The organism is Nocardia sp. NPDC004168 (assembly GCF_040610355.1).
GTDB lineage: Bacteria > Actinomycetota > Actinomycetes > Mycobacteriales > Mycobacteriaceae > Nocardia > Nocardia sichangensis.
In genome coordinates this window covers 41,703-97,388 of the sequence record NZ_JBEXME010000022.1, presented here as the reverse complement: position 1 = coordinate 97,388, position 55,686 = coordinate 41,703, and the positions used below count along the sequence as shown (strand labels likewise).

General features: G+C 69.5%; 54 protein-coding genes (1 of these 54 cut by a window edge). 19 read left to right on the top strand and 35 right to left on the bottom strand.

From position 1 onward, the window contains the following. On the bottom strand, window positions 1-1,274 hold the 5' portion of the coding sequence (locus ABZW96_RS29095) for a histidine kinase (protein WP_355078812.1). The gene continues 40 nt to the left of window position 1, outside the view; 1,274 of the gene's 1,314 nt are visible here — the first part of the coding sequence; it begins with the start codon at window positions 1,272-1,274; its stop codon lies off the left edge, out of view. Window positions 1,275-1,431: 157 nt separating this feature from the next. Between ABZW96_RS29095 and ABZW96_RS29090 the strand changes: the two genes are divergently transcribed. From ABZW96_RS29090 to ABZW96_RS29080, 3 genes are read left to right on the top strand one after another with little or no spacing between them, the layout of a single operon-like run. Beyond that, a complete protein-coding gene (locus ABZW96_RS29090; RefSeq protein WP_355078811.1) occupies window positions 1,432-1,740 on the top strand; it encodes a hypothetical protein in 309 nt (102 codons plus the stop codon). Window positions 1,741-1,793: 53 nt separating this feature from the next. Beyond that, on the top strand, window positions 1,794-2,501 hold the full coding sequence (locus ABZW96_RS29085; protein WP_355078810.1) for an ABC transporter ATP-binding protein: 708 nt from the start codon (window positions 1,794-1,796) through the stop codon (window positions 2,499-2,501). A gap of 46 nt (window positions 2,502-2,547) precedes the next feature. Next, window positions 2,548-5,040: an FtsX-like permease family protein gene (locus ABZW96_RS29080; protein WP_355078809.1), complete on the top strand. Its 2,493-nt coding sequence runs from the start codon at window positions 2,548-2,550 to the stop codon at window positions 5,038-5,040. Window positions 5,041-5,050: 10 nt separating this feature from the next. Here ABZW96_RS29080 and ABZW96_RS29075 read toward each other — a convergent pair whose 3' ends face one another. Continuing rightward, window positions 5,051-6,835 (bottom strand): protein kinase, encoded by a 1,785-nt coding sequence (locus ABZW96_RS29075; RefSeq protein ID WP_355078808.1) that lies wholly within the window; start codon window positions 6,833-6,835, stop codon window positions 5,051-5,053. Window positions 6,836-7,075: 240 nt separating this feature from the next. On the opposite strand from ABZW96_RS29075, the gene ABZW96_RS29070 reads away from it, so the two are divergent. Further along, on the top strand, window positions 7,076-7,978 hold the full coding sequence (locus ABZW96_RS29070) for a hypothetical protein (RefSeq protein ID WP_355078807.1): 903 nt from the start codon (window positions 7,076-7,078) through the stop codon (window positions 7,976-7,978). A 6-nt stretch (window positions 7,979-7,984) separates the two neighbouring features. Here ABZW96_RS29070 and ABZW96_RS29065 read toward each other — a convergent pair whose 3' ends face one another. After that, complete coding sequence (locus tag ABZW96_RS29065) at window positions 7,985-8,650, bottom strand: response regulator transcription factor (protein ID WP_039799687.1); 666 nt, start codon at window positions 8,648-8,650, stop codon at window positions 7,985-7,987. Window positions 8,651-8,965: 315 nt separating this feature from the next. Beyond that, on the bottom strand, window positions 8,966-10,195 hold the full coding sequence (locus ABZW96_RS29060; RefSeq protein WP_355078806.1) for a histidine kinase: 1,230 nt from the start codon (window positions 10,193-10,195) through the stop codon (window positions 8,966-8,968). Window positions 10,196-10,362: 167 nt separating this feature from the next. Here ABZW96_RS29060 and ABZW96_RS29055 point away from each other — a divergent pair, with 167 nt between their 5' ends. Genes ABZW96_RS29055 through ABZW96_RS29045 form a run of 3 tightly spaced genes read left to right on the top strand, consistent with a single transcriptional unit; the run spans window position 10,363 to window position 13,020 of the window. Beyond that, entirely contained in the window at window positions 10,363-11,157 is a 795-nt protein-coding gene (locus ABZW96_RS29055) for a hypothetical protein (RefSeq protein WP_355078805.1), read from the top strand. Continuing rightward, window positions 11,154-12,518 carry an alpha/beta-hydrolase family protein gene (locus tag ABZW96_RS29050; protein WP_355078804.1) on the top strand — a complete coding sequence of 455 codons (1,365 nt, stop codon included), beginning with the start codon at window positions 11,154-11,156 and terminating at the stop codon, window positions 12,516-12,518. The genes ABZW96_RS29055 and ABZW96_RS29050 overlap by 4 nt, the downstream gene beginning before the upstream one ends. Before the next feature lie 55 nt (window positions 12,519-12,573). Then, a complete protein-coding gene (locus tag ABZW96_RS29045; protein WP_355078803.1) occupies window positions 12,574-13,020 on the top strand; it encodes an SRPBCC domain-containing protein in 447 nt (148 codons plus the stop codon). Window positions 13,021-13,315: 295 nt separating this feature from the next. Here ABZW96_RS29045 and ABZW96_RS29040 read toward each other — a convergent pair whose 3' ends face one another. Beyond that, window positions 13,316-13,903 (bottom strand): TetR/AcrR family transcriptional regulator, encoded by a 588-nt coding sequence (locus ABZW96_RS29040; protein WP_355078802.1) that lies wholly within the window; start codon window positions 13,901-13,903, stop codon window positions 13,316-13,318. 108 nt (window positions 13,904-14,011) lie between these two features. Between ABZW96_RS29040 and ABZW96_RS29035 the strand changes: the two genes are divergently transcribed. Then, a complete protein-coding gene (locus ABZW96_RS29035; protein WP_355078801.1) occupies window positions 14,012-14,914 on the top strand; it encodes an SDR family NAD(P)-dependent oxidoreductase in 903 nt (300 codons plus the stop codon). Window positions 14,915-14,976: 62 nt separating this feature from the next. On the opposite strand, the gene gatA is transcribed toward ABZW96_RS29035, so the two are convergent. Further along, window positions 14,977-16,470, bottom strand: coding sequence for an Asp-tRNA(Asn)/Glu-tRNA(Gln) amidotransferase subunit GatA (gatA, locus tag ABZW96_RS29030; protein ID WP_355078800.1), 1,494 nt, complete (start codon window positions 16,468-16,470; stop codon window positions 14,977-14,979). Further along, window positions 16,467-16,766, bottom strand: coding sequence for an Asp-tRNA(Asn)/Glu-tRNA(Gln) amidotransferase subunit GatC (gene gatC, locus ABZW96_RS29025; RefSeq protein ID WP_067797657.1), 300 nt, complete (start codon window positions 16,764-16,766; stop codon window positions 16,467-16,469). Before gatC ends, gatA begins: the two co-directional genes overlap by 4 nt. Before the next feature lie 315 nt (window positions 16,767-17,081). On the opposite strand from gatC, the gene ABZW96_RS29020 reads away from it, so the two are divergent. Next, complete coding sequence (locus ABZW96_RS29020) at window positions 17,082-17,732, top strand: amino acid-binding protein (protein ID WP_355078799.1); 651 nt, start codon at window positions 17,082-17,084, stop codon at window positions 17,730-17,732. Between the two features lie 41 nt (window positions 17,733-17,773). On the opposite strand, the gene ABZW96_RS29015 is transcribed toward ABZW96_RS29020, so the two are convergent. Genes ABZW96_RS29015 through ABZW96_RS29005 form a run of 3 tightly spaced genes read right to left on the bottom strand, consistent with a single transcriptional unit; the run spans window position 17,774 to window position 19,936 of the window. Beyond that, a complete protein-coding gene (locus ABZW96_RS29015; RefSeq protein ID WP_355078798.1) occupies window positions 17,774-18,307 on the bottom strand; it encodes a GNAT family N-acetyltransferase in 534 nt (177 codons plus the stop codon). A 41-nt stretch (window positions 18,308-18,348) separates the two neighbouring features. Then, complete coding sequence (locus ABZW96_RS29010) at window positions 18,349-18,672, bottom strand: hypothetical protein (protein WP_355078797.1); 324 nt, start codon at window positions 18,670-18,672, stop codon at window positions 18,349-18,351. 19 nt (window positions 18,673-18,691) lie between these two features. Further along, window positions 18,692-19,936 carry an ATP-binding protein gene (locus ABZW96_RS29005; RefSeq protein WP_355078796.1) on the bottom strand — a complete coding sequence of 415 codons (1,245 nt, stop codon included), beginning with the start codon at window positions 19,934-19,936 and terminating at the stop codon, window positions 18,692-18,694. Window positions 19,937-20,159: 223 nt separating this feature from the next. On the opposite strand from ABZW96_RS29005, the gene ABZW96_RS29000 reads away from it, so the two are divergent. After that, window positions 20,160-20,708, top strand: a complete 549-nt coding sequence (locus ABZW96_RS29000) for a Uma2 family endonuclease (RefSeq protein ID WP_355078795.1) — start codon at window positions 20,160-20,162, stop codon at window positions 20,706-20,708. A gap of 109 nt (window positions 20,709-20,817) precedes the next feature. After that, on the top strand, window positions 20,818-21,171 hold the full coding sequence (locus ABZW96_RS28995) for a hypothetical protein (RefSeq protein ID WP_157170886.1): 354 nt from the start codon (window positions 20,818-20,820) through the stop codon (window positions 21,169-21,171). Here the strand turns inward: ABZW96_RS28995 and ABZW96_RS28990 are convergent. The 6 genes from ABZW96_RS28990 to ABZW96_RS28965 all read right to left on the bottom strand — a co-directional run bounded on the left by ABZW96_RS28990 (window position 21,158) and on the right by ABZW96_RS28965 (window position 28,975). Then, window positions 21,158-22,204, bottom strand: a complete 1,047-nt coding sequence (locus ABZW96_RS28990; protein WP_355078794.1) for an S-adenosylmethionine:tRNA ribosyltransferase-isomerase — start codon at window positions 22,202-22,204, stop codon at window positions 21,158-21,160. The two genes, ABZW96_RS28995 and ABZW96_RS28990, sit on opposite strands and share 14 nt — an antisense overlap. Continuing rightward, window positions 22,201-22,896: an SDR family NAD(P)-dependent oxidoreductase gene (locus ABZW96_RS28985; protein ID WP_355078793.1), complete on the bottom strand. Its 696-nt coding sequence runs from the start codon at window positions 22,894-22,896 to the stop codon at window positions 22,201-22,203. Before ABZW96_RS28985 ends, ABZW96_RS28990 begins: the two co-directional genes overlap by 4 nt. 68 nt (window positions 22,897-22,964) lie before the next feature. Further along, window positions 22,965-25,079, bottom strand: a complete 2,115-nt coding sequence (ligA, locus tag ABZW96_RS28980) for an NAD-dependent DNA ligase LigA (RefSeq protein WP_355078792.1) — start codon at window positions 25,077-25,079, stop codon at window positions 22,965-22,967. Between the two features lie 360 nt (window positions 25,080-25,439). Next, window positions 25,440-26,558, bottom strand: coding sequence for a methionine synthase (locus ABZW96_RS28975; RefSeq protein WP_355078791.1), 1,119 nt, complete (start codon window positions 26,556-26,558; stop codon window positions 25,440-25,442). Window positions 26,559-26,630: 72 nt separating this feature from the next. Beyond that, window positions 26,631-27,746, bottom strand: coding sequence for a tRNA 2-thiouridine(34) synthase MnmA (gene mnmA / locus ABZW96_RS28970; protein ID WP_355078790.1), 1,116 nt, complete (start codon window positions 27,744-27,746; stop codon window positions 26,631-26,633). Further along, window positions 27,746-28,975 carry a cysteine desulfurase family protein gene (locus ABZW96_RS28965; protein WP_355078789.1) on the bottom strand — a complete coding sequence of 410 codons (1,230 nt, stop codon included), beginning with the start codon at window positions 28,973-28,975 and terminating at the stop codon, window positions 27,746-27,748. Before ABZW96_RS28965 ends, mnmA begins: the two co-directional genes overlap by 1 nt. Before the next feature lie 261 nt (window positions 28,976-29,236). On the opposite strand from ABZW96_RS28965, the gene ABZW96_RS28960 reads away from it, so the two are divergent. Beyond that, the gene (locus ABZW96_RS28960; RefSeq protein ID WP_355078788.1) at window positions 29,237-29,575 is read left to right on the top strand and encodes a hypothetical protein; all 339 of its coding nucleotides are present in this window, start codon (window positions 29,237-29,239) and stop codon (window positions 29,573-29,575) included. Window positions 29,576-29,790: 215 nt separating this feature from the next. Here the strand turns inward: ABZW96_RS28960 and ABZW96_RS28955 are convergent, their stop codons facing one another. The 4 genes from ABZW96_RS28955 to ABZW96_RS28940 form a co-directional block, all read right to left on the bottom strand. Then, window positions 29,791-30,783 carry a 2-oxoglutarate and iron-dependent oxygenase domain-containing protein gene (locus ABZW96_RS28955; protein ID WP_355078787.1) on the bottom strand — a complete coding sequence of 331 codons (993 nt, stop codon included), beginning with the start codon at window positions 30,781-30,783 and terminating at the stop codon, window positions 29,791-29,793. 41 nt (window positions 30,784-30,824) lie between these two features. Further along, on the bottom strand, window positions 30,825-31,859 hold the full coding sequence (locus ABZW96_RS28950) for a lysophospholipid acyltransferase family protein (protein ID WP_355078786.1): 1,035 nt from the start codon (window positions 31,857-31,859) through the stop codon (window positions 30,825-30,827). Beyond that, entirely contained in the window at window positions 31,856-32,683 is an 828-nt protein-coding gene (locus ABZW96_RS28945; protein ID WP_355078785.1) for a GNAT family N-acyltransferase, read from the bottom strand. The genes ABZW96_RS28950 and ABZW96_RS28945 overlap by 4 nt, the downstream gene beginning before the upstream one ends. A 264-nt stretch (window positions 32,684-32,947) precedes the next feature. After that, complete coding sequence (locus ABZW96_RS28940; protein WP_355078784.1) at window positions 32,948-34,240, bottom strand: NAD(P)/FAD-dependent oxidoreductase; 1,293 nt, start codon at window positions 34,238-34,240, stop codon at window positions 32,948-32,950. A 112-nt stretch (window positions 34,241-34,352) separates the two neighbouring features. On the opposite strand from ABZW96_RS28940, the gene ABZW96_RS28935 reads away from it, so the two are divergent. Continuing rightward, complete coding sequence (locus ABZW96_RS28935) at window positions 34,353-35,210, top strand: LysR family transcriptional regulator (RefSeq protein ID WP_355078783.1); 858 nt, start codon at window positions 34,353-34,355, stop codon at window positions 35,208-35,210. Window positions 35,211-35,299: 89 nt separating this feature from the next. Here ABZW96_RS28935 and ABZW96_RS28930 read toward each other — a convergent pair whose 3' ends face one another. Together ABZW96_RS28930 and ABZW96_RS28925 are read right to left on the bottom strand one after the other, a co-directional pair. Further along, window positions 35,300-35,566, bottom strand: coding sequence for a hypothetical protein (locus ABZW96_RS28930; RefSeq protein ID WP_355078782.1), 267 nt, complete (start codon window positions 35,564-35,566; stop codon window positions 35,300-35,302). A gap of 6 nt (window positions 35,567-35,572) precedes the next feature. Next, window positions 35,573-36,271 carry a hypothetical protein gene (locus tag ABZW96_RS28925; RefSeq protein ID WP_355078781.1) on the bottom strand — a complete coding sequence of 233 codons (699 nt, stop codon included), beginning with the start codon at window positions 36,269-36,271 and terminating at the stop codon, window positions 35,573-35,575. Window positions 36,272-36,506: 235 nt separating this feature from the next. On the opposite strand from ABZW96_RS28925, the gene ABZW96_RS28920 reads away from it, so the two are divergent. Further along, window positions 36,507-37,400 (top strand): helix-turn-helix transcriptional regulator, encoded by an 894-nt coding sequence (locus ABZW96_RS28920; RefSeq protein WP_355078780.1) that lies wholly within the window; start codon window positions 36,507-36,509, stop codon window positions 37,398-37,400. After that, window positions 37,397-37,606 carry a DUF397 domain-containing protein gene (locus tag ABZW96_RS28915; RefSeq protein ID WP_355078779.1) on the top strand — a complete coding sequence of 70 codons (210 nt, stop codon included), beginning with the start codon at window positions 37,397-37,399 and terminating at the stop codon, window positions 37,604-37,606. The genes ABZW96_RS28920 and ABZW96_RS28915 overlap by 4 nt, the downstream gene beginning before the upstream one ends. A 215-nt stretch (window positions 37,607-37,821) precedes the next feature. Here the strand turns inward: ABZW96_RS28915 and ABZW96_RS28910 are convergent, their stop codons facing one another. From ABZW96_RS28910 to ABZW96_RS28895, 4 genes are all read right to left on the bottom strand, one after another. Further along, window positions 37,822-38,877, bottom strand: a complete 1,056-nt coding sequence (locus tag ABZW96_RS28910) for a cobalamin-independent methionine synthase II family protein (protein WP_355078778.1) — start codon at window positions 38,875-38,877, stop codon at window positions 37,822-37,824. 303 nt (window positions 38,878-39,180) lie between these two features. Beyond that, window positions 39,181-39,402, bottom strand: a complete 222-nt coding sequence (locus ABZW96_RS28905; RefSeq protein WP_355078777.1) for a hypothetical protein — start codon at window positions 39,400-39,402, stop codon at window positions 39,181-39,183. Window positions 39,403-39,674: 272 nt separating this feature from the next. Beyond that, window positions 39,675-40,631: an electron transfer flavoprotein subunit alpha/FixB family protein gene (locus ABZW96_RS28900; RefSeq protein ID WP_355078776.1), complete on the bottom strand. Its 957-nt coding sequence runs from the start codon at window positions 40,629-40,631 to the stop codon at window positions 39,675-39,677. 36 nt (window positions 40,632-40,667) lie between these two features. Further along, window positions 40,668-41,453 (bottom strand): electron transfer flavoprotein subunit beta/FixA family protein, encoded by a 786-nt coding sequence (locus ABZW96_RS28895; RefSeq protein ID WP_355078775.1) that lies wholly within the window; start codon window positions 41,451-41,453, stop codon window positions 40,668-40,670. A 262-nt stretch (window positions 41,454-41,715) separates the two neighbouring features. Between ABZW96_RS28895 and ABZW96_RS28890 the strand changes: the two genes are divergently transcribed. Genes ABZW96_RS28890 through ABZW96_RS28880 form a run of 3 tightly spaced genes read left to right on the top strand, consistent with a single transcriptional unit; the run spans window position 41,716 to window position 45,448 of the window. Further along, window positions 41,716-42,534, top strand: coding sequence for a methyltransferase domain-containing protein (locus ABZW96_RS28890; RefSeq protein WP_355078774.1), 819 nt, complete (start codon window positions 41,716-41,718; stop codon window positions 42,532-42,534). Beyond that, the gene (locus ABZW96_RS28885; RefSeq protein ID WP_355078773.1) at window positions 42,531-44,198 is read left to right on the top strand and encodes a glycoside hydrolase family 57 protein; all 1,668 of its coding nucleotides are present in this window, start codon (window positions 42,531-42,533) and stop codon (window positions 44,196-44,198) included. The genes ABZW96_RS28890 and ABZW96_RS28885 overlap by 4 nt, the downstream gene beginning before the upstream one ends. Next, entirely contained in the window at window positions 44,195-45,448 is a 1,254-nt protein-coding gene (locus tag ABZW96_RS28880; protein WP_039795312.1) for a glycosyltransferase family 4 protein, read from the top strand. The genes ABZW96_RS28885 and ABZW96_RS28880 overlap by 4 nt, the downstream gene beginning before the upstream one ends. A 4-nt stretch (window positions 45,449-45,452) precedes the next feature. On the opposite strand, the gene ABZW96_RS28875 is transcribed toward ABZW96_RS28880, so the two are convergent. Further along, a complete protein-coding gene (locus tag ABZW96_RS28875) occupies window positions 45,453-45,998 on the bottom strand; it encodes a DUF1697 domain-containing protein (protein ID WP_355078772.1) in 546 nt (181 codons plus the stop codon). Between the two features lie 33 nt (window positions 45,999-46,031). Beyond that, a complete protein-coding gene (locus ABZW96_RS28870; protein ID WP_355078771.1) occupies window positions 46,032-46,781 on the bottom strand; it encodes an acyltransferase in 750 nt (249 codons plus the stop codon). Between the two features lie 232 nt (window positions 46,782-47,013). Between ABZW96_RS28870 and ABZW96_RS28865 the strand changes: the two genes are divergently transcribed. Then, window positions 47,014-48,312, top strand: a complete 1,299-nt coding sequence (locus tag ABZW96_RS28865) for a PQQ-binding-like beta-propeller repeat protein (protein WP_355078770.1) — start codon at window positions 47,014-47,016, stop codon at window positions 48,310-48,312. Between the two features lie 260 nt (window positions 48,313-48,572). Here ABZW96_RS28865 and ABZW96_RS28860 read toward each other — a convergent pair whose 3' ends face one another. From ABZW96_RS28860 to ABZW96_RS28830, 7 genes are all read right to left on the bottom strand, one after another. Then, a complete protein-coding gene (locus ABZW96_RS28860) occupies window positions 48,573-49,736 on the bottom strand; it encodes a class I SAM-dependent methyltransferase (RefSeq protein WP_355078769.1) in 1,164 nt (387 codons plus the stop codon). Between the two features lie 196 nt (window positions 49,737-49,932). After that, on the bottom strand, window positions 49,933-50,910 hold the full coding sequence (locus ABZW96_RS28855) for a class I SAM-dependent methyltransferase (protein ID WP_355078768.1): 978 nt from the start codon (window positions 50,908-50,910) through the stop codon (window positions 49,933-49,935). Between the two features lie 37 nt (window positions 50,911-50,947). After that, window positions 50,948-51,724: an enoyl-CoA hydratase-related protein gene (locus ABZW96_RS28850; protein WP_355078767.1), complete on the bottom strand. Its 777-nt coding sequence runs from the start codon at window positions 51,722-51,724 to the stop codon at window positions 50,948-50,950. 243 nt (window positions 51,725-51,967) lie between these two features. Next, the gene (locus ABZW96_RS28845; protein ID WP_355078832.1) at window positions 51,968-52,738 is read right to left on the bottom strand and encodes an NUDIX hydrolase; all 771 of its coding nucleotides are present in this window, start codon (window positions 52,736-52,738) and stop codon (window positions 51,968-51,970) included. 522 nt (window positions 52,739-53,260) lie between these two features. Further along, window positions 53,261-54,094 carry an ABC transporter ATP-binding protein gene (locus ABZW96_RS28840; RefSeq protein WP_355078766.1) on the bottom strand — a complete coding sequence of 278 codons (834 nt, stop codon included), beginning with the start codon at window positions 54,092-54,094 and terminating at the stop codon, window positions 53,261-53,263. Between the two features lie 136 nt (window positions 54,095-54,230). After that, window positions 54,231-55,034 (bottom strand): peptidyl-tRNA hydrolase, encoded by an 804-nt coding sequence (locus tag ABZW96_RS28835; RefSeq protein ID WP_355078765.1) that lies wholly within the window; start codon window positions 55,032-55,034, stop codon window positions 54,231-54,233. After that, window positions 55,031-55,342: a protease inhibitor I42 family protein gene (locus ABZW96_RS28830; RefSeq protein WP_355078764.1), complete on the bottom strand. Its 312-nt coding sequence runs from the start codon at window positions 55,340-55,342 to the stop codon at window positions 55,031-55,033. The genes ABZW96_RS28835 and ABZW96_RS28830 overlap by 4 nt, the downstream gene beginning before the upstream one ends. Window positions 55,343-55,686: the final 344 nt, after the last annotated feature.

The following is a 55,686-nucleotide window of genomic DNA, read 5'->3' as shown; positions in this document are numbered from 1 at the left end:
ACCGAACACGAGAATCCGCCGCGACCGGGCGCGAGCGGGATACCGGCTCGCACCGACCAGCCGCGGCTGGACGGGCCCGCCGTCATGCGCCCGCCGAGCAGTTCGGCGCGCTGCCGCATACCGGACAGACCCATGCCCGCGCCGCGCTGGGCGGGCAGCCCGGCGGGCACCGTGTTGTCCACCGTGAGGGTGACCATCGTCGTGTCCACCGCGACCCGGATCCTGGCGGACGCGCCGTGCGCGTGTTTGACCACGTTCGCCAGCGACTCCTGGCCGATCCGGTACAGCGCGAGCCCGACCGCGGGCGACACCGCGCCGAGATCGCCCTCGCGGTCGTAGCGCACGTCTAGACCGGCCCGCACGAAATCGCCGACCAGATCCTCGATGTCCTCCACACCCGGTTCCGGCGCCTGCTTCCAAGGGCGCGCGTCGAGCAGGCCCACCGTGCGGCGGATGTCGGCCATCGCCTGCCTGCCGAGTCGTTCGGCGTCGGTCAGCGCTTCCACGGCTTCGTCCACGTCGCGGTCGGTCTGCAGCGCGTGCCGGGCGGCGGTGAGATGCAACAGCGTGACGCTCAGCGAGTGCGCGATCACGTCGTGCACTTCTCTGGCGATCCGGCGCCGCTCCTCGTCGGCGGCCTGCGCGGCGCGGATGTCCTGATACCCGCGTTCCTGGTAGAGGAAGCGGCGCTGATACTGCAGCATCAACCCGGCCATCCAGCCGAAGGCGATGCCGACCAGATAGGTCGGCAACCCTTCGGTCACATGGCCGATCAGGGCGAAAGCGACCAGTTGCAGCATCATCGCGATGGTGACCGGGATGCTCACCCGTTTCGGCGCGATCGCCGCGATCTCGCCCGCGGCGGCCACCAGGACGAACGGCGCGAAATCGGCCTCGACCGGTTGAGCGAGGAACAGCGCCTCGGCCGTCATCGCCATCGCGCCGAGCAGCAGCGGGCGCGGCAGCACGCCGAGCAACGCATGCAAGGGACCGAAAGCGCAGGTCAGTAGCACCGCCACGATCGGAAGCAGGGTCGGGAAATAGCTGTGCCGCTGGATCGCCGCCGCGACCGCCACGGCGAAGACCGCGATGTCGACGCTGACGATCACCGAGGGCGGGTAGTCGTAGGGCAACTCCTCGACGCTGCGCCGGAAGGCCGCGACCGGATCGCGCGCGAACTCGGCGCACCGCTCCCCGACACGCCGCATCGAGGCCGGCACGCGGCCCGCGCGAGGCGTACCTGGCGGTGCTTCGGATACGCCGGTCGAACCCATTCTGTAAGGCTAGCCGCCGGATCCGGGCCGGTACATCGTCCCACGAGCGGGCCGCCGCTCCTACCGTGGTCGGAGACGCATTCGGGTCCCTGGCACGACGACAACAAGACGGTCGCGTCCGTAGCGTTGGCGGTATTCACAGAGGAAGGCGATGGCCATGTCCTGGACGGATCAGCACGCTCGAACCGACATCGTGCACACCGTACTCACCCGCGCGGCGCTCGACCCGGCCGATCCCGACCTGTTCGCGGGACTCCCCGATCTGGATCGGCTGTTCGGCGGCGAGGACGGGCTCCTGCTCACCTTGCGCTACCGGTGGAATCTCCACTTCGCCGCAAAACTCGACCAGGGATCGACGGCGATGGAGGCCTATCTCGAACTGGCGGCCGAGCAGCCGGTGCTGCGCGCGGTGCTCGACGCACAGTATCGTCGCCGCAAACTCGCGTCGGAGGCCATGGCGCGGTAACGCGCGACGAGGAACGAAGAACTTTGATCGACCATACGGAGCGGGGGACGACGATGCCGGAACCGGCAATGCTGGAACTATCGGGCGTGACGAAGGAGTATCGGGTCGGCGGCCAGGCGGTCCGCGCACTCGACGACGTCGCATTGCGCATCGAGACAGGGGAATTCACCTCGATCATCGGGCCATCCGGTTCCGGTAAGAGCACCCTGTTGCATCTGCTCGGCGCGCTGGACAGTCCCGACGCGGGCTCGATCCGGTTCCGGGGCGAGGAGATCGGCGTGCTGGACGAGGAGCAGCAGTCGGAATTCCGGCGTCACCAGGTCGGATTCGTCTTCCAATTCTTCAACCTGCTGCCCACGCTCTCGGCGTGGGAGAACGTGGCGATACCGAAACTGCTGGACGGCACGGGTTTGCGCAAGGCCAAGCCGCGCGCCCTGGAGTTGCTCGACCGGGTGGGCCTCGCGGCGCGGGCCGAACACCGTCCAGCCGAATTGTCCGGCGGGCAGATGCAGCGGGTGGCGGTGGCGCGGGCGTTGATCATGGACCCGCCGCTGATCCTGGCCGACGAGCCCACCGGCAATCTCGACTCCAAGACCGGCGCCGCCATCCTCGAGTTGCTCGGCGAGATCGCCGCATCGGGCAGTTCGGTGGTGATGGTGACCCACGACATGGGCGCGGTGACCTACTGCGACCGTGTGATCACCCTGCGCGACGGCCGGATCGGGTCCAACGACAAGGTCGAGCGGACGGTCAACGCGTGAACGGTCGGCGGCGCGGCGTGGACATGCGGGCGAGAAGGGAAACAGCATGATCGGCGCGGCGTGGGATCGCCTGCGGCTGTTCAACATCGGCGAGCTGCTCGCCCATCGCGGCCGCACCTTCATGTCGCTGATCGTGATGGGCGTGTCAGCGTCGCTGCTGGTGGCGGTGCTGAGCATCTCCGGATCGGTCACCGGCTCGGTGGACAGACTGACCCGCGGCCTGGGCGGGAAGGCGCAGCTGGAGGTCAGCGGGATCACCGACGCGGGATTCGACCAGCAATTGCTGCGGCGGATCGCGACCACACCCGGCGTCGCGGTGGCGGTGCCGATGCTGCGGGCGCAGATCGGCACCGGCGCCGACCGCGCGCTGCTGATCGGCGCCGACTCGAACATCGGCGCGCTGGGCAGCGAATTGACCGCGCCGATGAGCGCTTTCACGGGGAAGCTGCTCTCGGTGCCCAATGGGGTGCTGGTGGGCACCGGGCTCGGCCGCACCGAGGGCGAGCAGTTCGCGCTGGGCGGCACGACGGTCACGGTCGCGGGTGTCCTCGACGCGGAGACCTCCCGGAAACTCGACGACGGCCACCTCATCGCCGCCCCGCTCGGGCTGGCGCAGAAGATCACCGACCGCGCCGGGCGGCTGGACTCGGTGCAGATCATTCCCGCTCAGGGCGCCGATCTCGGCCAGGTGCGCGCGGCACTCACCGACGCGGTGGACGGCCGCGCGGTGGTGGCCGAGCCGAGTCTGCGCACCGCGCAGGCGGGCGGCGCGGTGCAGATCGTCCGCTACTCCACCACCATGGCGTCGGCGGCCGCGCTGATCGTCTCGGCGTTCCTCATCTACAACGCGATGAGCATGGCGATCGCCCAGCGCAGGCCGATGCTCTCGCTGCTGCGCGCGATCGGCGGCAAGCGCGGCCCGATGGTGCGCGACCTGCTGGCCGAGGCGGCGCTGCTCGGCGTGCTCGGCGGCGCGGTCGGCGCGGCGCTGGGTGTGTTCATGGGCAGCATCGCGATCGGCACACTGCCCACCGCGATCGTGCAGTCCGTGGAGGCGCGCACCGAATACTCGGTGCCCTGGTACGTGATTCCGTTCGCCGTCGTGGCCTGCGTGTTCACCAGCGTGCTCGCGGCCTCCCTCGCCGCCCGCCAGGTGTACAAGGTCCAGCCCATCGAGGCGCTGGCTCCGGTCGGAGCGGGCCGGACCGACACCGCGAGCCCGCTGCTGCGCTGGCTCGCCGTCATCGCGGGTGGCGGGCTGGCCGGGGCGGCGGTGCTGATCGCGAGCAGCGATCTCGGCCGCTACTCGCTGACCGCGATCTCGATGTCGTTCATCGCCGCGATCCTGATCTGTTTCGCCGCGACCGGCCCGATCGTGCGGGCCGCGGCGGGGATCGCGCGCTGGTTCCGCGCCCCCGGCGCCCTGGGCGCGACCACGCTGGAGCGTTCGCCGCGGCGCGTGTGGGCGACCGCGATGACGGTGATGATCGGTGTCGGGGCCACCGTCGGCATGAGCGGCGCGTCCAGCAACATGATCGACTCGGCCACGGTCACTTTCACCGATCTGGCCCGCAACGACGTCTACGTCAGCCCCGCCTCGATGGCGCAGTTCCCGACCGGGCCGCTGCTGCCCACGGATCTGGCGGGCAAGCTCGCGGCGGTGCCCGGCGTCGCGCATCTCAGCCCGGCGCAGATGGCCTTCGCCACGCTGGGCGGCAGTCGCGTGATGCTGCAAGGGTTTCCGCCCGACGCCAGGGAAACGCGGATGCGCATGCTCACCGACGAATCGGTCGCCCGGCTGTCGGCCGGGGAAGGCGTGGCCATCTCGCGCGACGTGGCGCGCTCACTCGGCGTCGGTGCGGGCGCGGAACTGACCCTGCCGACCCCGACCGGCCCCCACACCGTGCGTGTGTTGCAGGTGATTCCGTACTTCTCCGCCATCGCCGGCGTGGTGATGATGGACCTGAACCTGATGCGCAGCTGGTACGAACGGCCCGGGGAGACGGTCATCGCGGTCGACATCGCACCGGGCGCCGACCGCGCGGCGGTGTTCGCGGCGATACGGCAAGTGGTGCCGCCGGAGTTGAACGTGGACACCGGCGCGGACACGGTGGTGGCCGCTTCGTCGAGCATCCGGCAGGGCATGGCGATGAGCAACGCCATTCTCTGGATCGTGGTGCTGGTCGCCACCGTCGCGTTGCTCAACACGTTGATGCTCTCGGTGCTGGAGCGCCGCAGGGAACTCGGCGTACTGCGTGCCATGGGCACCGGGCGCAAGTTCCTGATGCGCTCGGTGCTGGCCGAGGCCGCCGGTATCGGGATCGTCGGCGCGGTGCTTGGTCTGGCGCTCGGCGCGTCGGTGCAGTTCCTGGGCACGGTCGCCATCGGACACGCCCTGACCATCGACGTGGCCTACCGGCCGAGCCCGATGCTGCTGGTCTACGCCGTGATCGCGCTGGCGCTGGCGCTGCTCGGGTCGATTCCACCCGCGTTGCGGGCGGCCCGGCTGCCCATCGTGGAGGCGCTGGCCGTCGACTGAGACTCCTGGTTCACAGCGGCAGGTCGGCGAACCAGGCCTTGAATTTCGCCGAGGTGATGCCGAACCCGGAGGTCGGCATGCTGTCGGTGAGGGTCACCGTGGCGAACAGCAGGTAGTTCGACCGGGCCGGGTCGTCGGCGAAGTCGACGACGAGATAGCCGTCCGGCAGTCCGCTCGCTTTCTCCTGCCACCGGTAGGTCGAATACGACTCGCCGTTGTTGCGTTCGGTCGTCGCGGTATTCGACGGCAGGTCCCGCACAGCGGCCTGGGCATCGGCGGACGACTTGAAGCCGATGAGGACGTAGTCGGGCTCGTCGATCGGTGTGCCCCAGCAGTTCCAGGCCGTCGCCCAGTTCGGGAAGTCGGGTACGCCGTTGGCGCTGGACACCTTGCCGCCCGGCTTGGCGGTGCCGAGGAAGCAGGTCTTGCCGCGATAGCCCGGTCCGGAGCCGATGTCGTATTTCGTATCGACGCCTTGCGGCAGCAGCTTCGGGAACGCTTCGGCGAGCCTGTCCGCGGCGGACGGGCCCGACGGCGTCTTGGTGGGGAGGTCGAGCGGCGACGCGGAATTCGAGAATCCGACCTTCGCGACGACGATGCCGACGCCGACCAGCAGCGCCACGATCACCAGGACGATGGTCACGATCAGGCCGGTATTGGAGCGGCCCTGCGACGGATAACTCGGCTGGTGGGGCGGATAGGCGATCGGCGCCGGAGCCGAAGGCAGCGGCGCCGCAGGGTAACTCGGCTGCGGAGCCGCCGCGGCATAGCCATTGGACGCCGAGAACTGCTGGCCGCTCATGGGGTTCGGGTTGTACTGCGGTGGAGCGGTATAGCCGGGGGCGGAGGCGGTGGGGACGTAGGTCGGCGGACTCGCCTCCGGCCCGGGATAGGCCGGTTGCGCGAGGACGGTGGGCGCGGGCTGCGGTTGGTACTGCGCGGCCACCACCGTCGGAGCGGGCTCGGTGAGCGCTCGCCGCGCGGCCGAGGCGAATTCGACGCAGGAGACGTATCGGTCGTCGGGTCGCTTCGCCATGGCCTTGGCGATCACCGCGTCCAGCGCGGGCGACAGACCGGCGCGCCGGGCCGCGACGGAGGGCGGCGGCAACTGGAGGTGGCCGCGGATGATGTCGGCGGGGGCGGGCGCGTCGAACGGGGCGACGCCGGTCAGCAACCAATACAGCGCGCACGCCAGCGAGTACTGATCGGAGCGGTGGTCCAGGTGGGCCCCGGTCATCTGCTCGGGCGAGGCGTAGGCCAGCGTCGCGGTGAACATGCCGGTCTGGGTCAGGTGGGTGGAATCCTCACGCAGCCGGGCGATGCCGAAATCGGTGAGGAAGACCCGCTCACCGTGGCCGCCCACCGCGCGGGCCAGCATGATGTTCGCCGGCTTGACGTCGCGGTGCAGCACCCCCATCCCGTGCGCGTAGTCAAGGGCGGAGGCGACGCCTTCGACGATCTGCACGGCACGCTCCGGCGGCAGGTTCTGCGGGTTCACCGTGGCCGCGTCGACGCCGTCGACGTACTGCATGGAGATCCACAGCTGCTCGTCCTCGGTGCCGCGGTCGTACACCGCGACGATGTTCGGATGGTCCAACTGCGCCGCCAGGTCCGCCTCCCGCTCGAAGCGGGCCCGGACCTCCACGTCGGTGAACAGCTCCCGGTTGAGCAGTTTGAGCGCGGTCTGCCGAGGAAGTCTGGGATGACGGGCGAGATACACCGATCCCATGCCGCCCTGACCGAGGAGCTTCTCTATGGTGAACCCGGCGAACACCGCACCGCTGTCGAGCAACACGCCCCCTTCAGGTGACCGCTTTCCTACCGATCCTGGAGCCTACCGGGTGACGCCGTGGCCACGGGGTTTCGAATTCTCCGGGAAGATCGGCAAAACTATGTTCGAGACATCGTGCCGTCGACGCCGCCGCGCGCCGCGGTGATGTCTCTCGTCCGGTCACCGACCGGACGGGCCCGATGAGATATTTTGCACCGCCGTTCTACAGCGCGACGCGTCACCGGTGGTGGGGAGGACTCGGTGGTGAGGTCGACGGGATCCGCTTCGTCGTGTCGTTCGGTGCTGCGCGCCGCAGCGATGGTGGTGCTGCTCACGCTGACTTCGTGCACGCTGCTTCCCGGCAATCGGGCCGACACCGATCCCCCGGCGGTCGTCGTCGACACCGCGGGGGCGTGGCGGCCGCGGCTCGCCATATCCATGCCCGACTCGCTGGCCGCCGATTTCACCCAGTTACAGCCCCAGCTCGGCGGACAGGTCGGCATGGCGATCATCCCCGTCGGCGGGGGCCGGATGACCGTCTTCGGCGACTGGGTCAGCGGCATCGCGTGGTCGACGATCAAGGTGCCGCTCGCGATCGCGGCGCTGCGGCACGACCCGCAGGAGGGCATCATCCACGACGTGGAGGCGGCCATCACGTGGTCGGACAACGACGCCGCGGAGGCGCTGTGGCAATCGCTCGGCGACGGGCTGGAAGCGGCCAAGGCGGTGCAGGACGTGATCGACGAGGCGGGCGACGCCACGACCGGGGTGGCGGGCCCGCGCACCACCTTGGACTACACCTCCTTCGGCGGCACCGAATGGACGCTGGCCAATCAAGCCCGCTTCGCCTCCCGGCTGCCGTGCCTGCCCGAGTCGTTCCAGGTCACCGAGCTGATGACGAAGATAACGCCCGAGCAGGCATGGGGTCTTGGCGTCCTGGAGGGCACGGCCTTCAAAGGCGGCTGGGGTCCCGACGACGACACCGGCGTCTACACCGTCCGCCAGTTCGGCCTGGTGCCGGTGCGGTCCGGCATGGTCGCCGTCGCGCTGGCGGCGACGGCCGATTCCGGCAGCTTCGACGACTCCACCACCATCCTGAGCCGGATGGCGCGGATGCTCGGCGGTCATCTCGACGAACTGCGCGGCGGGTCCTGCCCGCCGATGTGACCCGGCTCAGCCCGGGGTGACCAAGCCGGTTTCGTAGGCCAGCACCACGGCTTGCGCCCGGTCGCGCAGATTCAGCTTCGAGAACACCTTGGAAACATGGGTTTTCACGGTTTGCTCGGCCACGAACAGGGTTTCGGCGATCTCGGAGTTCGACATGCCTTTCGCGATCAGTTCCAGCACTTCCCGCTCCCGGGGAGTCAGCGCGGACAGCTGCGGCGACGGCTTGGCGCGGGCGGCGCTGCGGCGGCGGGTGACGTCGGCGATGAGTCTGCGGGTGACCGTGGGCGCGAGCAGCGCCTGACCGTCGGCGACCACCCGCACCGCGCGGACCAGTTCCTCGGCGGGCGCGTCCTTGAGCAGGAACCCGCTGGCGCCGAGGCTCAGCGCCTCGTAGACGTAGTCGTCGATGTCGAAGGTGGTGAGCATCAGTACGCGCACCGGCGGGTCGAACCCGGCCGCCAGGATGGCGCGGGCCGCGTCGAGCCCGTTCATCTCCGGCATACGCACATCCATCAGCACGACGTCCGGGCGCAGCCGCTTCGCCTCGGCCACCGCGACCTTGCCGTCCGCCGCGTCGCCCACCACGCTGATATCCGGCTGCGCGGCCAGCAGCGCCCCGAACCCCTGACGGACCATCGCCTGGTCGTCGGCGATCAACACCGTAATTGCCACCAGCTCACCCTAATTGCCCCGTACGACTGCGCGTCGCGCCGACCGGACGCACGAGCATGCCAGGGGCCCACCGTCCCGACTGTGCATCGACGGGCACGCTCGGCCCGTGTCCCAGGCCAGCACATCTGATCGCCGCTCGGGCGCTGCGGCCACGGTCTGCTCTGATGCGATGTCTCGACACCGCTCAACTCCCGATTCGGTGTCGTGCCCGGCAGCCTCGGGTGCTTTGTGCAACGGCGGCACCTGCCTTCCGTCGCTGCCTCCGATCGGCATCCGCAGGAACCCGCAGCGCACTGCGCATCCTCCCGGCGGTGCTCAGCGTCCTGGTTCGCCGTGCAGCGCGCCTGCACCGACAACTGCGGCAGCCGCTTCCGGCACGGTGAGCGGGAAGCGCGCGTGGACCCGGAATCCGCCGTCCGCGCGCGGCCCCGCCGTCACCTCGCCGCCCACGGCCAGCGCTCGCGCCTGCATACCCGCGATGCCGTGGCCGCCGTTGCCGACCGTCCGGGCGGGCGTGGCCCCCGGCTCGTTCTCGACGTCGAGCAGCAGCTCCGCGTCGCGGGCGATGCGCACCTGGACCGGCGCGCCCGGGGCGTGCCGGGAGGCGTTGGACAGTGATTCCTGCACGACGCGGAACAAGGCGAGGCCGGTGGTCTCCGGGATCGTGTCCAGCGCACCCTCGACGGTCCACTCGATGCGGACACCAGCGCGGCGCGCGCCTTCGAACAGGCCGATCACGTCGGCCGCCTTCGGCTGGGGCGCGTGCTCGGGCAACTGGCCGTCGCTGCGCAGCACACCCAGCATGCCGCGGATCTCGTTGAGCGCTTCGCGCGCTGTGGCGCCGATCGACTCGAACTCGGCGCGCGCGGCCGGGGTGACGCCCTCGACCCGGTACGGCGCGGTCTGCGCCTGCACCACCACCAAGGACATGTGGTGGGCCACGACGTCGTGCAGATCGCGGGCGATGCGCGCCTTCTCCTCCAAGATGGCCCGGCGGGCCCGCTCGAGTTCGTTCTCCTCCTCCTGGCGCACCAGCTGCCGCCGCGACAGCGCCAGCCAGCGGACGAGCAGTCCGAACAGCACCAGCGCGCCCAGCGCGATCGGCCAGCCCCACGCGGCGTTCGCGAACGCTTCGCCCTCGCCGGGCATGGTGGTCGCGAACAGCAGGGCGGTCGCCGCCCAGGACACCGCCACGATCTGTCCCGGGGCGCGCAATGCCACCGCGAACAACAGCACCAGCACACAGAGCACGTGCACGACCTGGAACGGCAGGTCGTTGTTCGGCTGATGCGGGATCGCCAGCGCGATCACCAGCGCGGAGCCCGCCGAGATGGCCCAGCCCAGCGCCGGGTTGACCCGGACCAGCAGCACCGGGAACGCGGCGAGCGCGGCGATGAACGGCTGCGCCGCGGCGGGCACCGCGTGGGTCAGGTGCAGGGTCGGCCAGGCCACCGCGTACCAGATCAGCGCGACCAGCACCGTGCCCAGGTCGAACCAGGTCCGCGCGTCCAGCCGTCGCGTCCAGCCGCGACTTTCTCGGTTCATGCCTACGACACTAGGAACTCCCAGTTCACCGCGGCCTCATACCCACGGGTGATTTCCGCCCCGATACCCCGGTGTGAGGCGGCGCGGCGGCTCCCCCGGCGGCACGGCGCGCGAAACCTCCCCGGGCGTGAGGCGGGACCGGAAAGCCGGCCCCTAACGTCGTCGCCATGAGCACACCGACCAGCGCCGGGCGCAAGACCCGGTTCGCTTCGGCCGTAGGAGCCCGAAATCATTCCGCCGCAGCCTCTTCCGTCACCGCGCACACGCGACGCTACGCCGCGCTCACCGCGACCGCGCTGACCACCGTGGCGGCGACGGTCTTCCTCTCCCCCGCCCCGCAGGCCGCCGCGGCGGCCGCGCCGATCGAGAGCCCGCAGGCGAGCGCCGCCGTCGCCGAGCTGGCCGCCGGTGGCCCCGACGCGCTCACCGCGATCCCGGCGGACTTCGTCGCGTCGTTCGGTTACCGGCCCAGCACGGTGGACGGTTTGCTGGTCGATCCGGACGGCGACTGCTCGTCCCCGGTGACGCTGCCCGCCGAGTTCGACACCGCGTGCAAGGCCCATGACCTCGGCTACGACCTGTTGCGCTACGCCGACCAGCGCGGCGAACCGCTGGGCCCGTGGGCGCGGCAGGCCCTCGACGCGTCGCTGGACCGGCAGATGCACCAGGCCTGCGCCACCCGCGTGGACCCGTTCTCCCGCGCCCGCTGCGATGCGATGGCATCGATCGCGAACACCGCGGTCGATCTGAACTCGCGGCGGCAGGATTACGGCGTACCGGTGGTCGAGCCCCTGTTCGACGCCGCCGAGTCCGACTCCGCGTCGAGCTGGAAGCTGCTCGGCGTGCTCGTCGCCGGAATCGCCGGTCTGAGCGCGGCTCTCGTCGTCCACAACCGGCGGCGTGGCTCCGGACTCGCGGATTGCCCGCCACCTGCGTCCGTCGCGGCAACGGTGCGGCGATGACGGCGTTCCCGAACCGCCGTCTCCGACTCCAGGCACGACCGCCGCGGATCGGCACGACACTCGGCATCGGGCTCGGCACACTGGCGTCGTTGGCCCCGGGTCTGCTCCCTCGCACACCGGGCGCGCAAGCCGTGCTGACCGGGCTCCTCGCGGCGCTGACGCTCGGCGTGGCCGGAACGCTGCGAATCATCGTGCGGCGAAGGGGTTTCGACTTCGATCGGCACCATGCGTGGCTGCGGCTGCCCCTGCTGATCGCGATATCGGTGCTGGTGGCGGGAGCGGCGGCGAACGCGGGACACTGGCAGAACCGGCTGCGCGCCGCGATGGGCACGCCGCCGATCGGCGCCGACTACTGGGTGCGCTGCGCGCTCGGCGCGGCGCTGATCGTCGGGCTGTTCGCCGCCGCCACCCGCTCGATCGCCTGGTCTTGGCGGAAACTGGGCTGGTCGCGGGGCGTCTCGCTGGCCGCCGTCGCGGCGGTGCTGCTGTACCTGGTCGGTGTGCCCGCGGTGGTCGGATGGCGGGAGGCGGCGTACGCGCGGGCCAACGCCGAGCTGGATCCCACTCTGGTGCGACCGGTTTCGCACGCCGGGTCGGGTAGCGCGGAGTCGGCGGTGAGCTGGACGTCGCTGGGCGCCGAGGGGCGCAAATTCGTGAGCGACGCGTCGGTGCGCGCCGTGCGGGTCTACGTCGGGGTCGCCTCCGCACCCGACCTGGACAGCCGCGTCGCGCTGGCGATCCGGGAACTGGAACGGTCGGGCGGCTTCGCGCGCTCGCACCTGGTCGTCACGGTGCCCACCGGATCGGGCTGGATCGACGCGAACGCCGTGGCGGGGTTCGATCGGCGCTTCGGCGGTGACGTGGCGCTGGTCGGGCTGCAATACTCCTATCTCCCGAGCTGGGCGACGTTCGTGTTCGGCCGGGAATCGGCGGTGACGGCCGCTCGCAACTTGTTCACCGCCGTCGAGCGCCACATCCAAAGCCTCGCGCACAAGCCGAAGCTGTACCTGTACGGGCAGAGCCTGGGCGCTCTGGGCGGCAACGCCGTCTTCGCCGACGACGCCGAGCAGGACGACCGAACCTGCGCGGTTCTTTGGGCGGGTCCACCGGCCGACAATGTCCACCGCGCCGGCGCGACCGTGCTGGCCAATAGCTCGGATCCGGTGATCCACTGGTCGCTTTCCCAGCTGTGGCGTGCGCCCGACCTGACCGGCGCCCGCGTCGACGCTCCGGTTCCGCAATGGCTTCCGGTGCTCAGCTTCGCGCAGACCACCGCCGATCTGCTCGCCGCGCTGCACGCTCCGCCGGGCCACGGCCACCGGTACGGCCAGGATCAAGGGACGGCGATGGGCTCGTGCTGAGCTGTTCGGCACGCCACTCGCCAGCGACCGCCATAGAACATGTTCTAATTTCTTCATGGCCTTCGTCATCGACCTCGCCGCCGACATCGACGCCCCAGCCGACCTGGTGTGGCAGGTGATCACCGACTTCCCGCACTACGGCGAATGGAATCCCTTCGTCACGGAGTGCCGCAGTTCGCTGGTGCCCGGCGAGCCGATCGACATGCTCGTCCAGGTCTCCGGCTCGAAGCCGCGCAAGCAGCGGGAATGGATCCGCTCGCACACCCCCGGCAGCGAGCTGAGCTACTCGATGAAACCCGTGCCCCTCGGCGCGCTGCACAGCCTGCGCTCGCACACTGTGACGCCGCTGCCGGACAACCGCACGCGCTACGAATCGCACTTCGAACTCGGCGGATGGCTGCACCCCGTGGTCGTCGCATCGCTGGGCAAGAATCTGCGCCGGGGTTTCGAGGGCATGACCGACGGCATCAAGAAGCGGGCCGAATCGCTGCGCGCTTCCTGAGGGCCGCCGTCCAGCCGTCCGACCGGACCGGGGAAACTGTTGCGAACGCGAAGGAGACCGCCCAGTTGACGGACGATCGATCAGCCCCACCGAGCAGTCTTTCGACGACGATGACTACGACGTCGGCCTGGAAGATCCGGTCATCGAGGGCGACGCGCCGACGACGTGGCAGGAATTCGCCGCGGACGCCCGCACGAGTGGGTCCAGCGATCTCGCGCCGATCGTGCAGAGCCTGGAAGCCGGGGACGCCACCCTCCCGTCCAACGCCGGTCTGATCGAGTAGACACCCGCGGACTCAGGCACGCAGATAGGCCAGCGCGGCGTCGAGGGCGGCGTCGGCATAGTCCTCGGTGAGACCACCGAGGCCGAGGGACCACCGCATCTGCACCGGACCGAGCAGCAGATCGATGGCGAGCTCGAGATCCAGATCCGCGCGCACTTCGCCTGCGGCGACGGCGGCGGCCAAGCGGTCGGCGACAGCGGCGCGCTGGGGCAGCAGCAAACGCTCACGGTAGGCGGCGCCCAACTCGGCGTCCTGCTGGATCTCGATGTACATCGCGCGGAGGAAGGATTCGAACCCGGGATCGGTCAGCGCGACGATCGAACCGCGCAGCAACTGGCGCAGATCGGCGGCGATGTCGCCGGTGTCCGGTAGCGCCGGACCCTCCGGCCCCGAATCGGCTTCGAGCATGGCATCGAACACCACCGCCCCCTTCGACGGCCACCAGCGGTAGATCGTCTGCTTGCCGACACCCGCACGGGCCGCGATGGCCTCGATGCCCAGCTTCGCGTAGGACACCTCACGGATCAGCTCGGCGGTCGCGGCGAGTATCGCCGCACGGGAGCGCTCGCTGCGGCGCGCGGCGGTGGGAGTCTCGGGCATGCCGTCATGGTAGCAGATGACGAGACGAAACGTCTCGTCTTGACAAGGCGCGAGCGACTTGGCACGGTATCCGACGAGACGGAGCGTCTCGCGACGAAAGGATCGCCCATGACCAGAACGTGGTTCATCACCGGCGCAGGCCGCGGACTCGGCCGCGCCTTCACGACGGCCGCGCTCGCCGAGGGGGATCGCGTCGTCGCGACCGCCAGAAACCCGGAGACCCTCGCGGGCATTGCCGACGACCGTCTCACCGTGTTGCCCTTGGACGTTCGCGACCGCGCCGGCGTGATCGCCACCGTGGACAAGGCGTTCGCGCTGACGGGCACGATCGATGTGCTGGTGAACAACGCGGGTTACGGCTTGGTCGGCGCCGTGGAGGAACTGACCGAGACGCAGATCCGCGACCAGATGGACACCAACTTCTTCGGCGCCCTCTGGGTTTCCCAAGCGGCAGTGCCCCATCTGCGCACGCAGGGTTCGGGGCACATCGTGCAGATCTCCACGGTCGGGGCCGTGGGCAGTCTGCCCCTGTTCGGGCTGTACAACGCGAGCAAGTGGGCACTGGAGGGATTCAGCGCCTCGCTCGCGGACGAACTGCGCCCCTTCGGCATCCGGGTCACGCTCGCGCAGATGGGCGGCTTCGACACCGACTGGGCCAAGTCGAGCATGCGATTCGCCAGCGGCATTCCCGCCTATGCGCCGGTACGTAACGCCATCCTGGGCATGCCGGACTACCCGGCCGAGGCGACCGGAACGGAGTCGACCGAAGCCGAGCCGGCGAACACACCGAACGAGCCCGCCGCCCCGGTCGAATCGGGCGCCGACACCGAGTCCGAGTGGATCGAAGCGCCTCCGGAGGTCGGCGCTGCGGGTCTGATCGAGTTGGTGAACATGCGGAACCCGCCGCTACGCAAGATCATCGGGCCTGGCGCGCACCAGATGGTCGCACTCGCGTTGGATCAACGCCGCGCCGACTACGCCGGCGACCCCGAATTCACCTGGCCCGCCTGATTGTTCACCGAGCCGCTCGGGACCGCGGGTGCGGTGAGCCGAGCGGCTCGGGGTGCGAAATATCAGGCGACGGGACCGCGGGCCGCCTCGTAGGCCGCGCCCACCCGGTAGAGGCGATCGTCGGCGAGGGCGGGGGCCATGATCTGGAGGCCGACGGGCATGCCGTCGTCCTTGCTCAGCCCGGAGGGGACCGACATGGCGGGGTGACCGGCCAGGTTGGTCGGGAGGGTGCACAGGTCCGACAGGTACATGGCCAGCGGATCGTCGACCTTCTCGCCCAGCTTCCACGGCGTGAACGGGCTGGTCGGCGAGACGAGCACGTCGACCTGCTCGTAGGCCTTGTCGAAGTCGCGGGCGATCAGCGTGCGCACCTTCAGCGCCTGGCCGTAGTAGGCGTCGTAGTAGCCCGCCGACAGCGCGTAGGTGCCGATCATGATGCGCCGCTTGACCTCGGGGCCGAACCCGGCCGCGCGCGTGGCCGCCATGACCTGCTCGGCGCTGTGCTGACCGTCGTCGGCGACGCGCAGGCCGTAGCGCATCGCGTCGAACCGCGCGAGGTTCGACGACACCTCCGACGGCATCACCAAGTAGTAGGACGACAGCGCGTATTCGAAATGCGGGCAGGACACTTCGATCACTTCGGCGCCGAGATCCTTCAGCACCGCCACAGCGGCGTCGAAGGAGGCGAGCACGCCGGGCTGGTAGCTGTCGGAGTGCAGTTCCTTCACCACGCCGATCTTGATGCCGCGCAGATCGCCCTGCGCCCCGGCGCGCGCGGCGGCCACCACCGGCGGCACCGGCACGTCGCGCGAGGTGGAGTCGCGCGGGTCGTATCCGGCGATCACCTCGTGCAGCAGCGCCGTGTCCAGCACCGTTCGACCGCACGGACCGCCCTGGTCCAGCGACGACGCGCACGCGACCAGGCCGAAGCGCGACACCGTGCCATAGGTGGGCTTGGTGCCGACGGTGGCGGTGACGGCCGCGGGCTGGCGGATCGATCCGCCGGTGTCGGTGCCGATGGCCAGCGGGGCCTGGTGCGAGGCCAGCGCCGCCGCGGAGCCGCCGCCCGAACCGCCCGGGATGCGGGTGGTGTCCCACGGGTTGCGGGTGGGACCGTAGGCGGAGTTCTCGGTGGAGGAGCCCATGGCGAACTCGTCCATGTTGGTCTTGCCGAGGATCGGGATCCCCGCCGCGCGCAACCGCGTGGTGAGGGTCGCGTCGTACGGCGACACCCAACCCTCGAGGATCTTCGACGCACAGGTGGTGGGCATGTCCGTGGTGGTGAACACGTCCTTGAGCGCCAACGGAACTCCGGCCAGCGGCGAGGCGGGCTCGGCGCCGGAGGCGATCGCGGCGTCCACCGCGGCCGCGGCCTCTAGCGCCTGCTCTCCCGCGACGTGCAGGAAGGCGTGGTACTCGCCGTCGACCGCGGCGATCCGGTCCAGGTGCGCCTGGGTGACCTCGACCGAGGACAGCTCGCGGCCGTGGATCTTGTCGGCAAGCTCGGCCGCCGACAGCGTCGTCAAGACGGAATCGTGATGCGATGCTGCGCTCATTCGCCCTCCCCCAGAATCTGCGGCACCATGAACCGCTGCTCGTCCACGGCGGGCGCGCCCGACAGCGCCTCCCGCGGGGTCAGGCCCGGCACCACCTCGTCGGGACGGGTCACATTGGTCGCCGGGTTCGGCGACGCCGTAGCCGGGACGTCGGCGGCGGCTACCTCGGAAATGGTCCGCACGTGGCTCAGGATCGAATCCAGCTGTCCGGCGAACTGATCCAGTTCCGCGTCGGACAGCGCGAGCCGGGACAGCCGGGCGAGGTGTGCGACCTCGTCGCGGGAGATGGCGGGCACCGCGGGACCCCTTTCGGCTTCGTTATCAACAGTGCTCAACCCACACAGCCTAGCCACCGGGGACCGGGTCACCACCCGGCACCCGGGCTTCGTCGGCGCGGCGGAGGAACCATCGCCCAGCAGGCCCCCGGCAACCCCCTCCGGCGCGCGACACGGCCGCTCGGACTAGCCCGACACGCCGGTTTCGCGCGAATTCATCGAGTGGCGCGCGTCACTCGCCGGTCTTCGACTCGATAACCGGCCGTAAGGGGTGTAAGTATTGCGTCACCCGGGTATCCGTTCAGAGCCTCGGCCGCCCTAAGAAAGGAAACGCACGTGTCGTATCTGCTCCGCGTGCAACTTCCGGATCGACCGGGAAGCCTCGGTGCGCTCGCCCTCGCACTCGGCTCCGTCGGTGCCGACATCCTCTCGCTGGACGTGGTCGAGCGCGGCGCGGGCTACGCCGTCGACGATCTGGTCGTCGAGGTGCCCTCCGGCGCACTCCCCGACACCCTCATCACCGCCGCCGAATCGATCGGCGACGTGCACGTGGACTCGATCCGCCCGTACTCCGGCGTGCTCGACACCCATCGCGAGCTCGAGCTCATCGATCACGTGGCCAGCGCTCGCGACGACCGGATGCAGGTGCTGGTGGACGGTGTGCCGCGGGTGCTGCGGGTCGGCTGGAGCACGATCATCGACATCGGGCCGCACGGCGCCTACCGGGTGGTCGGCAGCCCGAGTGCGCCACAGACACAAGCGGGTTCGGCACCGTGGATGCCGCTGGAGAAGCCGACGGTGCTCGACCCCGAAGCCGACTGGGTGCCCGAGATCTGGCGGGACATGGACACCAAACTCGCCGCCGCTCCGCTCGGCAACACCGGCAAGGTGCTGCTGCTCGGCAGGCCGGGCGGCCCCGACTTCCGGCCCTCCGAGGTGGCCCGGCTCGGCTACCTCGCCGGGATAGTCGCCACCGTCCTCGGCTGATTCACAAGCGGCGCAGCGGATTCCGCGCCGCGGACGACTACCTAGGCGGAATCGCCAGAAGGGCCGAGCGGTAGCCGGAGCACATGCAGCAGCTCCCCCGCGGGAGTACGCCAGTCCCGGCTCGGTACGGGGAGGAAGCCGAAGCGATCGTATATCCGCCGGGCGTCGACCATGGCGGCCATGGTGGTGAGGGCGACCGCCGCGCAACCTTCCGCGCGGGCGAGATCGAGCACGCTGCGCACCAGTGCCGTCCCGGCGCCGAGTCCGCGCGCGGTCTTCGCGACGGCGAGCATGCGGAACTCGAGTTCACCAGGCAGCGCGATCTCCGCGTACGGATTACCCGCGGGTGCGACCGTCAGCGAGCCGACGATCCGGCCCGCGTGCGTGGCGACCAGGACCCGGGCCGAGGCGGCGCGGCGGGCGGTGTCGGCCAGCTCGCCCGCGTACCAGCTGCCCGCTTCCACGTAGCTTTCGCCGACGTAGACCTCCACCGTCAACTCGCCGATCGTCGCGTACTCCTCGGGCCGCGCCGCCCGGACGACGACACCCGCGTCCCGCTCATCCATATCCGGCATGATGCCATCGACCATAGTGTGGGCTACGGCACGGCGACCGCTCAGCCGGGACGAGAAATCTGCCAGCGGTCGGGCTTGCCCGCCGGATACACGACGGTGAGCAGGTCGCCGATCGACGGCCAGGAACTCGTGTCCCAGGCGAAACGGCCGTACACGACCTTGCCGGAGACGGAAGGACCGCTCAGATTCCCGGTGATGGTCACGTACTGTTCGCCCGTCGCGTCGGGGCGCGGGCTCACACCGGTGACGTACAGCGTCCCCTCCTCCGGGTTCGCCGGGCGGTAGCCCCGCTTGCCGCGGATGGTGAACACGATCAGCGACACCAGCACCGCGGTCAGGGTTACCAGCGCGACGAACTCCAACATGCCCCCATGCTAAGTCGCGTCACACCGGCGTGAGCTCGCTGGCGCCCTGAGCCGTGCGCCGGACCTGCCAGACCGATGTGCGGGTGCGTTGCGATCGTCCGTTGCCCCGATCGATCAGCGTCCGATTGTTCGTGGTGAAGATCAACTGCGCCCCGCGCGCATTCGTCTCCGGATTCTGGAACAGCTGGATCAACCGATCGGTCTCCTCCGCGGGCAGGCACGCGCCGATGTCGTCGACGGCGAGTACACGGCCCTCGTCCAGCGCGTCGAGCATGGCGGGCAGGACCCGCAGCAACGACAGCGTTGCGGAGGATTCGTCGCCGATGCCGAACGGGGCGTCGATGCCGTCGTGCACCAGGCTCAGGCCGACACCGCGCCGGGCCACCATGCGCGTGTACAAGGCGTCGCGCGCGGCCTTCAGATTGGTCAGCTCACGTTCGAGCAGCACCGGGGTCAGGCCGTTGTCGCGAAGCAACTGGTCGGCGTGGCCGGGCGAGGAGGCGCACAAATCGATCTGCTTGCCCAGACCGGCGATGTCGGCGTCCAGATCACGCAGGTAGTCGGCGTACAACGGGTCGTGTTCGGCGACGAGCAGGTCGGTGATGCCCAACTCGGCCGTGCGCAGCAGCATCAGCAGCCGCGCCGCGTTGTCCGGGGATCGGGAGATGTGACTGCCCAGCCGATGGGCGATGGCGTCGGGTTCAGCGGGACCGCGCTGCACTTCGAGCATGGAATCGAACCAGCGGTAGGCGGGCACGAGCGCGTCGGAATACATCTGACCGGCGAGGCTGAGCAGCAACGCGTTCGGGCGGACCAGCGGAGCCAGGGCGGTGATCCCGTAGCGCGCGGCCTCGAACATCGGGCCGATCTTGATCTGTTCCCCGTTGCGCTCGAACACGATTCGCTTGCGCGAGCGCGGATGGGTGTGCAGCCATTCCGCCGTCACGTCGGCGTTGTCCAGCCGGAACCCGTAGGTATACGGCACGCCCTCGGCGACGAACGCCGCCACGAACTCCGAAGGCCGGTCCGGGAATCCGAGGTGCGGCGCCCGCACCGGGCCCGCGTACGGGTCCCACCCGGTCACCGAGTGCAACACCGCGTCGCGCATCTGCCCGAGCGCATCGATCAGGTTCGTCTTGCCCGCAGCGGCGCCGCCGTGCACGGCGGTCACCGGCACCGCCACCGGCCCGCTTCCTCTGGTGAGCCGCAACTCCTGCTCGTCGGCCAGCGATCTGTGATTGGTCACCTGAAAACTGCGCAGCATGCCGCCATACTTCCGTCTGTGGCATGGGTGGGCGACATCAGGCCGGTAGCGTCCGCGATCCGCGCCTGATCTTGCCCCACGTCGGCGACACGCGCACCGAGCCCACACACGGTTCGCCGGAGGTTCGAACGTCCGCCCTCTCTTTGTTCGATCACGAGCATTACCTGGGCGAACAGGTCTGCGACCGATGGCTGCGCGATCGGCGGCACGGTACCCTGATCGCATGACCGAGGCTTCGATCGCCTACCGCTGGACGCGCAGCGAGTTCCTGCGCGCGTGGGAGGCGGGCGCGTTCGACCATCGTGTCGAACTCGTCGAGGGGGAGGTATGGCCGGTGGTTATCGGGTCGTGGCACGGCCGAGCGGTGTTTCGCATCGCGCGGGAGCTTCCGACCAAGGGGGTCGAGGTGACCAGCGAGACGCTGCCCACCGCCCAGTCGCTACCCGATCCCGACTGCTGGGTACTGCGGGCAGACGCGGATCAGGTCGATTTGATCGGTTCGAAAATCGCTGTGTGGGATCCGGCTGATGTGCTCCTGGTCATCGAAATCTCCGACGAAACGGTGATGCAAGACCTCGGAGTCAAAGCGAAACTGTATGGCCGCGCCGGGTATTCGACCTACTGGGTAGTCACGAGAACCGTGATCTACGAGCACACCGAACCGATACCCACGGGTTACCGGACTCGCAAAGAGTACCGGCCCGGCGACCACATCCCGGTCCGCTATGCGGACACCACCATCGCCGTCGACAACCTGCTGTTTCCGGAGTAGCTCGACAGCAGTCGCCAGGACAGCAGGCGTGATAGCGGGTTAGCATGCCTGCACGCTGCGGTCTTGCCGCGGCGTACTGCCGAAGTTGTTCGATGGGATGAGGGTAACGATGGGATCGACGGTTCGTCGCGTAGTGGTCGGAGGCTCCGCCGTCGCCGCGCTCGCGCTGGGCTCGCTGACCGTGGCGCCGGAGGCGGTGGCGGACGCGCCGTGTCCGGAGGGCACCGCACGCGTGTTCCTGGCCAACAGCACGAACACCTGCCAGGGCGGAGGGACGGTCAGCTACGACCCGCCCGGCGTGGTGTCGAAGGTGTGCTCGACGGCGAGCGCCGACGTGTCCGCCGAGGCGACGTTCAAGAATCGCCGCGGCAAGATCATCACCCAGAAGCTCGACCTGAGCGACGGCCGTTGCGGGCGATTCGACATCGCGGGCCAGCTGGGCGCCACGGTCACGGTCCACTGAGCGGGCCACGCCCGAACAGCAGAGCGCTGTCGCCGAACTCGTGCCACAGGTAGCCGGTGTCCACGGCGGCGGCATACGCGGCGGCGACGGTTTCCTCCCCCGCCACTGCTACCAGGAGATCCAGGTGTGACGCGCCGGGCGCGTGCCAACCGGTGATCAGACCATCCACCACACGAGCCGGTCGCCGTGCGCCGAGCACCAGGTCGGTCCACCCGCGCGACGCGTGGACGAGTCCCGCCGGGTCGGCGGCGGTCTCCAACGCCCGCGTCACCGTCGTGCCCACCGCGACAACCCGCCCACCGGCGGCTTTCGTGTCGTTCACCAGCCGCGCCGTCGAGGCGGCAACGGCGAACCGTTCCGGGCTCGGCGGTTCCCCGGCCTCGGGCGAGGAGACGCCGGTATGCAGGGTGATCGGCGCGAGAGCAACCCCTGCGGTGATCAGATCCAACACCACACGCTCGGTGAACGGCCGTGCCGCGCTCGGCATTTCCGCGCTGCCCGGCACCCTGCCGAAGACCGTCGTGTAATAGGCCGCCGACCACCGCTGCCGCACATAGGCATACGTGATGGGGCGGCCGTGTGCGGCGAGCAACCCGAACACGTCGCCGGTGACGTCCGCACTCCAGAGACGACGTCCGCCGGGAAGCCAGGGCGCCCGCAGTGTGGCCGTCGCACCCGGCAATCGCAACACGGTCCCGGCCGAGAGCCCCTCGGACGGATAGGGAGTGCGTTCGGTGGTCCGGACCTCGACCACCCAGCGGCCGTCGTCCAGCCAGGTGGAGAAATGCAGCACGACCGGCTCGCCGTCCATCGTGGCGTCGACCGCCGACGACATGGTCGCCGAGTTGTTCACCACCAGAAGGTCGCCCGGGCGCAGGCGGTCGGGCAGCTCTCGGAATCGGGCGTGCGTCAGACCGTCCTCGACGACGAGCAAACGGACCTCGTCGCGCGCCATCCCTCTCGCCTCGGGCGGGAGGGTGGCGTTGCGATCGGGGGACAGATCGAAGAACGGCAGTTCGGTCCGCACCGTCATGACGCCCGCCCGGCCACGAAATCCGCGGCGGCATAACGCCCGCTCTTCGGCTTCTCGGCGAGCAACCGCAGCAGCGCGGGCACTACTGTCGCGGGCTCGGGCCGGTCGGAGATGTCGACGCCGGGAAACGCGGCCTGATGCATCTCGGTACGCATGTCGCCGGGATCGAACGCGTAGATGGACAGGCCCGGATGTTCCGCACCGAGGATCGCCGTGAGCTGATCGAGCGCTGCCTTCGACGAACCGTATCCACCCCACGTGGGATACGGCTCAACCGCGGCGTCGGAGCTGATGTTCACCACAACGCCGTCCGGCCGCAGCAGCGGCAGCACGATGCGCAGAATCGCCAGTGGCGCGACCACATTCGTGCGCAAGACGCGCTCGAACTCGTCGAGTGGATAGTCCGCGAGGCCCAGCAACGGACTCGGCCCGAGACGGCTGGCGTTGTTCACCACCAGGGCGAGTTCCCCCGCACCGCGCGCGGCGTCCGCCAACCTGGCGCGATCCGCCGGATCCGTGACGTCGCCGGGGACCGCCTGGAACGACGGCCCGAGTTCGGCGGCCACCCGCGTCAACCGGTCGGCACGACGCCCGGTCCCCAGCACCCGCCACCCTTGTTCGATCAGCGCCCGCGCGAGCGCAGCGCCGAATCCTGCCGATGCGCCGGTGATCAGTGCGGTAGGACTAGACATGATGACCTCCTGGTAGTCGCCTACCAGTCGATCCTCATACCTCAACGTATCTTCAGGTCAAGCGCCGATCACTCCTCGGCTTCGGCGTCCTCCGCGGCCGTCTCCGGCGTGACCGCCTCGGGACCACCGGCCAGCAGCCGCTGGAACCCCTCCTCGTCGAGAATCGGCACACCGAGTTCCTCCGCTTTGGCGGCCTTGGACCCCGGCGCGTCACCGATCACCACGAACGCGGTCTTCTTCGAAACCGAACTGGCCGCCTTGCCGCCGCGCACCAGGATCGCCTCCTTGGCGCCGTCGCGGGTGAAGCCTTGCAGCGAACCGGTCACCACGATGGACAGACCCTCCAAGTTGCGCTCGATGGATTCGTCCCGCTCGTCTTCCATCCGCACACCCGCGGCCCGCCACTTCGCCACCACGGCGCGGTGCCAGTCGACGGTGAACCACTCCGCCACCGCGGCCGCGATGGTAGGGCCCACGCCGTCGGCGGCGGCCAATTCCTCGACCGACGCCGCCTCGACGCGGTCCAAGCTGCCGAACTCGGCGGCGAGCGCCCGCGCCGCGGTGGGGCCGACGTGCCGGATGGACAGGCCGACCAGCACCCGCCACAGCGGCCGGTTCTTGACCGCGGCCAGGTTCTCCAGCAGCCGCTTGCCGTTGGCGGAGAGGCTGCCGTTCTTGTTGGCGTAGAGGGACGTGGTGAGCAGCGTCGCCTCGTCCAAGTCGAACAAGTCGCCCTCGTCGGTGATGGCGCCGGACTTCAGCAGATCGATCGCGCCTTCGTAACCGAGGGCCTCGATGTCGAAAGCGCCGCGGCCTGCCACGTGGTAGACGCGCTCGCGCAATTGGGCCGGGCAGAACTGCTGGTTCGGGCAGCGGATGTCGGCGTCGCCCTCCTTCTCGGGGCGCAGTTCGGTGCCGCATTCGGGACAGTGCGTCGGCATGACGAACTCGCGCGCGTCTTCGGGGCGCGCGTCCACCACCGGCCCCAGCACCTCGGGGATCACGTCACCCGCCTTGCGGATGGTGACCGTGTCGCCGATCAGCACGCCTTTGCGCTTGACCTCGGCCGCGTTGTGCAAGGTGGCCATCGCGACCGTCGACCCCGCGACCGACACCGGCTCCATCACCGCGAACGGCGTCACCCGCCCGGTGCGGCCGACGTTCACCTGGATGTTCAGCAGCTTGGTCGTCGCCTCCTCGGGCGGGTACTTGTAGGCGATCGCCCAGCGCGGAGCCCGCGAGGTGGAGCCGAGGCGGCGTTGCAGCGCGGTCTCGTCGACCTTGATCACCTGGCCGTCGATCTCGTGCTCGATGTCGTGCCGGTGCTCGCCCCAATACGCGACCCGCTCGATCACCGCGTCGATGCCCTGCACCCGTCTGGTGTGCTCGGACACCGGCAGGCCCCACGCGGCGAGCGCGCGGTACGCCTCGTATTGCGAGGTCGGCGTGTAGCCCTCGATCCGGCCGAAGCCGTGACAGATCATGCGCAGCCTGCGCCGCGCGGTGACCGACGGATCCTTCTGCCGCAGCGAACCGGCCGCGGTGTTGCGCGGGTTGGCGTAGGGCGGCTTGCCCTCGGCCACGATGGCGGCGTTGAGCGTCTCGAAATCCTCCAGCCGGAAGTACACCTCGCCGCGGACCTCCAGTAGTCGCGGGATCGGGAACTCGTCGCTGGGGTTCAGCTCGCCGGGGATGTCATCGATGGTGCGCGCGTTGAGCGTCACGTCTTCACCCGTGCGTCCGTCGCCTCGGGTGGCGCCACGGACCAGCCTGCCGTTCTCGTAGACCAGGTTCAGCGCGACGCCGTCGATCTTGACCTCGCACAGATAGTGCAGGTCCGGCCCGGTCTCCGCCTCCACCCGGGCGGCCCAGGCGCGTAGTTCGTCGACGTCGAACACGTTGTCCAGCGACAGCATCCGCTCGAGGTGGTCGACGGCGGTGAAATCGGTCGCGAACCCACCGCCGACCAGCTGGGTCGGCGAGTCCGGCGTGCGCAGGTCCGGATGCTCGTCCTCCATGGCCTGCAACCGCCGCAACAGCGCGTCGAACTCGCCGTCGGAGATGATCGGCGCGTCCCGGACGTAGTAGCGGAACTGATGCTCACGCACCTCGTCCGCGAGTTGCTGCCAGTCCACCCGCTGCTCTGGCGTCGCCGGGGCCGCCGCGCTCTCGCTGTCACTCACCCATCGCACATTAGCGGAGGCCACCGACAGGGAGCCGCCGTGTTCGCGCACGTCGCCGCCCTGGCGGACACGAATTCCGGCCGGTCCGTTTCTCGGCGCGAGCACCGGCGTTCCGGCGGCCTTGCCCCCAGCTCGCCGTTGCGGCGCCCACACCACGGCGTGATGCCCGCGCCGGTGATTTGGAAGCCTTGTGCCGCTCTGAACGACCGGGCGTTCCGGGGGCTGCACCATGCGCAGCGTAGTTCTCTCTCGGCGCTGACGATCCCATGAGCGGGGCTCCCCCCGACTGCCCACAACCGAGCTGGTTCTGGCGCGAAGGCGGTCGGTCCGGGCGGGGATTCGCGTTCTCACACGACGACGTCAGGAGAACGAAAGCTCCTCCGGCTCTTCGGCATACGCGCGCGCGACGTCCGCGGCCAAGCGCAGCGCTCGTCTGCTCCACTCCAGCGGCGCGCCCGCCAGTCCGCATGCCGGGCTGACCGCGACCCGCTCCGCCAGCGTGCGGCGGCCGAAGCCGAGCCGATCGATCAGCCGCACGCCCGGTTCGGCGAAGGTACGCCAGGTGACCGTCGTGGCCGGCGCCTCGGTGGGGACGACACCGAGCACCAGCTGCTTGCCCGCTTCCATGGCCTCCCCGATCTCGTCGAGTTGCCCGGTGCCGATGATGCTCAGATCGAACCCGATCCCCGCGGCGGCGCTACGGCGCAGCGCACCGAGCGCGGGCGGCTCGGCGCAACTGTGCACCAGCACCGGCGCGGACTGTGCGGTGATCACCGCGTCCAGCACGGCCAGCGCTTCCGGTTCGGGCAACGCGCGCACGGTGTTCAGCACGCTCACCCCGCGCAGGGAGCCGTCCAGCACGGCGGTCAGCGACGGTTCGTCCAGCTGCACGACGACCTGCGCGCCGAGCCGCTTGCGCACCTCCGCCACGTGCTGCGCCAGCCCCTCGGCCAGGGACTCCGAGAGGTCGCGCACCGCGCCGGCGTCGGTGAGCACGCGATGACCGCCGGGCAACTCGACCTGCGCGGCCAGCGTCAGCGGGCCCGCCGACTGCACCTTCACCGTCCGGCCGCGACCGGACAGGCCTGCGTTCTCCCACGCTTCCTCGAGCGCGTCCAGATCGGTCCGCAGCAGGTCATGGGCGCGTCGCGAGACCGAACCCGGGCGCGGCGCCAGTCGATAGCCCCTGGAGGTGGTGTCGAAACGCAGATCGACCAGCAACGCGGAGGCGCGGCCGACCAGGTCCGCGCCCGCGCCCCGACCGGGCAGCTCCACCAGGTGCGGTAACTCACCGAGTTCGCCGACGATGGTCGCTGCGGCCTCGCGCGGGTCGGTGCCCGGCCAAGAGCCGACGCCGGTGGCGACGCCGCCTCGCAAGCGCACCGGCTCGGCGGTCACGTCCGGCCCGCCATCTCGCGTCACGTCATCCGTGCCGGTCTCGTACACCGTTGCCGCACTCCATCCGATCGATTCCGCCATTACGGGACCCGCCGTTCTCGACGGTCACAGCCCAGTTTTCCGCACCGGACGACACCGGAGGATGGTGCGGGATCACCGCGCCGCCTCGGCCCCCGTTTCACTCGTGACAGGCTCTTGCGCGGTGGCGGAGATGGTCCCGCTGCCGATCACCTCGTCACCCGCGGGATCCGGACGGTAGACGACCACGGCTTGGCCGCGCGCGACGCCGGTCAGCGGCTCGCGCAGCCGCACGAGCAGTCCGTCGCCCACCGCCTCGGCCACCGCGGGCGCGGTGCCGCCGTGCGCGCGCACCTGCGCCACGCACTCGATCGGGCCCGCGGGCGCGGAGCCGGACGTCCAGATCGCGCGCTCCGCCTCGATCGTCCAGACCTGCAAGTCCTCGGCCGACCCCACGCGGACCGTGCCGGACTCGGGATCGATGCCGGTGACGTACCGCGGCTTGCCGTCGGCGGCGGGACCCGGCAACCCCAGACCCTTGCGCTGGCCGATGGTGAATCCGTGCACGCCCTCGTGCCGCGCGAGCTCCCGGCCGTCGGCGTCGACGACCGCACCGGGCCGGATGCCGATCTTCGCGCCAAGGAAGGCGCGCGTATCGCCGGAGGGGATGAAGCAGATGTCGTGGCTGTCGGGCTTGTTCGCGACGGCGAGCCCGCGCTCGGCGGCCTCGGCGCGGATCTGCGGCTTGGGGGTGTCGCCCACCGGGAACATCGCGCGCGAGAGCTGCTGCGCGGTCAGCACAGCCAGCACATAGGACTGGTCCTTGTCTGCGTCGACGGCGCGCCGCAGCACACCGTCCTCGAGCCGCGCGTAGTGCCCGGTGACCACGGCGTCGAAGCCGAGCGCCACCGCGCGGTCGGCCAGAGCGGAGAACTTGATCTTCTCGTTGCAGCGCAGGCACGGGTTCGGCGTCTCGCCCGCCGCGTAGGCCGCGACGAAGTCGTCGATGACGTCTTCCTTGAAGCGGTCGGCGAAATCCCAGACGTAGAACGGGATGCCGAGCACGTCGGCGGCGCGCCGGGCGTCACCGGCGTCCTCCTTCGAGCAGCAACCGCGCGATCCGGTGCGCAGCGTGCCCGGTGTCGCCGACAGCGCCAGATGCACCCCGACCACCTCGTGACCGGCGTCGACGGCACGCGCCGCCGCCACGGCCGAATCCACACCACCGCTCATCGCGGCGAGTACCCGCATCAAACACCTCCTTTCGCACCGGCCAGGCCCGCGGCCTTGGCCCGCTCCACCACTTGCGGCAAGACTTTCAGTACTGCGTCGACGTCGGCACGCGTCGAGGTGTGCCCCAGCGAGAAGCGCAGCGATCCGCGCGCCTGCCAGGGTTCGACACCCATCGCGATCAGCACGTGACTGGGCGTGGCGACGCCCGCGGTGCACGCCGAACCGGTCGAGCATTCGATCCCCGCCGCGTCCAGCAGCATCAGTAGCGAATCCCCTTCGCAGCCGGGAAAAGTGACGTGCGCGTTGCCGGGTAGCCGTCGTTCGCCGGCCGGACCGTTGAGCACCGCGTCGGGCGCCGTCGCGCGGATGCCGTCGATCAACGCGTCCCGCAACGCGACCAGCTCGGCGGTCCGGGCGTGTAGTTCGATCGAAGTCTGGCGCAGCGCGGCGGCCAGCCCGATCGCGGCCGCCGTGTCCGAGGTGCCCGACCGCAGGTCGCGCTCGTGCCCGCCGCCGTGCAGCAGCGGCACGCACGGCACCTGCCTGCCGAGCAGTAGCACCCCGATACCGTGCGGGCCGCCGACCTTGTGCCCGGCGAAGCTGGCCGCGGACAGGCCGCTCGCGGCGAAGTCGATGGGCAGCTGCGCCGCCGCCTGCACCGCGTCGCTGTGCATCGGCACGCCGAATTCGGCTGCGACGGAGGCGAGTTCGACGATCGGCTGGATCGTGCCGACCTCGTTGTTCGCCCACATGACGGTGACCAGCGCGACCTCGTCGGGATGGGCGGCGAGCGCGGCGCGCAGCGCTCCGGCCGCGACCACGCCCTCGGCGTCGACCGGCAGCCAGGTGACTTCCGCGCCCTCGTGCCGCTCCAGCCACTCCACCGCGTCGATCACCGCGTGGTGCTCGACCGAGCTGGCGATGATCCGGTTCCGGCGCGGATCGGCGTCGCGGCGCGCCCAGAAGATGCCCTTCACCGCCAGGTTGTCGCTCTCGGTGCCGCCGGAGGTGAAGATGACCTCCGAGGGCCGGGCGCCCAGGTCGGCCGCGATCGACTCGCGCGCCTCCTCCAGCAGCCGACGGGCGGCGCGCCCGGAGCCGTGCAACGAGGACGCGTTGCCCGTGCTGCGCAAGGCAGCCGTCATCGCCTCGATGGCCGCGGGCAGCATCGGTGTGGTGGCCGCGTGATCGAGGTAGACCGTCTGGGGCGCAGCACCGTTGACCGGACCCGAAAAAGCCGACTTCATGACCAGTTAAGGATAGCCGTCACCCTCCGCCGGTTATTCCCCCCTGCTCGCCCGCTCGCGCGGGGTCCGTTCACGGACCCGGTTCAGGCTTGAACGCCCTGCGACCGGCGGAATCTCAGGGTTTTCACCTATTGAATGTACCGCTATTTAGCGGTACGTTATTCAGCGTGTTGATCGCCGATCCGTTCCGTCCGGGAGTGGATCCGGGGCCGAAACGCCGAGCGGTCGACGCCCGGACGAATCGATAGTGAGGAAGTTCCGATGGACCATCACACCCATGGACGCACGCGACGCGTGCTGGCACGCGCCGCGGCCGCGTCCGCACTCGCCCTGATGCCGGTCGCCGCCGTCGCGGTGCCCGCGCTCGCCGACCCGATCGTGCTCGAGCAGGCCGACCAGCTCGATGCGACCCACGGCCGCCACGGCCACGACGACTGGAATCGCGGCAGGCACAACGACTGGGACCGCGGCCGCAACGACGACTGGTTCCGCGGACGCAACGACGACTGGTTCCGCGGCCGCGACCGCCACGACGACTGGGATCACGGCAGGCCCGGCTGGGACAACAGGTGGCGGCCGCCGACGGGAAGCGGCTTCTGAGTTCTTCCACGATTCACGGGGCGAGCCGACATCGGCTCGCCCCGTACGTCGACCCGGACGCCCGATGTCGACGGTCCCGCCCAGCGCGCGATCCCGGTCGGCCGCCGCGAAGTCGCCCGTCGCGCGTTCGAGCATTTTGCGGCCCGACACCCTGCGGCGCAGAGCGACCCGCGGCGCACGGCTGCCTCCGGCGCCGACAGTCCGCGGCGCGTCTGTCAGTAGGCGCTGACGGCCTCGCCCGGGGTGATGCCGTGGTGCAGCAACGCGACCTCCGGGTGGGCGCGGGTGCGGGACTTCCACGCGTTCGCGCCGTAGGTGTCGAAGATCGGGTTGTCCGGATCGGCCTCGACGCCGCGAGAGCGGGTCGCGAGTTCGGGCGGCAGCTCGATGATCGGGATGGTGGCGTCCAAAGCCGGGTTGAGGAAGAACGGGATCGAGACGCGATCGGTGCCCGGCTCCGGTGCCAGGACGCGGTGCCGGGTGGCCCGCAGATATCCCCCTGTGGCGACTTCCAGCAGCTCGCCGATGTTGACGATGAACGCTCCTGGCAGTGGCGGCACGTCCACCCACTCTCCCGGCGACAGCTCCGCCTGTAGTCCCCGTGAACCCGGCTCGACCAGCAGCAGCGTGAGCACGCCCGAATCCTTGTGCGCCCCGACCCCCTGCGGGTTCTGCTCGTTGCCCGGATACCGCACCACTTTGATCAGGGTGGCGGGCAGGTCGGCGAACGCGGCGTCGAAGAGATCCGCGGACGCGCCGAGGGCCACCGCCCACTGTCGCAGCAGCCGCATGCCCACCTCGGAAAGCGATTCGCTCCACGCTTCGAATACCTCGCGTAGTTCCGGCAGCGCGGACGGCCACAAGTTCGGTCCTTGTAGCCGCCAGTACCCCTCCGCGCCGTCGATCACCTTCTGCTCGGGACCGATATCGATCTGCTCGCGCCAGTCCACCTTGCCGTTGGTCAGCTCACCGCCGAGCCGGGAGTATCCGCGGAACTGCGGACTCTTCAGCTGACTGATCTCCTCCTTCGCGGCGGCGGCCAACGCGAAGAACCGCCGCGCGACGGCCACCACCTCGTTCGACCGGTCGGCGGCGATGCCGTGACCGATCAGATAGAAGAATCCGGTCTCGTGTGTGGCCGACAGAAGATCTGCGCGGAACCGTTCCGGATCGCGGTCGGCGTCGGCGAGGTCGAGAACTGGAAGCATACGAACCACTATCGCGCGTTATGCCGCGCCGTGTAGCCCGGCTACGCTTTCGTCTCCTGCCGCACGGCCGCGGTATTGCGGCGACCGCGCAACACGCGCCGCGGCCTGCGCACCTCCGGGGCGACGGTCGCTACCGAGGGGTCCTGCACTCGGGTGTGCCCCGCCTCGATCCATTCCGTGGTTTCGTGGCGCGGCGACGCGGCGCCGCGGACCGCGGCCTCGCAGCGGCGGGCCAGTTCGCGCCGGTCGGGGCCGGGTTCCAGCACCGGCTCCAGCACCACTTCGGCGACCATTCCGCGCGAACGCAGCACCCGCCCGGCGGAGGAGCCGAAGGTGTCGACGCCGACGAAAGCGGGCACCGTGCACGGCACACCGTGCCGGTCCAGGTACCGCAATCGCACCGGCTGCACGGGGGTGCCGGTGTCCACCGCCGCCTGGAGCAACGCGGGACGCATGCTGCCGTAGGCGCGGCCACACCACGTGGTGCCCTCGGGGAAGACGCCGATCCGCTCACCGGCGGCCAGCCGCGCTCCGACCGCGGCCACTACGCCCGGCAACTGCCGCAGGCTCTCGCGTTCGATCGGGATCACCCGCATCAACTCGGCGAGTTTTCCGATCATCGGCCAGTCCAGCATGTCGGCGCGGGCCACGAAGCCGAGCGGCTGCACCGAGGCCAAGGCGACGATGTCGGTCCAGCTGATGTGCCCGGTGACGATCAGCACACCCCGGCCTGCGGCGCCGAAACCGGCGGGTGCGAGCGTGGTGTCGCCCTCATCGACGACACCGCGCTCTTCCGCGGTCACCCGGTTGTCGACGACGCGCAACCGCAGGCCGATGGAACCGAGCAGTAGGCGCGCGTAGCCGCGCTGCAACGGCGCACGCTTGCCGCGCGGGGTCACCGCGTGCGCGATCGGGTAGCTGAGCAGCAGGCCGGCGACTCCGGCCAGCCGGGCGGCCACCCGCGCCGGGCCGACTTGGTCGATCGAATCGATGCAGCCGGAACCGCAGGGGCTCGACGGCATCCATGCGTGCGCGGCGGACGGGGCGGGTGGCGCGTCGAAGACCACTGTCCTCACCGTCCCCCGTCGAACGACGCGGCGGCGTCTTGTAGGCGATTGAGGTAGCGGGTGTTGATGGTGTTCAGCCCGAGCAGCACGACGAAGTCGGCGACCGCGAAGGCGGGATCGTGGGCGGGCTCGCCGCAGATCTCCGCGCCCAGCCGCAGGTAGCCGCGCACCAGCGGGGGCAGCTTCGGCCGCGACGGCGGGGTCAGTTCGTCGAGGGTCTTGCCGTCGACAATCACCGGGTTGTAGGGGTGCACCCGGCGCTCCGGGTCGGAGGAGTGCCGCCCGAGCAGCATGTCGCGCACGCCGCGCACGTTCACTCCGGGCGGGTCGGCCGGGGTGTCCTGCATCGGCACCGACACGCAGCCCATCACCCACTCGTAGCCGGTGAGCTGGATGTAGTGCAGGATCCCCGCCCACATGAGGGTGAGCACCGAGCCGTTGCGGTGGTCGGGGACCACGCACGCGCGGCCCATCTCGACGATCCGCATGCCTTCCGGATCCAGTTGAGCGAGATCGAATTCCGTCGCCGTGTAGTACCCGCCCGCCGCGGCGACCTTGTCCGGCGGCAGCATCCGGTAGCAGCCGACGAATTCCCCGCTGGCGTCGTCGCGCACCAGCATGTGGTCGCAGTGCTCGTCGAAATGGTCGGCGTCCAAACCGCTGCCGTCGTCCGGAATCCGGAAACCCGGCTCGTTGGCGAACACGTTGTAGCGCAGGCGCTGCGCGGCGACGCGGTGATCGAGGTCGGAGGAGACCACCAGCGAGTAACGCGACCGTCCCTCCCCGGAGTCCGTCGGTCGAGCCGGGGCCGTCAGCACGGACGAAATAGTCATATCCACGATGAAGCCAGCCCGACAATGCGCCCCAGCAACCTCGAAGTGTCGCCGCGATGCCGGTTGGGTGAACGAGACGGCTGTCACACCGAGCGTTCACCGAACGGTTCCACCGCGTTCGCCCTCCCGCACCGAAACCGCTTCCGACATGCGGTTTACCGTGCGAATCGCGGTTCGTTCCAGGGCAGCGTGAATGCCGCGCGCACCGTGAATCGCGCCGCCTTTCGATCGTGCGCGACGCGATTCTCAGGTGCGAGAAGCCATTTAAGCGGCTCGACTCTCCGCGGCGAGTACCTTCGGCGCGGTCGCGTCCTCCTCGGCGAAACCGGGGCGCCCGGTGAAGATGAACGCGACCAGCCAGGACGCGACCGCGGCGAAGCGGTTGCGGAAACCGACCAGGTAGAACAGGTGCACCGCGAGCCACATGAACCAGGCGATCACACCGCGGAAGGTGATGCGGTCGTTCAGCTTCGTCACGGCGCTGAACCGGCTGATCACCGCCATGCTGCCCTTGTCCCAGTAGGTGAAGGGCGTGCCGGGCTGCTTCTTGCGGCGGATGATGTCGGCGGCGTGCCTGCCTTCCTGCATGGCCACCGGCGATTGCCCGGGGTAGCCGTTGAGCGAGGTCATGTCGCCGATGGCGTAGATGTCGGCGTAGCCGCCGACGGTGAGATCGGGGTTGATCAGCAGCCGGCCGGCCCGGTCGGTCGCCACGCCCGTGGCCTCGGCCAGGATCTTCGCGAACCCGCCCGCCTGCACGCCCGCCGACCACACCACGGTCTCGGCCGCGATGGCGTGCTCGACCCCGTCGGCGCTCTTGACGGTGACCTTGCCGTGCTCGATGTCGGTGACGAAGGTGCCGAGCAGCACCTCCACGCCGCTGCCGGTCAGCGACTTCTTCGCGTACTCCGACAGCCCGCCGCCGAACGGCGGGAGCACCTCGCCCGCGCCCTCCACGAGCGTGACCGAAACCTCCTGGTGGTAATACCGTTTCGCCAGCTCCTTCAGCTGACCGGCCACCTCGACGCCGGTCGCGCCCGCGCCGACCACGACGAAGCTCAGCAGCTTGCGCTTGGTCTGCTCGTCGGCCTGCGCGGCTTCGGCGAAGACGCGCGCGATCTGGGCGCGCAGCCGCCGCGCGTCGTCGATGGTCTTGAGCGAATAGGTCTTCTCCGCGAAGTCGTCGCGGCCGAAGTAGGACTGGCTCGCGCCGGTGGCCGCGATCAGCGAGCCGTAGCGGATGCGGTGCGAAACGCCCTCGTGCTCATAGGTGACGATGGCGCGGTCGGGATCGATGCCGACCACGGTGCCGAGGCGAACGTCGGCCTCGCGATGGCGGCGCAGGATGCCCGCGATCGGCGGCGCGATCTCCTCCGATGTGAGCACACCGGTCGCTACCTGGTACAACAGCGGTTGGAACAGATGCTCGGGCGTGCTGGAGATCAGCACATAGTCCACCCCCGACTTGGCCAGTTGCTTGGCGGCGGCGAGCCCGCCGAACCCCGATCCGACAATGACGACACCCGCGGTTTCGATTCCCGCGTCCACGTACTGCATGACAGCCTCCTTCTCTCATTACGAACCGCGATCCGGAGGGCGGATATTTCAGGTGTGTGGGCGCATAATTAAGATGACTCTTATCTCGATTCGTAATTAATCAGGAGGCGCCGTGGAACTTCGGCAGCTCACCTACTTCGTCGCGGTGTGCGAGGAGCTCAGCTTCAGCGGCGCCGCGGCGCGCTGCTTCATCTCGCAGTCGGCGATCAGCCACCAGATCTCCCGGCTCGAACGCGACCTCGGTGTGCAACTGTTCGAGCGCTCGACCCGCTCGGTCGTGCCCACCGACGCCACCGCACGGCTACTTCCCCTTGCGAAACAAATGCTGAGCCTGGAGTCGGCGATCCGCGCCGCCGTGCGGACGGTCGGCCCGCGCATCCGGCTGGCCGCGAACATGTCCTTCGCCACCCGCTCGCTGTCGGCCATCGCGGGCGCGCGCGCCGCGCATCCGGAGGCGGAGATCGAGTTCGTCATCAAACCCTTCCGTCAGCGCATCACCGCGGTGACCGACGGCGACTGCGATCTGGCCCTGATCCGCGGCCGCGTCGACCAGCCCGGCCTCGTGGTCGAGCAGCTGTGGGTCGAGGATCTGGTGATCGCCACCTCCAGCGCGCATCCGCTGGCCACGAAGGACACGGTGACCCTGGCGGATCTGGCCTCCTACCCCCTGTTACTCCCCCCGGAGCAGGAACAGGTGTTGCTACACACGGTGATCCGCAACGCGTTCGCCGAACTGCCTACCGGCCCCACCTTCGGCCCGCCCATCCCGCCGGACCACACCGCGACGATGGAGCTGATCAACCGGCCCGAGGCGTGGACGGTGCTCTACGCGGAGAGCACGACCGAGGGTCTGGTGGTGCTGCGGCTGGCCGAATCCAAGCTGCGCATCCCCGTGTCGGCGGTCCTGCGCGCCGACGCCCGGCGCTCACCGATCCTCGACACCCTGCTCACCGCATTGCATCGTTGCTGATTCAGGCCGCGAGGGACGACGACGCCCCTCGCGGCGACATGGTTGTCGTTGAAGTTGCTGTGGGTGGTCTCGTCCGGACCGAGTCGTGCTCACGTCCGGCCATCGCGGCAAATGGTGGAGGGTCGATGGCACGGGAAAAGGTGTGACCAGAAGTCGTGGCGAACCGCGTCCCATAGTCCGGTCAATTCCGGCAGCAGTTCGCGGGCTTGCGTGAGGTCGGGGTCCGAGCCGGGGTGGTACGAGGCGATCGGCGTCATGTCGGATGCGTCCCGCACGACCAAGATCGCGATGCGGTGACCTTCCAGTCGCCAGGTAGCCCGAAAGCCCTCGGCTTCGGTGTGGTGGATGTCGCGCATTCCACATCAGTCCCGCTCGCTTCGCGCGACATCGAACGGACGGGAGACCGGGGTTCGGGAATCCGCGACGGAAGCGGTGAGCGCGTCCAGCACATTCAGCAGTGTTTCCAGGTCGGGGCCAGGCGAGAAGGGCAGTCGATCGGCGGATTCGAACGCCAGACCGCGAGCGGCGGCACGTTCGCGTGGGCTCGAAACCGGCGGAACGAGCTTGCCCGCCCGCACCAGGCAGCTGAGCGCCGACGCCTTCCGTGGACAGGTGACGGCACGACAACCTCTGTGCTGCTGCATGATTCGATGCGACTCGGCGATGGTGAGCGAGTGGTCGGGGTGGGTGTGGCCGGGGCCGGTCGCACCGGGCTGAGCACACGCCCAGGTCATCGCGGGACACACCGTTTCGAGGTCGCAGGTTTCACAGACTCGCGCGGGGGTGTTGTCCACGGTGGTCAGGTCGTGGACGACGAGAGCGGCAGCCTGCACGCCGACCGCGACGGCCAGCGCGTATCCGACCGGATCGACTTCACCTGCCGGGGGCCGGACGGTGTAGAGATAGTGGTAGCCCAATCGCTCGGCGTGGCGGCGTATCTCGGTCGCGTGCCGAGATGTGTGCAGACTGGATATGTCGGGCCGTACCAGCCCTAAGGCATTGGGCTTCTGTATCTTCTGCGTGGCGGGTCGGCCGTTCGTGCCGATCTTCTGGGTACGCATCGTCGCTCCCGGATCATCTTGACAGCGTGCGGGTTTCGGATTCGTTCTGCTGAGACGCCCCCTGCGCGGGTTTCCGCCTCGAACGCCGAAAACCAGCACACCACCCGTGACCAGCGGATACGCTCGAAAACGAGCACCCATTCCCGACCGGCTCAATTGCCCAGGACGGTGCTCGGTTCTCGAGCTGAACTTGATCGATTCGCAATCCCGCACGACTCACTTCCAGGAGACCTGCGTGACCAACCCTGATGAAGAAGGCCCGTCATCGACCCTGCCGCGCCGCCAACTCGGACGCTTTCTGCGTGACCGCCGCGAAGCGGCGGGCTTCACCATCGCCGAGGCCGCCAAACTCGTAGATCTGTCGCGGGCCGTACTCCAACGCTTGGAGACCGGCCAGATCCAGAAAGTCCGCAGGCAGGATGCACAGGCGCTATGCGAGGTCTACGGCGTAGATGCCGTGGACACCAAAGCGGCGGTCGACCTTGCTGTGCAAGCGAAAGCCAAGAGCTGGTATCACGCGTATGGAGGCCTGTACAGCGGCGCTTTCAACATGTACGTCGGACTTGAAGCCGCTGCGCGACGACTGACCACGTACCACGAACACGTTCCTGGCTGGTTGCAGACCGCGGACTACGCGCGTGCGGTGATCGGGGCATATCCAGGATTCAACAGCGAGGACATCGATCGGCGCGTGGAGCGTCGATTGAGGCGGCAAGCCATCGTCACCCGAAAGACCAAGCCGGTCTTTCTGGAAGTCCTGCTGCACGAATCAGCACTCCACCGCATGATCGGCGGACCGAAGATCATGTCCACCCAGCACCGGCACATGGCCGAAATCTCGAAGCTGCCCAACGTCACACTGCGGATACATCCCTTCAGCGCCGGGCTGGCCTGGGGGATGCCGCACGGCCTGTTCATCATCATGGAGTTCGATTCGAACGCCAAAGGTGTGCCGGTCGAACCGCCGATTGTGTACTTGGAGGGAGGACCGGCGCAGGATGTATACCTAGAGAAAGCCGAGGAAATTCGGCTCTATAGTGAGCTCGCCTCGGCGATCCGGGACACGTGCCTGGGTGAAGTGGAATCGCGAGACCTGCTCCGGCGGGTGGCAAGGAGTTACGAGCGGTGAACGATGACCTATCCGGGGCGAATTGGTTCAAGAGCAGCCGCAGTGCCAGCGGTTCGCAATGCGTCGAAGTGGCATGGCTCCACAGCGGCATGATCGGCGTGCGGGACAGCAAGAACCCGACCGGCCCAGCGTTGGTGTTCGCGCCAGGTGAGTGGGACGCCTTCACCACAGGCGTGCAGGTCGGCGAATTCGACCGCCCCGCCTGACGAGAACTCGCAACCACTAACGGAAACGACCGGCACCGCACCGCCCACCACATGGCCGGAGCGGGGCCGCTCCACATAGGTCCATCGAATCCCATTACAGCGCAACGACCCTGCTGCGCATCTGCGCTGAACCTTCGGGCAACCGCAATCCGACTTCTCGCCGGACGAAACCGGCCCCGGTCCAACCGGGGCCGGTCGCACGACTCACCCCAGGGTCAGACGCCCAGTTCCGTCGCCGCCAGAGCTGTGCCCTCGATGCGCGCGCGGATCTTGGCGAACGCGGTCTCACGCGAGGTGGAGGTGTCGTCGGCGAACGGTGAGAAGCCGCAGTCATCGCAGGTGCCCAACCGATCGACGGGCAGGAAACGAGCGGCGAGCAGCACCCGGTCGCGGACCTGTTCGGGTGTCTCGACCTGCGGGTCGATCGGGTCGGTGACACCGATGAACACCCGCGCCTCGGCGGGCAGGTGTTCGGCGACCACTGCGAGCACCTTCTCCGGATCCGGCTCGCTCGCGAACTGGAGGTAGAACGCGCCCACCCGCAGTTGCAGCAGCTTCGGCAGCAATTCGACGTAGTCCACGTCCAGGCTGTGCGTGGAGTCCTGGTCGCCGCCCGGGCAGGTGTGCACGCCGATCCTGGCTCGCTCCTCGTCCGAGAACCGGTCGAGCACTGTGTTGTTCAGCTCGATGAACTGGTCGAGCACACCGCCGCTCGGATCCAGCTTGAGCGACAGTCGCCCTTCGGTGAAGTCGAGTTGCACCAGGTGCGCGCCCGCCTCCAGGCAGGCGCGGATGTCGGCCTCCGCCGCGTCGGCGAGGTCGGCGAGGAACTGCTCGCGGGGGTAACCCTCGATCCCGTCGGCCGGATACAGCAGGCTCAGCGCCGATGGCGCGATGACGGCCTGCTTCACCGGAACGGTGGCGTGCTGCTGCGCGTCGCGCAGATAGTCCGCCGCGTGCGCGGCATAGCGGAACGGACCGGAGGCCAGCCGGGGCAGCTGTCTCTGGTGTCCGTCGGCGAACGGGATGATCGCCCCGTCCGGGGCCAGATTATCGAGCCCGGCAATCGGATAGGTGGCGAAGCTCGGCTTGGACTGCTCGCCGTCGGTGACGACGGGAGAGCCGAGTTCTTCCAGCTTGCGCACGGTCTCGGCGACCGCGCTCCGCTGGAGTTCGGCGAGCGCGGTGGCGTCGCCGGATTCGTCGGCCATAGCGGCCAACAGATCGTGAGGTCGAGGGATGCTACCGATCGGTTCCGTTGGGATGCTCACCGGCCGAGTGTAAGTCCGCCACCCGCATCGCCGACGCGAAATCGCCTGCACCGTAATTTCTTTCGCAGCGGTCACGATTTTCGCTCACCTGGCCTCTAGAGTTCGCCTCTCGACAGGCCATCATCGGTCTCACGCTCGAGTTCGGGCGGCTGGACCAGCCGAATGGCAGTCGGAGGCGGACGTTTCGGCGGTGGTCGAAAAACGGAACAGGACCACCGCTCGACGCGGTGGTCCTGAGGTCGTACGACAGATCGTGCGGCGAGGGCGGTGCAGACCAAAATCAGCCCGCCCTCACCACTTCGATCAGCGGAAGATGCCCATCCGCCAGCCGTTTCCTGCGGCCTTGCAGCTGTAATGGGGGACGTTGATGTCGCCCTCGGAAACGCGCCGCGCCTCCTCTCGCTTCGCGGCGGCCAGGCATTCCTTTTCGTTCGGATACACCTCTGCCTGCGCCGCAGGCGCCAAGGCGATCAGTGCCCCCGTGGCCAGCGCGCCCATCAGCAGTCCCGTAACCGTCTTCTTCATCTCTGATCCCCTAGTGTCGATGACTCCCCCCCTTCGGGGGATTTGACGCCAATGAAACTAGCAAGCAACGCAGGAGATCGGCGAATGGAGTCGTCAACCGTGCCGATCACGAGCAGCGCCGGGCCATCTGACCGGTTATGCCACTGCACCCCAACCGATCACACGGCGCATGGGTGGGCAGTGGAAGTGCTGCCGCAGCAGACTGACCAACTCAGCGAAAGGCGGCCCCGGCCTCTGAAGGTCGGGGCCGCCTTTCGACCGGCCGAAGGGTGTCAGCCCTTGTGCGTCTTGACCGCTTCGGTCAGCTGCGGCGCGACGTTGAACAGGTCGCCCACGATGCCGTAGTCGGCGATCTCGAAGATCGGCGCCTCTTCGTCCTTGTTGACGGCGACGATGGTCTTCGAGGTCTGCATGCCCGCGCGGTGCTGGATCGCGCCCGAGATGCCGAGGGCGATGTACAGCTGCGGGGAGACCGTCTTACCGGTCTGGCCGACCTGGAACTGGCCCGGGTAGTAGCCCGAGTCGACGGCGGCACGCGAAGCGCCCACGGCCGCGCCGAGCGAGTCGGCCAGGGCCTCGACCACCGAGAAGTTGTCGGCGGAACCGACGCCGCGGCCACCGGAGACCACGATGCTCGCCTCGGTGAGTTCCGGGCGGTCACCGCCGACGACCGGCTCGCGCGAGGTCACCTTGACCACGCCCTCTTCCTGCGCGGGCACCTCGACGGTCACCTTCTCGCCTGCGCCGGCCTGCGCGGAGGCCTCGACGGCGCCCGGGCGGACCGAGATCACCGGGACATCGCCGGTGACCTTGGCGTCGACGGTGAACGCGCCACCGAAGATGGAGTGCACGGCGGTGCCGTCGGACTTCACGTCGATGACGTCGACCAGCAGGCCGGAGCCGATGCGGGCGGCGAGGCGACCCGACACCTCCTTGCCCTCGGCGCTGGCGGCGACGATGACGGCGGCGGGCGAGACCGACTCGGTCAGCGCGGCCAGCACGTCGACCTTCGGGGTCACCAGGTAGTTCTCCACATCGTCGGACTCGGCGATGTAGATCTTCTCGGCGCCCGCGGCGGCCAGCGCGTCGGCCAGCTTCTCGCCGGTGCCCGCCGTGCCGAGCACGACGGCGGCGGGCTCGCCAAGGGCGCGAGCGGCGGTGAGCAGTTCGGTGCTGACCTTCTTGATCGCACCCTCGGCGTGCTCGACGAGCACGAGTACTTCAGCCATGTGTTCTCTCCTAGGAAGTCTGCAGCGCTACCGAGATCAGATGATCTTCTGGCCGATCAGGTACTGGGCGATCTTGGTGCCGCCGTCGCCTTCGTCGGCGATCTTCTCGCCCGCGGTGCGCGGAGGCTTCGGCGTGGCGGCGGTGACGGCGGAACCCGCGTTCGCGACGCCAACGGTCGAGGGGTCGACGCCCAGGTCGGCCAGCGTGAAGGTCTGCACTTCCTTCTTCTTCGCGGCCATGATGCCCTTGAAGGACGGGAAACGCGGCTCGTTGATCTTCTCGGTGACGCTGACGATGGCGGGCAGCGAGGCCTCCAGCTTGAACACGCCCTCGTCGGTCTCGCGCTCACCGGTGATCTTGTCGCCGTCGACGACCAGCTTGCGCAGGTGCGTCAGCTGCGGCAGGCCGAGGTACTCGGCGATGATCGCCGGCACCGCGCCCGCGCGGCCGTCGGTGGCCTCGTTGCCCGCGATGACCAGCTCGACACCCTCGACCTGACCGAGCGCACTCGCCAGCACCCACGCCGTCTGCACGGCGTCGGAGCCGTGGATGGCCGGGTCGTTGATGTGGATGGCCTTGTCGGCGCCCATGGACAGCGCCTTGCGGATGGCCTCGGTGGCGCGGTCGGGACCGGCGGCCAGCACGGTGACCTCACCGCCCTGGGCCTCCTTGATCAGCAGCGCCTCTTCGACGGCGCGCTCGTTGATCTCGTCGAGGACGGCGTCGGCGGCCTCGCGATCGAGCGTGAAGTCACCATCGGTGAGCTTGCGCTCGGACCAGGTGTCGGGAACCTGCTTGATGAGTACGACGATGTTCGGCATCGGTCTTCGTCGACCTCCTGTTCTGGTTACACGTATGTGGTGGTCGCACGAACTGCGCCGTACGCCCGGGTGGGTGGCTCAGGCCGTGACATTACCTTACGTTAAGTTACCCGTGGGTAACTTAGTGGCTTCTCTCTCACAATTGGTTACCACGCACTACAGTGCGCGGTTCCGGCGACCCCTTTCCCGGCGAGCGAAGCCGCCCTCCGGGGCAGCCGGGTGGGGTATGCCCCGCGGATGCGGTGCCAGTAACGTCGGAGTGATGAGCGAGGCTGTGATCCCTGCCGCAGTGGACGACCCGTCCGGCATCACCGTGGCATCCGAGACGAGCACCGGCGCCGTCGAACCACTGCCGCTGACCGGCGAGCGCACCGTTCCGGGCATCGCCGAGGAGAACTACTGGTTCCGCAGGCACGAGATCGCCTACGCCCGTCTGCTGGACCGTTGCGCCGGAAAGACGGTGCTGGAGGCGGGTTCCGGTGAGGGCTACGGCGCCGACATGATCGCCGGCGTGGCCACCAAGGTGATCGGCGTCGACTACGACACCGGCGCCGTCGAACACGTGCGCGTGCGCTACCCCCGCGTGGAGATGCTCCACGGCAACCTCGCCGAGCTGCCGCTGGAGGACGCCTCGGTCGACGTCGTGGTGAACTTCCAAGTGATCGAGCACCTTTGGGATCAGGCCCAGTTCCTGCGCGAATGCCTGCGCGTGCTTCGTCCCGGCGGTGAGCTGCTGATCAGCACCCCCAACCGGATCACCTTCTCGCCCGGTCGCGACACTCCGCTCAACCCGTTCCACACGAGGGAACTCAACGCGGCCGAGCTGACCGAATTGCTGGTCGAGGCCGGATTCGAGGTGTCGGAGATGATCGGCGTGCACCACGGGCCCGGCCTGAAAGCATTGGACGCCAAGCACGGCGGGTCGTTCATCGACGCGCAGATCGAACGCGCGCTGGCCGGTGAACCCTGGCCCGCGGAACTCACCGCGGACGTCGCGAGCGTCGCGGTGGACGATTTCGAGTTGCTGGCCGCGAACATCGACGCGAGCCTGGATCTGATCGCCATCGCGGTGAAGCCTTGACCGATCGCGGTACCGTGCCCGGCGGGCACGCGGCAAGTCCCGTGCCGGGCCAGTTCACCTTGGTCCTGCACTCCCACCTGCCCTGGCTGGCACATCACGGTCGCTGGCCGGTCGGCGAGGAATGGCTCTACCAGTCCTGGGCCGCCTCCTACCTGCCCGTCGTCGAAGTGTTGCGAACCCTTGCGGCCGAAGGCCGTTCGCATCTGCTCAGCCTCGGTATCACACCGGTACTCGCGGCCCAGCTGGACGACCCGCACTGCCTGGCGGGCATGCACCACTGGCTGGGCAACTGGCAGCTGCGCGCCGACGAAGCCGCCATGGCGGGCAATGTCGCGCTGGGCAGGCACGAACACCGCCTGGCCGCCGCCGCCCTGGCCGAGTTCGAGCAGTACTGGCGGCACGGCGCCGCGCCGGTCTGGCGCGCGCTCGTCGACGCGGAGGCCATCGAACTGCTCGGCGGCCCGCTGGCCCACCCGTTCCAGCCGCTGCTGGACCCACGGCTGCGCCAGTTCCAGCTCACCGAGGGCCTGGCCGACGCGCGACACCGCTGGGGCCACACACCGACCGGCATCTGGGCGCCGGAATGCGGCTACACCCCCGGCATGGAGGTCGGCTACGCCGCCGCGGGTGTGACGCATTTCATGGTCGACGGCCCCGCGCTGCGCGGCGATACCACGCTCGGCCGACCGGTCCGGGATTCCGACGTGGTCGCATTCGGGCGCGATTTGCAGGTGAGTTACCGCGTGTGGTCACCGAAATCCGGCTATCCCGGCCACGGCGCCTACCGTGACTTTCATCACTATGACCACGCCACAGGTCTCAAACCCGCGCGGGTCACCGGCAAGACCGTCGCGGGCCCGGACAAGGCTCCCTACGATCCGGAACTCGCCGCCGCGGCCGTCGTCCGGGATGTGGACGACTTCGTGCGGACGGTGCGCGAGCGGTTGATCTCCGAGTCCGAGCGGATCGGCAGGCCCGCCCTGGTCGTCGCCGCGTTCGACACCGAACTGTTCGGCCACTGGTGGCACGAGGGCCCGCAGTGGCTGGCGCAGGTACTGCGGGCACTGCCGGAGGCGGGCGTCACCGTGGGCACCCTCGCCGACGCCCGAGCGCGCGGCTACCTGGGCGAACCGGTGCCACTGGCCGACTCGTCCTGGGGTTCGGGCAAGGACTGGCGGGTGTGGGCGGGCGAACAAGTGCGCGACCTGGTCGAGCTCAACGACGACATCGTGCGGCTGACCCTGGACACCGTCGACAAGATGCGCGCCGCCCAGGGCGGCGCACCCGGACTCCGCGATCACGTCGCCGATCAGCTGCTGCGCGAAGCGATCCTGACCGTCTCCAGCGACTGGGCGTTCATGGTCAGCAAGGACTCCGCCGCGGGGTACGCGCGCGACCGCGCGCACCGCCACGCCCACGCCGTCCGGGAAATCGCCGCGGCCGTCGGGGCGGGCCAACTCGCGAAAGCACGGCAGTTGGCGGCAGGATGGGGGGCAGCTGACGGACTCTTCCCCGGCGTGGACGCGCGACGACTCACGTCCGCGGGGTCCGTACCCAGCGCCACCGGGGCAGTATCCGCCGCCGAGCCAGGCCCGGACTCCGCCACCGCGGACCACGGACCGGTTCCGGCGGACCCGGGCTCGGCCGCAGAAGGACTTGCATGAAGATTTTGATGGTGTCGTGGGAGTACCCACCCGTCGTGGTCGGCGGGCTGGGTAGGCACGTGCATCACCTCGCCGTCGAACTCGCCGCGGCCGGCCACGAGGTGGTCGTCCTGTCCCGGCGCCCCTCCGGCACCGACGCCTCCACCCATCCCACGCACTCCTACATCGCCGAAGGCGTGCTGGTGGTCGCGGTCGCCGAGGACCCGCCGGTGTTCGACTTCGGCGAGGACATGCTCGCCTGGACGCTGGCCATGGGACACGCCATGGTGCGCGCGGGCGTCGCGCTCGGGAAGCCTGGCATCGGCGACGGCTGGACGCCGGACGTGGTGCACGCGCACGACTGGCTGGTCGCCCACCCCGGCATCGCCCTGGCCGAGTACTACGACGTGCCGCTGGTGTCGACCATCCACGCCACCGAGGCCGGGCGGCACAGCGGCTGGGTCGCGGGCAAGGTCAACAAGCAGGTGCACTCGGTGGAGTGGTGGCTCGCCAACGAGTCCGACGCGCTGATCACCTGCTCGTCGTCCATGCAGGACGAAGTCGAGCGGCTCTACGGTCCGGAGCGGATCCCGATGACGGTGATCCGCAACGGCATCGACGTGGGCGCGTGGACTTTCCGCCCGCGCGCGCCGCGCAGCGGTCCGCCCCGGCTGCTGTACGTGGGCAGGCTCGAGTACGAGAAGGGCGTGCAGGACGCGATCGCCGCGCTGCCGCGCATCCGCCGCGCCCACCCCGGCACCACCCTGACCGTCGCGGGCGTCGGCACCCAGTTCGAGTGGTTGCGCGAGCGCGCCCGGGTGCACCGCGTCGCCCGCGCGGTGAACTTCGCCGGTCAGCTCGACCACGCGGAACTGCTCGGCTGGCTGCACGGCGCCGACGCGATCGTGCTGCCGAGCCGATACGAACCGTTCGGCATCGTCGCGCTGGAGGCGGCCGCGGCGGGCACCCCGCTGATCACCTCGACGGCGGGCGGCCTGGGCGAGGCCGTGATCGACGGCGTCACCGGCGCCTCCTTCGCGCCCGCCGACGTCGACGGCTTGGTCGAGGCGGTCCGCGCCACCCTCGACGACCCCGCCGCCGCGCAGCAGCGCGCCTACGCCGCCCGGGAACGGCTCACCGCCGACTTCGCCTGGGACGTGGTGGCCGCCGAGACCGCTCAGGTGTACCACTCGGCCAAGCGGCGGGTGCGCAACCCGTTGGGCCGCCCGTCCATCGTGGAACGCCCGCTGCCGGAACGCGATCCGAAGTAGCCCGCTAAGCCGCCAGTTTCTTGACGACGCGCTCGATCGTGAGCCAGGTGCGGGTGGTGATGTCCTTGCCGTATGTCTTCTCCAGCCAGGCCATGAAGTCGGGCGTCTTGCCCGGCTGACTGTTGTCGATGACCGCGAGGAAGGCACGGGCCGCCTCGTCGTAGCCCACGACCCGGGTGAGCGGGTCCGGCCGCTCGGGCAGGGTTGCCGGAGGCTCGGCCGTGTCCTTGAGGAACGTGGCGATCAGATACGTGCCGCGTCCGTGGGTCAGGCCGTGGAAAGGGTCGGTGTCCAGCAACGCGCGCAGTTCGTCGTGGCTGCGGATGATCGTGCCGCCGCCGATGCCCAATTCCTGGACCAGCGCCTGCTGGATACGCTCCTCGAGCGCGGGCACGTCGGTCTCCGCGCTGCGGAACACGATGTTGCCGCTGGTCAGCACCGAACCGACGCCCTCGAATCCGAGCGATTCGAACACCGCGCGCAACTTCGCGTTGCTCATGTTCGGATTGCTCGGCATGATCCCGCGCAACAGGGCGGCGTAGGCAGTCATAGCGCGAACCTACCCGCCCGCACCGACGAACTCTCAGGCGTTCTGCGCGGCACCGTTCTTCTTGCGCGCGATGTCCTCCAGCGCGGCAAGGTATTCGGCGCGCTGCTCGGCGCCCGCCTCCCAGGCCGCCTTGCGGTTCTTGACCACCTTGGCCGGCGCGCCGACGGCGATGCTGAAGTCCGGGATCTCGCCCTTGACCACGGCGTGCGCGCCGAGCACGCAGCCGCGCCCGACGCGGGTGTCGCGCAGCACGGTCACCTTGGCCGCGATCCAGGTGTCGGGGCCGATGCGCACCGGGCTCTTCACGATGCCCTGGTCTTTGATCGGCACGTTGATGTCGTCCATCTTGTGGTCGAAGTCGCAGATGTAGCACCAGTCGGCGACCAGGGTCGATTCCCCGATCTCGATGTCGAGGTAGGTGTTGACCACGTTGTCCTTGCCGAACACCACCTTGTCGCCGATGCGCAGCGAACCCTCGTGGCAGCGGATCGCGTTGCCGTCGCCGATGTGCACCCAGCGGCCGATCTCCATGCGGCTCAGTTCCGGCGTGGCGTGGATCTCGACGCGGCGGCCGAGGAAGACCATGCCGCGCAGCACGATGTGCGGGTTGGCCAGGCGGAACTTGAACAGCCGGTAGTAACGCACCAGATACCAGGGCGTGTACGCCCGGTTCGCGAGCACCCAGCGCAGCGACGCCCGCGTCAGAAAACGCGCCTGCTGCGGATCCCGGCGGCGCGATCCCCGCCAGCGCGAGCGCAACGGTGCGCCCCACATGCTCGTCACGAACGGTTCTCCTGTCGTGGTCCTACCGGCCGTCGCCCGCCTCGGCGGCGACGGATAGAGCCTATCGCCCGTGGCGAGCATCGCGACGAGCACCCGCTACGACAACGCCGGGACTCGTTCACCCGCGCAAAGGCCTCCCGTACAGTGACTCCTGCGCCGGACAGGGCGCGGGTGCGAGCCAACGACGACAGGAGTACGGCAGGTGCGAAGCGGCGGCGTACTGGCTACTTCCATGTGGCGACCGTCCCGGAAACGCGCCGCGGTCGTGCTGGCCGCGGTCGGCGCGCTGACGCTGGCCGGTTGCGGCACCGACTACGACGACATCACCGTCGGCACCGGCAAGGGCTGGACCGCCGCCTACCACGACGTCCGCAACAGCGGCACCGCTCCGGTCACCGGGTCGCGGAAGCTCGGACTGAGCTGGCAGCGGCCGGTCGGCGGACCGATCGCCCAGCCGATCACGCTGGGGCCCGACGGCCAGCTGTTCGTCACCACGCGTCTGGCGAACTGCTCGATCTTCTCCTTCCAGATGGCCACCGGCCGCAAGCGGTTCTGCAACGCCCTCGGCCCGAGCGCGATCTCCTCGCCGTCGGCGGTCGACTGGATGTCCAATGTCTACATCGGCGACGACAGCAGGGTGATCTCCTTCAACTACCTGGGCCAGCCGCGGTGGGCGACGCCCGTGGCCGGAACGCCGGTCTCGGTGCAGTTCACCGGGGACGGCAAACTGCTGACGATCAGCCAGTCCGGTCAGGTCGACGTGCTGTCCAGGCAGACCGGCGACCGGGCGGTTCCGAGCGTGCAGTTGCTCGGCGAACCGGACTTCCTCGCGCACGCGGGCCTCGGCTGGCCGGACGCGGGACAGGGACTGGACGACTGCGCCACCGGAGGGCCGCACTGCCCGGTCGCGAACATCTCCCCCATCGACGCCGCCAGTGGCCGTTTCTACGTGACGTTGTGGCAGCCGGGGCGGCCTGCCGCGTCCCTCGTCGCGCTGCGCTATACCGGCGCGAAGGTCGCGCGGGAGTGGAGCGCCGAGTTGTTGCTCGGTGGCAGCGCGACCAGTCCGGCCCTGTCCGCCGACGGCGGCACCGTCTACGTCGGCGACAACAACAACCGCCTGATCGCGCTCGACACCGTTGACGGGCGGACCAAGTGGGTGCACCGGCTGGATTGGACGCCGCGCGGCGGCATCTCGGTGTCCGACGACGGCCTGATCATCCCGTCGGGCGAGGAAGGCTACCTGCTCGCACTGCGGGACAACGGCGACAGTGTCGAGACGGTTTGGGAACGTAAGGATCTGGCGCTGCGCGGCCCTGCGGCGCAGACGGCGGGCGACACCGGCTACGTCACCGCGGCGATCGGCGACGGCCTGAACCTCGTCACCTTCGACACGCGGACCGGAACCACCATCGATTCCGACGTCCTCCCGGGCGCGAAGGGTACGACCACCGGTACGTCGGTCGGCGCGAAGGGTGAGGTCGTGGTCGCCACCCGCATCGGCGAGATCTTCGCGTTCACACCGGAATAGCGCCCGGTCGCGAGGTCCGGGTGCGGAGCCCGCTGGAGCGGCCCGCGCGCGGATACCAGCCGGGCAGACTCGTTTCGGATACCGGGCCCGCAGTGCAGACGCGGGGTTGATCCGCGCGGGCGACGCGGACGGTCGGCGCGGACGGTAGAGTCGCCGATCTTCGGCAGCGATCTGCCCGCACAGCCGACGGACCAACGGCCGACGCCGCACGGCTCGTCGTCGCGGGACTTCCGGCGTAGGGCACGATTCGCCCCGGATGGTCACGGGGTGACACAGAGGAAGACCGTCGCGCTACGGCCTATGCGAGTGATCACCAGCGTATGCGGTTGACTGCCACGGAGCTTGAGGCGCGAACGGAGGGCATCGGGGTCGATGTCGACACCCCGGGCGAGGATTTCGAGGGGTCCGCAGTCACGGCGATGCAGTTCGGCGCGGAGCGCCTTCTCGCGGAAGTCCATACGGTCGAGGACGCGGAAGCCACGTACTCCCTCGGGCACGGTGTCGCTGGTGAGATAGGCGATGCGGGGATCGAGTTGCCACAAGCCGTGTTTCGCGGCGTAGTGGCGGACGAGACCGGCGCGCACGACCGCGCCGTCCGGGTCGACGATCCACTGCCCCGGCGGGCGCTCGTCGATGACGTCGGGTTCGGCGTCGGTGATAGTCCAGGCGGCGGCCTTGGAGGAGAGCACCGTGGCCCGACGGGTGACGCCGGGCTCGGTGAGTCCCGACGACCAGAGGCACGCCTCGCGCACGGAGCCGTCGAGCGACACCACCTCCACCTCGCCGGGCCAGCCGAGACGGTCGAAATCCAAACCGGGCGCGCACTTCACGGCGAGATCGCGCCCACGATAGGCGTCGAGCAGATCCGGCAGTGGCGGTTGCAGTTTGGCCGGGTCGTGGGTGCGGCGGCCGTCGGCGCGCCGGGCCGGGTCGGCGGTCACGACGGTGTCGACGCTGCACGGCGTCAGCGCATCCGCCTTGGCCAGCAAGACATTCCGATGACCGGACAGATTGCGGGACGCCATCGCCAACCGTACGTCGTCCAGATCGCTGCCGAGCACGGCGGGACAGTGCGGCGCCAGGGCCGCCAGCTCCGCGCCGATCGAGCAGGTCACGTCGTGTACCGCCCGCCCGGCCAGGCGCGCGGCCCGGTGCCTGGCGACGGCGGTCGGGGTCGCCTGCTGCAAGGCGTCGTCGGTGAACAACCACTCCCCCGCGTCGGCCAGTTTGGCCGTGGCGCGGCGGCGCAACCGGACCGTCTCGACCAGCGCCGCGGCGCGGTCACCATAGGCGCCACGCACCTGCTCGAGATCCTTCAGCAAGGACACGGACGTCAGCGCCAGGCGATCCACATCGGCCAGTGCGGCCCGACCGGTCGCGCTACCCAGGTACCCGACGTCGTCGCGGGTGAAGAGATAGCCCACTATCGGTCCCGCATCGGGATCGAGTCGACCCGACTGATTCCGGCGATCGTGATCGTGCCGGTTCGGATCATGGAAGACCGAGCCCGGTCACGGCATTCGAACCGGCGCGGCGACATGGGCGCGTGTACACCCACCGCGGCAGCCCCGATGGCGCTGCCGCGATGAGCGATGCGGTCGCGACAGGTATCGCGCGCCACTACTTTCCGGCGGAGGTGGGCTTCACGCCGGTGATCATGGCGTTGTAGAAGAACTGGCGCGGGACGACACGGCGCATGACGTTCTCGTCCACCCAGCTCAGTCCCAGCCAGGCGCGGTACATCGCCATCCGGTAGCGCCAGGTGAGCTTCTCGGCGGGGACCGCGGCCTCGAAGGTGCGCACGGGCCAGCCCCACAGGGCGGCCGCGAACTCCTCGGTCTTGGCCGCCACTTCGACGGCGCCCGCCGAGCGAGCCATCGACTCCAGTGCGCGCGGATCGAAGGTGTGCAGGTCGACGACGGCCTCGAGGGCCGCCGCGCGCGAGGACTCGTCCAGCTCCTCCTGCGGACGCCGCCAGTCGCTGAGCATCGGCAGCTTGGTCACCGTGGTGGTGGCCTTCCACGTGATGCGGCCCAGCCAGCGGGCGTAGAAGTTGCCGACCGTGGTCGGCTCACCGGCGAACACGAAGCGGCCGCCCGGCTTCAGCACGCGCAGGCACTCCTTGAGCGCCAGCTCGACGTCGGGGATGTGGTGCAGCACCGCGTGGCCGACCACCAGATCGAAGGTGTCGTCGTCGTAGGGGATGGTCTCCGCGTCGGCGACCCGGCCGTCCACGTCCAGTCCGAGGTTCTGCGCGTTGCGCAGCGCCACCTTCACCATGCCCGGCGACAGGTCGGTGACCGAGCCCGATTTCGCCACGCCCGCCTGCATCAGGTTCAGCAGGAAGAATCCGGTACCGCAGCCCAGTTCGAGCGCCTTGCCGTAGGGCAGCGGCGCGGGGCCGACGGCCAAGTCGAACCGGCCGCGCGCGTATTCGATACAGCGCTCGTCATAGGAAATGGACCATTTGTCGTCATAGGTCTCGGCTTCCCAGTCGTGGTAGAGCACCTGGGCCAGCTTCGTATCCTTGAGCGCTGCTTCGACCTCTGCCTCGGTGGCGTGCGGGTTCGGCGCGGGGTCGTCGGGACGTACCGTCATGGTCGGCAAGCCTACCCAAATCCGCAGTTGACGCCTGCTATCGGCCCACGAATTCGGCCGACCCTGGACCGTTGGCCAGATAAGAACCTGTTCCTATCAGGCGATCTTCCGTCGTGAACAGGGCCGACCACTCGCCGCGGGCGCGATCGAGGCCGTGCGGACCGGCTTCGAAAACCGCTTTCGCGGCGGCCAGCGCGCGGGCGGGACCGTCGGCGAACTGGCGCGCCCACCGCATCGCGGCGGTGTACACGTCGTCCGGCGCGACGACTTCGTCGACGAGGCCGAGCGCCTTCGCCTCGTCCGGTTCGACGAAACGACCAGTGTAGACGAGGTCCTTGGCCGCTCCCGGCCCGATCAGCAGGGACAGGCGCCGGATGCCCGCGAGCGGGATCAATCCCGTCTCGATCTGCGGCAGGCCCAATTTGACGTTGTCACCGATGATGCGGCGGTCCGCTCCCAGAGCCAACTCCAGCCCGCCGCCGAGGCAGTAACCGCTGATCGCCGCGACGGTGGGTTGCGGGATCCGGGCCAGACAGCCAAGGGCGTGCTGCAGGTCGGCCGCCATGGCGGCGGCCTGGGCGCTGCCGAGCCCGAACAGTTCGGCCACGTCGTCGCCCGCCGAGAACACTCGTTCGTCGCCGTACACCACCACCGCGGCGACACCCTGGTCCGCCGCGACGGCGTCCGCCGCCTCGGCCAGTTCGCGCGCCAGCTGCAGGTTCAGCAGGTTCATCGGCGGGCGGGCGATCCGGAGGACGGCCACGCGCCGCGCGGCATCGCCTTCGGTCAGCTCCAGGGTCACGAATTCGGCCATGGGACGCACGCTACCGGGTGCTGACCGGCGTGAGCGGTGGGCCCTCAGAACCGCGGCACGATGTCAGCGCGAGGGTCCCGATGCGGACAGGAGGCACAGCGCGGGCGGTCGGACCCGGCAGGCGGCACACCCCTCGCCGGTGCCCTACCACTACCGGGCAAGCCCGCACGGCAGACCTGTGCACGGCCGGCAGACACCGCAGCATGGCCGGAAAGCCCGCTCAGGCGGGGAGCGCCCGAACGGTCACGGGCGCGCCGAGCCCTTGAGCCGCCCGGCATCGGGGAGATCGGCGAAATAGCGTCGGTTGTCCGGGAAGGACAGCAGCTGTTTGCCGTCCAGGTCGGCCAGCACCGGCATGATCGGATCGATAGTCCGCCGCGCGGCGAGGATGTCGGCGGTGGAGCCGAATTCGCCGAGCGCGATCAGCTGCGACCAAGTCGGTGGCAGCAGGACGTCTGCTCCCGAGCGCCACCGTGCCAGCGCCTCGGCGGGGGTGCGCCACTGCACCTCCGCCGCCTCGGAGGTGGCGCCGTCGGCGAGCTGCCCCTGCGGCAGCACCGCGACGAAGAAGCGAGTGTCGTAGCGACGCGGCTCGATGACCGGCGTGATCCAGTTCGCCCACGGCCGCAGCAGGTCGGCGCGCAGCACCAGCTTCTCCTCCGCGAGGAAGGACGCCAGCGACAGTTCCCTGCGCTCGAGCCTTGCGCGGGCCTCGTGGTAATCGGTGGTGTCGGAGACGACGCTGTCGGCGGTCGGCCCGGCCAATAGCACGCCGCACTCCTCGAACGTCTCCCGGACGGCAGCGCAGACCAGCGCCTTCGCCCTGGTTTCGCTGGTCGCGAATTGTTCGGCCCACCATGCGGGTTCGGGACCGGCCCAGGCGATGTCGGCGGTTCCGTCGGACGGGTCGACGCCGCCGCCGGGGAACACGGTCATGCCCGCGGCGAAGGCCATCGCGCCGACCCTGCGCTGCAGGAAGATCTCGGGCCCGTCGGCTCCGTCGCGCACCAGCATCACGGTGGACGCGTCTTTGAGCGGCGGTTCGGGTTGCTGAGAGTCTGCCTGCGCTACTGTCTCACTCACCCTTGCACCTTAATAGGTGCAGTCGGAAGTCCGTCCTCAGCCCGCGCACGGCCGGAGCGAAGGCCGAAGGTACGCATAACGGGCGCAGTCGGACGTAGTCCGTCGATAGCCCGCGCACGGCCGGAGCGAAGGCGAAGGTACGCACAACAGGCGAAGTCGGACGTAGTCCATCCGCAACCCACCCACGCCCGAAGCGAAGGCGAAGGTACGCACAACAGGCGAAGTCGGACGTAGTCCATCCGCAACCCACCCACGCCCGAAGCGAAGGCGAAAGTACGTACAACAGGCGAAGTCGGACGTAGTCCATCCGCAGCCCGCTCACACGGAGCGACGGCGAAAGTACGCATAACGCACGGCCGGAGCGAAGGCGGAGGTACGCACAACGCGCACGGCCGGAGCGAAGGCGGAGGTACGCCTGACGCACCCGAATTGTGCGATCGCACGCCGTCCGAGTCAGCGGGTGCGGTGACTGCCCGCCCGCCGCGAACGCCGCGCGAAGTAGCGGCCGTCGACTCGATCCAGGGCGATCGACTGGCGGAAGGCGTCGCTGAGGTTCTCGGCGGTGAGCACGTCGGAGAGCAGGCCCTGCGCGATCACTTCGCCCTCGTTGAGCAGCAGGCCGTGGGTGAATCCGGGTGGGATCTCCTCCACGTGGTGGGTGACCAGCACGATCGCGGGCGAGTCCGGATCGGCGGCGAGATCGCCGAGCCGCTCCACCAGTTCCTCGCGGCCGCCCAGGTCCAAGCCCGCGGCGGGCTCGTCGAGCAGCAGCAGCTCGGGATCGGTCATCAGCGCGCGGGCGATGAGCACGCGTTTGCGTTCGCCCTCCGACAGCGTTCCGTAGGTGCGGTCGGAGAGATGTTCGGCTCCGAGGCTTTCCAGCATGTCGATGGCGCGATCGGTGTCCACGTCGTCGTAGCGCTCCCGCCAGCGGCCGAGCACCGCGTAACCCGCGGACACCACCAGATCGCTGACCTTCTCGTCGGTCGGAACCCGGCTGGCCACCGCCGCCGACGACAGCCCGATGCGCGGGCGCAGCTCGCTGATGTCCACCTTTCCGATGCGCTCCCCGAGCAGATGGGCGATGCCCGCGGTGGGATGCAGTTCGGCGGCGGCCATACGCAGCAGCGAGGTCTTGCCCGCGCCGTTGGGGCCGAGGACCACCCAGCGTTCGTCGAGCTCGACCTGCCAGGTGACCGGCCCGACGAGGGTACGGCCGGAGCGGCGGACGGTCACGTCGGTGAAATCGATGAGCAGATCGGGATCCGGTTGCGGCACGCGCTCCATCTTGGCCCACCCCGGGGGGCACTTGCCAACGCAGGGAGGGAAAACCGACCCGGTCGGTCGATCTGTGCTGGAACGCCGCCGTCCCGGCCGGATCGGCCGCACCGACCGACACGCGCGCCGCGCCGTAGCGGAGGGTTCACCAGGACCGGGCGGGCACCGCGATCACCGTCATGGAGCCCGGCGCCACTTCGGTGTATCCCGCGTCGCGCACCGCGATCGCCGCGCCCTCCGCCACGTGCTCGGCCAGCGACGCCCAGCGCCGCGGGTCGGCCTCGCGGACGGCGCAGCGGAAGCCGAGTTCCGCCCAGCGCAGCGCGTGCTCCACCGGCAGCGCACCGGCCAGCAGCATGCTCGCGTGACCCACCTGCGCGGCGGCCTTGCCCAACGTCATCCCGAGCCCGGCGTTCACCCACAGCACCGGCAGTTCGGGATCGGGCGGGCCGGGCTCGTCGTGCGTGAGGTCGGTGCCGCCGATCTGCAGACGCTTGATTCGCGGGTCGACCTGCCCCACCGGCCCCGGGACCAGCGCCCGCGCCTGCGCGCCGTCGATCTCCACCGTGACGCCCGCGACAGCGCAAGTCGCCTGCCACTGTGCGCCGCGAGCGCGCCGAGCCACCTTGCGGATCCGGGAGCGCTTCCAGGCCAGATAGCGTTCTTCCCACTCGCCGCCCGGCCCGACTCGCTCGTCCAGGCACAGTGCCACCGCGGCCGACGCGGCGGCGGCGAGCAGCGCACTGCGCGGCGGCGGGTCGCTCTTCGGCAGATGCAGGACCATCTGCATCGCCTGCACCATGGCCGGGTCGTCCGGATCGCCCGCGCCGTAGCCGCCGGCCAGCTCCGCGTGCCGGGCCCGGAACCCGTCGACGTCCGACGCCGTTGCCACGCCGCGGATCTCGCCGTTCTCACGCACTTCGGCGCCGCATTCCGGAATGCTCGTCATCGCTCCACCTCGATCGTCGACGAAAACGTCCGGGCCGGTTCGGAACCCGGCTCCCACGGACGCGCGTACTCCATCGTCAGCGGCGACGCACGGGACGCCACGCCGACGACACTCCACACCCACGTCCTGCCCGCGCCCGGCGCGGGTGGGTCGGGTTCGAGATCCGCCGCTCCGTCCTGCTTCGCCACGGCCGCACCGGCTTTCGCGATACTCCCCGAGTAGGCGGTGGACGGATTCGCGGGGTGCGCGATCACCAGCCGCCGCCCCATGCGCGGTCGCCGCTGTTGTCGACCGTCCGCTTCGCTCATGCGGACAACGGAATTCGCGGACTCTGTCGTCACATCCGGCACGCCGCACCCCGCCGCCGATCTGGCGGGCAGCACAGCCAGGGACTTGCGCACCCGTCCTCCGATCGCCGCATGATCAACAGCAGCGAGCCTACCGATGCGGGCGTACCTCCGCCTTCGCTCCGGCCCTGCGCGGAGTCATCGACCGACTACGTCCGACAGCACCCATCCAGGCGTACCTGCGCCCTTCACTCCCGCCCTGCGCGAAGTCATCGACCGACTACGTCCGACAGCACCCATCCAGGCGTACCTGCGCCCTTCACTCCCGCCCTGCGCGAAGTCATCGACCGACTACGTCCGACAAC

Bases quoted from the DNA above. Each gene is read 5' to 3' on its own strand.
- ABZW96_RS29090 (WP_355078811.1), top strand. From the start codon at position 1,432: ATGTCCTGGACGGATCAGCACGCTCGAACCGACATCGTGCACACCGTA.
- ABZW96_RS29085 (WP_355078810.1), top strand. From the start codon at position 1,794: ATGCCGGAACCGGCAATGCTGGAACTATCGGGCGTGACGAAGGAGTAT.
- ABZW96_RS29080 (WP_355078809.1), top strand. From the start codon at position 2,548: ATGATCGGCGCGGCGTGGGATCGCCTGCGGCTGTTCAACATCGGCGAG.
- ABZW96_RS29060 (WP_355078806.1), bottom strand. From the start codon at position 10,195: ATGAACCGAGAAAGTCGCGGCTGGACGCGACGGCTGGACGCGCGGACC.
- ABZW96_RS29055 (WP_355078805.1), top strand. From the start codon at position 10,363: ATGAGCACACCGACCAGCGCCGGGCGCAAGACCCGGTTCGCTTCGGCC.
- ABZW96_RS29050 (WP_355078804.1), top strand. From the start codon at position 11,154: ATGACGGCGTTCCCGAACCGCCGTCTCCGACTCCAGGCACGACCGCCG.
- ABZW96_RS29045 (WP_355078803.1), top strand. From the start codon at position 12,574: ATGGCCTTCGTCATCGACCTCGCCGCCGACATCGACGCCCCAGCCGAC.
- ABZW96_RS29040 (WP_355078802.1), bottom strand. From the start codon at position 13,903: ATGCCCGAGACTCCCACCGCCGCGCGCCGCAGCGAGCGCTCCCGTGCG.
- ABZW96_RS29035 (WP_355078801.1), top strand. From the start codon at position 14,012: ATGACCAGAACGTGGTTCATCACCGGCGCAGGCCGCGGACTCGGCCGC.
- gatA (WP_355078800.1), bottom strand. From the start codon at position 16,470: ATGAGCGCAGCATCGCATCACGATTCCGTCTTGACGACGCTGTCGGCG.
- ABZW96_RS29015 (WP_355078798.1), bottom strand. From the start codon at position 18,307: ATGCCGGATATGGATGAGCGGGACGCGGGTGTCGTCGTCCGGGCGGCG.
- ABZW96_RS29010 (WP_355078797.1), bottom strand. From the start codon at position 18,672: ATGTTGGAGTTCGTCGCGCTGGTAACCCTGACCGCGGTGCTGGTGTCG.
- ABZW96_RS29005 (WP_355078796.1), bottom strand. From the start codon at position 19,936: ATGCTGCGCAGTTTTCAGGTGACCAATCACAGATCGCTGGCCGACGAG.
- ABZW96_RS29000 (WP_355078795.1), top strand. From the start codon at position 20,160: ATGACCGAGGCTTCGATCGCCTACCGCTGGACGCGCAGCGAGTTCCTG.
- ABZW96_RS28995 (WP_157170886.1), top strand. From the start codon at position 20,818: ATGGGATCGACGGTTCGTCGCGTAGTGGTCGGAGGCTCCGCCGTCGCC.
- ABZW96_RS28990 (WP_355078794.1), bottom strand. From the start codon at position 22,204: ATGACGGTGCGGACCGAACTGCCGTTCTTCGATCTGTCCCCCGATCGC.
- ABZW96_RS28985 (WP_355078793.1), bottom strand. From the start codon at position 22,896: ATGTCTAGTCCTACCGCACTGATCACCGGCGCATCGGCAGGATTCGGC.
- ABZW96_RS28975 (WP_355078791.1), bottom strand. From the start codon at position 26,558: ATGGCGGAATCGATCGGATGGAGTGCGGCAACGGTGTACGAGACCGGC.
- mnmA (WP_355078790.1), bottom strand. From the start codon at position 27,746: ATGCGGGTACTCGCCGCGATGAGCGGTGGTGTGGATTCGGCCGTGGCG.
- ABZW96_RS28965 (WP_355078789.1), bottom strand. From the start codon at position 28,975: ATGAAGTCGGCTTTTTCGGGTCCGGTCAACGGTGCTGCGCCCCAGACG.
- ABZW96_RS28960 (WP_355078788.1), top strand. From the start codon at position 29,237: ATGGACCATCACACCCATGGACGCACGCGACGCGTGCTGGCACGCGCC.
- ABZW96_RS28955 (WP_355078787.1), bottom strand. From the start codon at position 30,783: ATGCTTCCAGTTCTCGACCTCGCCGACGCCGACCGCGATCCGGAACGG.
- ABZW96_RS28945 (WP_355078785.1), bottom strand. From the start codon at position 32,683: ATGACTATTTCGTCCGTGCTGACGGCCCCGGCTCGACCGACGGACTCC.
- ABZW96_RS28940 (WP_355078784.1), bottom strand. From the start codon at position 34,240: ATGCAGTACGTGGACGCGGGAATCGAAACCGCGGGTGTCGTCATTGTC.
- ABZW96_RS28930 (WP_355078782.1), bottom strand. From the start codon at position 35,566: ATGCGCGACATCCACCACACCGAAGCCGAGGGCTTTCGGGCTACCTGG.
- ABZW96_RS28925 (WP_355078781.1), bottom strand. From the start codon at position 36,271: ATGCGTACCCAGAAGATCGGCACGAACGGCCGACCCGCCACGCAGAAG.
- ABZW96_RS28905 (WP_355078777.1), bottom strand. From the start codon at position 39,402: ATGAAGAAGACGGTTACGGGACTGCTGATGGGCGCGCTGGCCACGGGG.
- ABZW96_RS28900 (WP_355078776.1), bottom strand. From the start codon at position 40,631: ATGGCTGAAGTACTCGTGCTCGTCGAGCACGCCGAGGGTGCGATCAAG.
- ABZW96_RS28895 (WP_355078775.1), bottom strand. From the start codon at position 41,453: ATGCCGAACATCGTCGTACTCATCAAGCAGGTTCCCGACACCTGGTCC.
- ABZW96_RS28890 (WP_355078774.1), top strand. From the start codon at position 41,716: ATGAGCGAGGCTGTGATCCCTGCCGCAGTGGACGACCCGTCCGGCATC.
- ABZW96_RS28880 (WP_039795312.1), top strand. From the start codon at position 44,195: ATGAAGATTTTGATGGTGTCGTGGGAGTACCCACCCGTCGTGGTCGGC.
- ABZW96_RS28875 (WP_355078772.1), bottom strand. From the start codon at position 45,998: ATGACTGCCTACGCCGCCCTGTTGCGCGGGATCATGCCGAGCAATCCG.
- ABZW96_RS28865 (WP_355078770.1), top strand. From the start codon at position 47,014: ATGTGGCGACCGTCCCGGAAACGCGCCGCGGTCGTGCTGGCCGCGGTC.
- ABZW96_RS28855 (WP_355078768.1), bottom strand. From the start codon at position 50,910: ATGACGGTACGTCCCGACGACCCCGCGCCGAACCCGCACGCCACCGAG.
- ABZW96_RS28850 (WP_355078767.1), bottom strand. From the start codon at position 51,724: ATGGCCGAATTCGTGACCCTGGAGCTGACCGAAGGCGATGCCGCGCGG.
- ABZW96_RS28845 (WP_355078832.1), bottom strand. From the start codon at position 52,738: ATGCTGGTGCGCGACGGAGCCGACGGGCCCGAGATCTTCCTGCAGCGC.
- ABZW96_RS28840 (WP_355078766.1), bottom strand. From the start codon at position 54,094: ATGGAGCGCGTGCCGCAACCGGATCCCGATCTGCTCATCGATTTCACC.
- ABZW96_RS28835 (WP_355078765.1), bottom strand. From the start codon at position 55,034: ATGACGAGCATTCCGGAATGCGGCGCCGAAGTGCGTGAGAACGGCGAG.
- ABZW96_RS28830 (WP_355078764.1), bottom strand. From the start codon at position 55,342: ATGAGCGAAGCGGACGGTCGACAACAGCGGCGACCGCGCATGGGGCGG.